The organism is Flammeovirga pacifica (genome assembly GCF_000807855.2).
GTDB classification, from domain to species: Bacteria; Bacteroidota; Bacteroidia; order Cytophagales; family Flammeovirgaceae; genus Flammeovirga; species Flammeovirga pacifica.
Map to the genome: position 1 here is coordinate 2,339,381 of NZ_JRYR02000001.1, position 57,671 is coordinate 2,397,051.

Consider the following 57,671-nt stretch of genomic DNA (forward strand, 5'->3'; position numbering starts at 1 on the left):
CACAGAAAAACTTATTAGATCCTCCAAGAATAGCAGTTGGTATTAAAGCGGGTGCATATTCTTCTGCAGTAGGTTTTACAACAGAACCAATTAGTCAAAGTCCAGTACTTGCTCCAACTTTTGGTATGATGTTTAAATATAATGCTGAAAAGTTTTTTGGTCTTCAAGTAGAAGTGAATCATATCACTGCAGGGTGGGGAGAATTTAATCAAGAGGATTTTACAGAAACTGTCTATACTAGAAAGTTGAATTATATTTCTATGCCTGTTCTCACCAATATTTATTTAGGCAAAAAGAACTTTCAATTTGTTATTCTGGTAGGCCCGCAGTTTGATTACAATATTGGGGAATCTAAAGAAGTCATTACCACTTTAGATCATCAACGATATGATTATTATGAGCGTGAAGCCAATCCTTTTGTAGTATCAATAGCAGGAGGCGCTGGAATAAACTTGCTGACCAAAATTGGGCACTTTCAAGTAGAGGGTCGTTTCTCTGCAAGTATGACTGATGTTCTTAAGGCTAAAAGTAGATCTGATACCAATAGAACAGTCTCTACTGTGGGAGGGTTAACGTTCTCTTATATATTACCTATTAGTGGATGGAAGCCGAAACCTGCTGCAAATGACGGGGTAAAAAATAAAAGTGATTGGGAAGTGAGAGATTAAAAATTTCCTTTAACATAAAAAAGAGAGGCCTTTGTTTTATTACAAAGACCTCTCTTTTTATTTATTGCAATTAGACTACATATTATTTTTGCTAATATCTATATAACCTAATACATCATCTGCTGCTATTTTAAATGTCTTATCTAGTTTTGCACTTTTAAAAGAGTTAGTAGCAACACTATAATCCTTAGCTTTCAATGCTGTGATACCTAAAGTAAAATAATATTTTGACTTAGTTTTCACATCTAAACCATTATATTTTACTAATTCTTGTAACACTTCTTCTGCCTTATCTAATTTATGCAATTTAAAGTAAGCCACTGCCTTGGTGTATTTTACATGATAATTATACTCATCGTAAAACAAAGCTGAATCACAAGACGCTATCGCATCATGATATAGTTCAGAAGATAACTGCCAATTAGCAATCTCATTATATATTTTAGATTTTTGATACTTATCAGTTATTTTGGATACCATCATCTCCGCTTTATCAATTTGCTCTGACTTATCCGAAGTTACTTTGGCAATTTTTATTTGTAACTCATGTGCTTTGACATTAGAGTTATCTTGCTTTAAAGCATCGAATAATAAATCACTAGATTTATCAAAATCATAAATTTGATAATAACATACTGCTATCCAATATTTATATTCTGGAGTAAGCTTAGCTACTAATTTTTTATATGAGCCGTAATTTGCTTTATCAATTACATCATTTAAAGCCGCATATTCTTCTAAATTATAATATGCGTATCCTAACTCATAATAAAAACGAGCCAATTGTTTTTCATTATTAGGAGCAATCTCTAAAGCTTTTTTAATTTCTTTGACCGCACTTTCATAATTTCCTTTCATATTGTACAACTTACCTGAATAGTAAAGTGCTATGAAATTTTGATCAGTTAAAGACAATACATCATTTATGTGAGAGCGTATCTTATCATATTGTTTCTCTTTAAAGAGAATCATTATAATTTGATTTTTCGCATTGATTCTTTGGCTTTTACTGCTATTAGAAAGATACTTAAATGACTGGTCGAAGTAATGTACTGCCTGTTCGAAATAATCTTTACGCAAGTACAACCTTGCCAATTGATAGTTCATGAAACCATTTTCAGGAAAATGTCTCAAGCCCTTCTCAAAGGTATCGATAGCGTTATTAAACTGCTTTACAGTTACCTGACACTTCGCTTTCATCAAATAAAATTGTTCTTGGGTAGAATCATAGCGAATTGCTAAAGAATACTCATCAATTGCTTCTGAGTACTTATTCGCTTTTCTATTATTTTCCGCTAAAACAAAATAGGCAGATGCTTTGCTCGTTTGAGCAAAAACCTGACTTGAAATCTGAAGAGCAAGAATCGGTAACAATATTTTTAGTAGTGACCTCATCTAATAAAAAATGTAGTTCCGAGTTTAGTTATTGAAGTTAATAATTCAATAGCTGTAATATACAAAAATCACTTAGCAAAATACAGTGTAAAGAACTAAGTGACTCTTAACCTTTTATCATAAGGCTCAAATTTTATTCCAATTCTGACTACTCATTAAAAAATTTCTCATCAGAATAATCTCTTTGCAACCAATTGACCATATCGTTTTCATAATCATTTGGATCATATTCAGTGGAAGCCATAGTAAGACAAACCGCATTTTTATTAAAATACAATGTTCTCCAAGCATTAGGCGGCAAATATAAACCTTGACAAGGATTATCGAGGATATAAACTTTTCTATTCATGTCGTCTAATACCACTTCTATTTCTATTGTACCGGAAACGGCAACAATAACCTCTTCAGTTTCTTTATGCGCATGATTTCCTCTTACTGTATCTTTAGTACCTCCGTTAGTCCAAAATACTCGCTTTATTGAAAAAGGAATTTGTTTATTTTCGGTAACAGGAGTTAAAAAACCCATTGTATGAGAACCATGTTCTTCAATTTCGATTATTCGGGGTTTTTTATTGACCCAACGTTTCTTATTTAATGTCATCTTATTTTCCACACTAATCTGTTGCTCTACCAATTCTATTTTAAGACATGGAATTATATTAAACCAATTTTCTTTTTAATGTCATTAGGTATTGCATCTTTATGCACCATAATTGACACGGTTTTTAGTTTAACATAACTCTCAGACATATATAGGTAACCTCCGAAATCATTGGATTCTGCACCCCATGAATTTTTTGTTACGTAATAAATCGAACCATTATCATCTTTAACTATACCAACAATGTGCATTAAATGATCATCTGTTGTTGTGTAATTATCAAAAGTCTTCTGTCGTAATGCTGATGTTACTTCAATTTCCTTACCATCTTTCTCTTCTATTGTTGCTCTTCCTTCTTTATGAGAAAAAGCCTTTTCTGAGACATCTCCATCCCAAGTTAGAGAATAGCCTTTTTCTAAAGCTATTTCCATTACTTTTTGTAGATCATTTAATGGCAGGTTATAATAAATCCCATTCGACCAATTATCAGGAATCTCTAATACTACAGGAGAATAGTCTTTAAATGATGAATAAGAAGTAAGTTCTATATAATCGTCTGGATTAAAATCCATTTTATTGGCAAACTCTTGAGGAGTAAACGATTTTCCGTCAATATTGAATTCAACAGGTGTCGTACCCATATAAGCATCCAATACAGCATCTAAAGCATTATCCCATTTATCAGATATAGAACGTTTAGCTGAAAGAGTTTTCAACATACTTTCCATTACTCCAAATAATTCCTGATGATCATATGGTCCTTTATCTCCATTCTTACCATCGTAAACAGCATTTGGTACAAACCCTTTTTCACGAACGATATTCATCACATCATGTGCTAAGCCACCTTCTCCGAATTGAGTTTTACCGTGCCTGCTTATATATTTTTTTGCCTTTATCGGATAAGTATTTCTCACAAAATACATTTCTGAGATATCAAACTCACCTTTACCCATTCTCATTAATTCAGACTCAATGAAAGATGTAGTAGAAAAGCTCCAACATGTCCCTGTTCTCCCCTGACTTTTAACAGGAGATGTTTTGACTTGATTGACTATTTTATATTCATTTCCATCAGTAATTTTTTCTTGAGCAAATACTGTTAATGTTGAAACGCCTGCAAGTAGTACTGATGCTAGTATATTTTTGATAGATAACATCTTAGTTAATTTATACTTTTAAGTTATTTATTCCTATTTCTGTAATAATGTCTTAAAAGTACAAAAACGAAGTGTTAATATCTAATTCTCTATTAAATTATGTTAAGGAACTGGATCGTAACCACTACCTCCCCAAGGATGACAACTTTTAATTCTTTTTAGTGCCAATTTACCTCCTTTGATTGGGCCATGTTTCTTTAAAGCTTGCACAGTGTACTCAGAACAAGTAGGAACATACCTACAAGATGAAGGTGTATAGGGAGAAATTAAAACCTGATAACCTCTTACTAAAAGAATCATCAGCTTTGATATAAACTTTACCATATTCGCATATTCGGTTATAAGACGTCTGAAAAACCGTTTTTTCACATATATAGCGATAAAACAATGACAATTTACCAATAAAAAAGGTGATCTTTATTTATTATATCATCTAATTGTATAAATTGCGTTCAGATAGGTAATATTAATATTTACTAACAAATAACCAACACAACCATGAGTGTATTGGTCAATAAAGACTCAAAAGTAATTGTTCAAGGATTTACAGGATCTGAGGGCAGTTTTCACGCCGAGCAAATGATTGCATACGGCACAAATGTAGTTGGAGGTGTAACTCCAGGTAAAGGTGGTCAAAAACATCTTGACAGACCAGTTTTCAACACAGTTGCTGATGCCGTAGAACAAGCGGGAGCAAATGTTTCAATCATCTTTGTTCCACCAGCATTTGCTGCGGATGCCATTATGGAAGCTGCAGACGCGGGTATCAAAGTAATTATTGCAATTACTGAAGGTATTCCTGTTGCTGATATGGTTAAAGCTAAAAATTACTTGCAAGGAAAAGATGTTACTCTTATTGGACCTAACTGTCCAGGTGTCATCACTCCAGGTGAAGCGAAAGTTGGTATTATGCCAGGTTTCATCTTCAAACCAGGTAAAGTAGGTATTGTATCTAAATCAGGTACATTAACTTATGAAGCTGCTGATCAAATTGTAAAAGCTGGATATGGCGTTTCTACTGCCATCGGTATTGGTGGAGACCCAATTATTGGTACATCTACTAAAGAAGCTGTTAAATTATTAATGGCTGATCCAGATACTGAAGCTATTGTAATGATCGGTGAAATCGGTGGTAACTATGAAGCAGAAGCTTCTAAATGGATCCAAGAACAAGGTAATCCAAAACCAGTAGTTGGTTTTATTGCAGGACAAACTGCCCCTAAAGGTAGAAGAATGGGTCATGCAGGTGCTATTGTTGGAGGTGAAGACGATACAGCTGAAGCAAAAATGCGTATTATGGAAGAGTGTGGAATCGCTGTTTCAAAATCGCCAGCAGATATTGGGGAAACTTTAGCTAAGCTTTTAGTAAATGCTTAATTAAGATCTTCAATTATACAAAAGAGGCATTCTCATTTTATATGGGAATGCCTCTTTTATTATGTTTATCTTTTATTGAATGTACTAGCTAAAAAATCAACTAGGTTATTAATTTCTAGAAGTAACTATTTCTTTATGTAGGACAATTTCAATTCTTCTATTTTCTAGATGTTTATTTCCAGAACATTTTACTCCATTACCGCAATCATTTAGTAATTCTTTTTCTCCTACACCTTCTGCAGATATTCTTTTTCCAACAATATTTTTGTCGATGAGTACTTTTCTAATATACTCAGCTCTCTCTTGTGTCATTAATTTATTGTAGCTTTCAGCTCCTCTTGCATCAGAATGAACTCTAATACGAATACTTACAGTTGGATTTTTTGAGAGTAATTCAGTTAAAAAATCAATATGCTGATCTCCCTCTACAACATTATAAGTATGATTCACTTCAAAATTTAAATCAGATAAAATATAGGGAGTGTCAAATCTCACCTCGCTAATATTAAATGATACTTCCACTAATTGCTCTTCCAAACCAACAGTTGTGATATTATGTTCTTCTTGATCGAAATACAAGTCTTTTGTTCCATGAACTATATAATTCGATTCATCTTCTAGTGTAACCACAAATTGACCTTCATGATCTGTGTAAATTGTTGTCTTGGCACCACTTTTGATATTTTTGATACAAACTTTAACACCTTCAATAGTACTTCCATTGTCACTGTCAATGTAAATACCTTTCAAGGTATACTCTTTATTACCACTAGCCATCACATTAATATTAATGACTACCATTAAACAAAAGAGACATATTTTAAGTATTAATTGAGTATATCGCATAAACACCGTTCAATAAGGGAGGAAAAATTTTGATTTGGAGTAAGTTTCAAATATACAAACTTAAAACGAATGTTAACAACATTGTATTGTGTAATAGTTTGACTTTTCTTACTCTTGACTAAAAAAATAAATTTTAATAAGATGGTGGTATAGTAAAGCAAAAAACAATATAATGATCTTTAGACTTTAAAACATTGACACATAAACATTACATACTGATCTCATTTTTCATCTTTTTTGTAAATACTCTTACGTGTACAACAGTTTTTGCTTTAGAAAAAATCACATTAGTAGGCACCGTTTACAGTAACAAAAACAAACCTATAGAAGGAGTTGACATCCAAGTATTTAAGTTAAATAAAGAATCGGAATCTTCCAAAAAAGTCTTAACATTAGTCTTTAAGACAACGACAAACCAAGAAGGGAAATTTTATGTTGATTTAACTAATAAAGATAATTTTGAGATTTATTGTTCTAAAGAAAAGTGGACAAGTACTACACCTCAAATATCTGTAGTTACATCTGAAATGCAGGGCAATCAAAAAATTAGTATTCGTCAGACTATGATTAAAAAGAATGAGAACCCTAGTATTAAGATCAACAATACCAATTATCAAAGCACGTCTATCACTTATGAAATCATTGATGTAAAAATGGGAACATCATTTATATATCAAAATAACTTCGAAGAGTTCTACTTCAACGTTCATCATTTTGGTGAATACAGAGTGTATGCCTCATCACCCAATTATTTAAGTCCATTTTATCAGAAATTAATTATTGATAACGACAAAGAATATAAACTTAATTTAAAGTTTAATGAGGATAAAGTTAACAAGTTCTTGACCTACCCTTTTGAAGTCAATACCGATATTATTACCTCTAGTTCTAAAGATGAATTAGATCAATTAATAAGTGATTTAAAGAAAAAACCACAATATATGATAGTTATCAGTTGCCATACTGATTCTAGGGGAGATGATCTTTTTAATTTAAAATTGTCCCAAAAACAAGCAAATTCTCTTAAATTGTACCTTATATCCCAAGGCATTTCTGAAAAAAGAATAGAAGCTGAGGGTTTTGGAGAAAAGTTATTGGTGAATGAGTGTAAGAATAATGTAAAATGTTCTAACTTAAAACACCTTGAAAATAGAAGAATAGAGTACAGGTTTAAAAAATGGATCGACAAAAGTTAATCCATTATTTTACGGTACAAGATGTAGACAACTTAACATGACCGTTAAAACTAAACAAAAATACACTTTAGGGTATTCATCATCAGATAGTAACGCCACCTATGTATGGCTAGATGAACTTAGTAAAGATAGTCTTTATTTGGGAGGAGGACTGTTAAATGACGCCGACGACCAAAAAAAACAAGCCATAAATTCCGCTTTTAAAGAAAGTAACAAACCTCAAGTAGCATTACATGAAGCTAGTAAAACAATACAGAACTTTGCATGTAACGACTATGTTTTAATTTACTTAAAAGATCGTAGACTATGGCACAGTAGAAATGGTCAGATAAGAGTTTTTATTTATAGAGAAGGACGCTTTTTATCACCCCCTCATACTAAAAACCCTACTATTGCCACTCCTTTTTTATTAAATGAAGAAGATCAAATTGTTATTTGCAATGCTTCATTGTTATTCGAAACTCCTCCAAAATCTCTAAAAGATATTTTCTCTACTTCTTTACCTCAAGAAGCTGCAGAAGGATTAATACAAGAAACAAAAGAAGATCTATCTTTTGTAAGTATACTTCCTTGTGAATTTTTGATAGATAATGTACCCAGTAGAAATAGAGATAAGGCATTACAAGAGGTATTCCCATTCGAAAAAGAGGCTGATCAGGCATTACAGAACCCTAATCAGAAAAAAAATCAGATTTACAATTTCGTAGGATTTGCACTTTTTACATTGCTTGTCATTTTCATGTATCAGCAAAATAAATGGGATTGGGAATCTAAATTAGAAGAAAAGGAAGTTGAGATAACTGAAATACAAAAGGAAAACAATAAGTCTAAAAAAATTATTGAAGCTTTTCAGAGATATCAAAATCAACATATACAATCTATTGCCCAAAGAGATTTTGATGTTTTTGATAATGAAAGGTATAGAATGTATGCCTTGTTTAGGGATGCTAGAAAACGATTTTCTAGAATTGAAATTGCAGAAAAATTTAATATCTACAATCCTTTAGCTATCGAAGCAAAAATTGTCATGGATGAGAATTGGTACATCGTCCCTGTCAAAGGAACTCACTTGGTTCAAAAAGGAGAGACACTCAATAAAATTGCTCAATTATACTATGACAATGAAAAAGAAGGCATCAAACTCATACAAGAATTTAACCCTCAAGTAGTTGAAGGACATTCAGTCTTCTTACCTTTTGAAAATGAACTAGATTAAGTTACTTCAAAAAACACCTCTTAAATAAGTCTTTTTATTATAATCTCATTATATAAAGTTAAAGAAGTAATTATCTAACCTATTTTGTACTAAAAAAGCTATAAACATTTTTTACCTTTGTAGTTCTTTGAACAAAATCACATTTTTTAAATTATTAATGGATAGAGGATATATCTATAGTATTTAGGAAACGATAATACATTAGTAATTTTAAATAATTCATCCATTAAAGATCAAACAACAATTCGATGATTCACTCTTTCGTTGGTGAGTTGGGGCATCTCATGATTATAATAGCATTTGTTAGTGCTATTTTATCTGCTATCGCCTACCGATTTACCGCTACAGAAACAGATATAGAGGAAAAACTACGTTGGAAAAAATTAGCAAGAGCTACTTTTTATATTCACGGCATCTCCATATTTACAACAGTGTGTACTCTCTTCTTTATGATATTCAATCATTATTATGAATACCATTATGTTTGGAGTCACTCTTCTAATAATTTACCTGCCTATTATATTGTTTCCAGTTTTTGGGAAGGTCAAGAAGGTAGTTTTCTTGTTTGGACTTTTTGGCATGTGCTCATAGCATTATTCCTTATCAAAAAGTCTGGAGAATGGGAATTTAATGTAATGTTTATCATTGCTGCTGTACAAGCCTTTCTTGTATCTATGGTATTAGGAATTACAATATTTGGTTCAAAAATTGGCTCATCTCCATTTATTCTACTTAGAGATGCAATAGAAGCTCCGGTATTTTCTTCAAACCCTAATTTTATTCCTGAAGACGGAACAGGTCTTAATCCTCTACTTCAAAATATTTGGATGGTTATACACCCTCCTACTTTGTTTATGGGATTTGCTCTAACGTTGGTTCCTTTTGCTTTTGTTATTGCTGCTTTAATCCAAAGAGATTATCAAGGATGGATAAAAGCAAGTATGGGATGGGTTATTACGGCAATTTCTGTTCTAGGGATAGGTATTATGATGGGTGCCTATTGGGCCTATGAAACCTTAAACTTTGGTGGTTATTGGAATTGGGATCCAGTAGAAAATGCTGTTTATGTACCTTGGTTAATTCTTGTATCGGGACTTCACCTTATGGTAATTCAACATAAAAGCTTTGCGGCATTAAAAAGTGCAATGGGCTTAATTCTTGGTGCTTTTATATTGATATTATACTCTACATTCTTAACAAGATCTGGAGTTCTTGGAGAGGCATCGGTACACTCATTTACCGATTTAGGTTTATCAGGACAATTATTATTATACCTGGTATTCTTCTCTGCAATCGCATTTGTGTTATTTGTCTATAGAATGAAAGATATGCCTTCTGATAAAAAAGAGGCTTCTGCTTATAGTTCAGAATTTTGGATATTTATTGGTGCTACAATTCTAGCTTTGATGAGTTTCCAAGTAATTGTACCAACATCCTACCCTGCTTTTAATGCACTACTATCCAATATTGGTATTGCCTCTAATCTAGCCCCTCCTGCAGATGCAGTGGAGTTTTATACAAAATTCCAGTTATGGTTTGCTGTTGGTTTAGCTTTAGTCTCAGGAACTGCACAATTCTTTTTCTGGAAAAGGATAGATAAAAAGAATGTATTTACCATTCTTACAACTCCATATATTATCACTTTAGTAATTACTGCTACCTTGATATTAATGGGTAATGTACATCAACCGACCTACATTATCTTACTTACAGCATCTATATTTAGTTTAGTAGCTAACCTAATCGTAATTATTCAATTTACTAAATTAAAAATATCGATTTCTGGTGGTGCTGTTACTCATATTGGTATAGCTCTAATGCTAATTGGAATTCTTAGTTCTTCAGGTTTTGAAGAGATAATTTCGTTAAATATTAGCGGGAAAATATACAATAGTGAGTTTCCTGAAGAAATGAATAAGGAGAATGTACTTCTCTTTAGAGGTCACCCAAAAAGAATGGGGCAATATCATTTAACTTATAAAGGACCAAGATATACTTCAAAAGAAATTCCAGGTTACTTTAATAAAGAATCAGTTAAACAATTAGCCAATGATCCTTATCGAGCTGTTGTGGTTGAGGATATTGTAAAAGACGGAAAAACCTTAGCAGAAGTAGGTGATGAAATTCAGATTTATAACGAAAATGTCTATTATGAAATAGAATATGTTAGTGATCAAGGAAAATCATTCTCTCTCTTCCCTAGAGTTCAAGATAATGAAGCAATGGGACCTATACCTTCTCCGGATATTAAGTCGTTTTGGAATAAAGATATGTACACTCATATCACTAACCTTGCTGTAAGTGATGATGAGATAGAATGGAGTAAGCAAGATCCTCTTAAAATGTCATTAGGTGATACTGTCTTTTTAAATGACTATGTTGTTGTTTTTGATGGAGTAAAACCTCTTGAAAAAGCACCTGGGTATGTTATTAAAGAGGGTGATGTAGCACTTCAAGCTAATTTAAGAGTACTGCTCGGAGCAAATAATAGTATTGACCTTAAACCTTCATATATTCTAACTCAAGTAAAAAGAATGGGTATTGATGGTTTAGTTAATGACTGGGAAGCAGGTCTACTTCCATCTATCAATAGAGAATTAGGGTTAAGATTAACATTACAAGAAATCTTGCCTAAAGAAAATGCCTTTATTTTTAGTGCAGAAACTGCCCAAAAAGATTGGGTAATCATGAAAGCTGTTGAAAAACCATTTATCAGCATTTTATGGATTGGTACTATCTTGTTAGGTATTGGTACAGGAATAGCTGCAACAAGACGTTTTAAAGAACATAAAAAAAGTAGTACTAAAAAGACAACTGATACTTCTAAGAAAGAAGAGTTGACGGTATAATTACTACATATAATATATCACTAAGGCTTACTTGAGGACTCTCCCTAAGTAAGCCTTTTTTATTTATAAAAGCATTGAGGTAAATCATTCTACCTCTCTGTACTATGTATGAGGTATTTCAATACATGTATTGTACGTCTAGGGTTTATCAGTGCTTATGCACAACATAAATAATACATCTTACATAGGAGGTATAAAATCAAAAAAGCACAAGGATTAACTCCATGTGCTTTTTAATTTATTGTTTTTAAGAATGAAAAACTACCAATCTAATTCTTCTTCTTTAGTTTCAGTACCTTTCTTTTTCTTCTTTTCTTTGGCGTTTTCTTCAAACGGATCTATCTCTTTACTGTCCTCTCTTTGTTTCTTTCCAAAGACCCCATTTTTCTTTTCGATAAGATTTCCTAAAGAATCATATTGAGGAAGTTGAGATAAAGAATCAGCTTCATACTTTGCCATTTTTTGATTGTGAAGACTATCTAATTCTCTTTTAGGAATCATATAATGTTTAGGCTTCCAGATCTCATACCATTTTCTTTGAACTAAGTACATAGAATCCGGAACTAAAAAATATCCCATACGCATAGAATCTTCTCTAGCTACTAAATCTCCATATCTTTTTAAATAGACATACCCATCATACATGATGGGTGGTAATGAATCGTTCTCTACAAGATCAACGTCTTCGCTATTTTGTTCTGGCAACTCTTTAGCTACCATACTATCATCATATCCCGGTCCACCTCCAAAAAGCACATTTTCTAATGAATCACTTGAGTTCACCAAGTATATACTATCTTCAGCAATAAAGTCTATAGTAGAATCTTCTTCCACTTCTTCTGGAATAGGATTATAAGTACTACCTATGACATAATTAGGGTGATTTGAACTTCTCTGCTTTTTATCTTGATTGAATAACTTTCCATATAAACCTCCTCTCGGTTCTAATAAGCCAGTCCATTCTTTTTCCCTAGATGCAAAAATTTCTTCTTCTTTTGCTGTTGAATCATCTATAAAGTAGCCTACATAAGATACAGATCCTTTCACTTCCATGGTAGAGTCATCCCCTAATGGTAAAAAGTAATCTTCATCGGGATTAGGTGCCTTTTTTACATAATACAAACTATTTGGATCATCTTTTTGATAAAACACAGTGATGTAAGCTGGGCACACTTTAGGCACACAGGCTTGCAAAACAAAGCAAAAAACAATACCAATATAAACTAAAGTTTGTTTCATAAATTTGATTGCTTCTTCTAATTCACTCTCTTTTAATATAGATTTTTATAGAAGAAAACTAATTTTCTTGAGTTCACACTCACCTTACTATACAATAGGTAAAGTAATTTTCGAACGTTAAATATATATACTAAGTATGAGTGCTACATATAAAATGCCAAAAAAAATCATATTTCCTTAGAATTGGATCTATTACTGTTTTTTTGGTAATTTGCACACATAATAATCAGATATGAATTCTATATTTTCCGAAATAGGTATACTCCTTAAAAAAGACTCGACACTTGAGTGGAGAGAAAAGACGAATTTAAATGGCCTACTTTTATTTACCGTAAGTACTGTTTTTGTTTGTTACTTAAGTTTCAATCAAAAAAGCGTTCAATTATCTCCTATAACATGGAATACTTTATTTTGGATTATTCAATTATTTGCTGCCTTAAATGGCGCTAGCAATAGTTTTACAAAAGAAGCAAAAGGACGACATTTTTATTATTACCAAATGCTTAGTCCACAAGCTATCATCATCTCTAAAATAATTTATAATGCTATTTTAATGATGAGCATTTCTTTTATTGGATTAGGTGTTTATTCTGTGGTACTCGGCAATCCTATTCAAGATATGCCTCTCTTTTGTTTTGTAGTAGCTTTGGGAGGATTTGGATTCTCTTCTTCATTAACAATGGTAGCTGGAATTTCTTCTAAAGCACAAGGAAACAGTACGTTGATGGCGGTATTAGGACTACCTGCAATTTTGCCAATGATCCTAATGCTCATTAAATTATCTAAAAATGCTATAGATGGAATAGCAAGAAGTCAGAGTATGGACGAAATACTTGTTATATTTGCCATCGATATAATAATAGTAACAGTATCTTTTCTACTTTTTCCTTATTTGTGGAGAAGTTAAACAATAATAAACAAAATAATGAAAGGCGCTTGGTGGAAAATCACGGCTGTGATTTTACTTTTTTACACGCTTGTAGGGGGACTTTTACTTAGTGTTCCTCGTTTAGACATTTTAAATGAAACGATCAGAAACCTATACTACCATGTTCCAATGTGGTTTGGGATGATGTTAGTCCTATTAGGTTCAATGATCTATTCTATTAAATATCTAAGATCAAACAACCTTCATGATGACTTATGGGCTTCTGAATTAACCAATACAGGTATTCTATTTGGTATTCTTGGTATCGTTACTGGAATGATATGGGCTACATTTACATGGGGAGAACCTTGGAGTAATGATCCTAAACAAAATGCTGCCGCTGTAGGTTTACTTTTTTACTTTGCCTACCTAATTCTTAGAGGCTCATTTAAAGATGATGATCAAAAAGCGAAAATTAGTGCTATTTATAACATTTTTGCTTTTGCTGTATTCATACCTCTTATCTTTGTATTACCTAGGTTAACAAGTTCTTTGCATCCCGGAAATGGAGGCAACCCTGGTTTCGATCAATATAAATCAGATAGTAATTTAAGACTTGTATTCTACCCTGCTATTATCGGATGGACACTCTTAGGTGTTTGGTTTACTCAATTAAGAGTAAGAATGAAGAAAGCAGAGGATAAAATTTTAGATATCGATTAATAAAAGAACAATGAAAAAGTTCATCAACACTATATTACTAAGTATTTTTTCTTTGACATTTGTAAGTGCTCAAGAGAAAATTCAGATTACGGAAAAAGATTATTCTAATTTTGGAGTAGAGATGGCAGATGCCCTACATGCGAATGGAAAAATCTATGTTGTAGTAGCTGTAGTAGCTGCTATTTGGGTAGGATTTATGGTTTACTTATTCTTAACTGACCGTAAGATCACCCAATTAGAAAAAATGATTAACGATAAATAAAACACTATGAAAAGGTCACATATATTCGGACTGATCATTATTGCCATAATGATTAGTATTTTAGTAGTGACTGCTGGAGATGCAAGTCAATACGTCGATTTTACAGCAGCACAAGAATTAGCTGATGATGGCAATGACAGTAAAGTTCACGTTATCGGAGAACTTCAAAAAGATAAATCAGGTAATGTTATAGGTATTCAATACGACCCTATGAAAGATGCCAATTACCTTGCATTTAACTTGGTCGATGAAAAAAATGAAATGCGTAGAGTAGTATGTTACTCACCTCCTGCATCAATGAAAGATTTTGAGAAATCTGAAAAGGTTGTTGTCATTGGACGTACAAAAAATAGTGAAGAATTTATTGCTTCAGAGATTCTTATGAAGTGTCCTTCAAAATATGAAGAGAAACAACTTTAAAAGAATTCACTTTTGATAATTAATCAAAAAAATGAAAGGCAACACAGATATTTAATCTATGTTGCCTTATTTTTTTACAGGCTTTATTTTTCCCAATTCAAAAGTCTGCAAGAAGAATGTTAATTAGTCATGTTGTCCTTGCGGTCTATTCTATTGATCATATTGGTATGAATCTTTCAATCCATACTACATTAATATAGCTAAGTTGTGCATTGCTCGATATTCTATTTTTATAAGTTTTAATGGGCTATTTTCATTTTCTCTTGTTCACGTTTTATGTCTTTCACTTTAGCACTAGCAAAAGACATTAAGTAATCTGCTAATGTTCTATCATCTAATCTAGAACGGTCTATTACTGTTGTATAAGACTCAGATTTACCTTTATGTACATGGTCGAGAAAGTCATTTCTTAATTTGGCATTTTTAAGCATTTTCAGTTTAGCATCTTGATAACTTAGACCATGATTATCCATAATCTGAGCTATTCTAAATTGAAATGTACTATTGATTTTTATACGCAAAGCGTTGGACAATTCTTGAGCATAAAATCCTGCTCCTCTTCCTAAGATCACTACATTTCCTCTCTCGAAATAAGCATTTAATACCGCTTCAAGTGCGTGATCTAGGTGTCCATCTAATTTATTATAACTTGGGCTAAAGGAATGAATGAGTTGTTCTACTAATCCTTTTTTTTCTTGAGGTACATACTTTGCTATGTCCTTATATTCAAGAGATAATTCTTTTGATAAGTCTCTAACAATAGAGGTATCAATTAGTATCCACTTTTTATGTAGGAGATCAAAACCAATTTCTTCTTTGTTAAGCTTATTAACCAACATCTGACCCACTTTTCTAACAGCAGATCCGTATTCTCGAGAAATAGTTATGATTACACCTTTACGCTTTGGGCTAGTAATACTGGAGCCAGCAAAATCCAACTCCAGTTTTCTAATGAATTGATCTAAAATATTGGTTTTCATGACAGTAAGATTTATCGGTGTGTTATTTATTAATAGTAATTTACACACTTATAAACTTTTATTAACTGATCATGATCACCGTATTTAGGTGATCTTATCTAAAATGTATTTTCCAATTTCTTCTTCTGAAGTATAAATTTCAACCAACAAAGGATTCAAAAGTCCATTGACCATAGGAGGTACTTGATCTTCAATCTCTGGGTTTTCGTCTTTGATAAATTGTTCTTTATATCTTTCTATCAACTCTTGTTGTTTTTGGTAAGCACCTGCTAATTTAGCGAAATTAAAACCAGCTCTTTTTAAGTACAATAACCTTGTATCATTTAATTCACTGCTTTTTAAGCCCATAAGGTAGCATCCTAAATCTTCAGAGATAAAACTTCTTCCTCCTAATTTTTTTTCTTCTTCGTCTAACAATTTCATATTTATATATTATTTATTCACTACCCATTGTTTCTGCTGCAGTAACCAATAAAGAAGAACTAATACGTTTTTTAAAGTTAGGGTTAACATATTCGAAACTTATTTCTCCATTAGTTTTCACAAAAAATACTGCAGGAACAGGTAGCATATTATGCTTCTCTCCGGTTGTTGTTACGATGTCCATTCCCATATTAGAGAACTTCTTAAACATCTTATCGTCTAGTTCAAAGGCTAAACCAAATTTTTTAGAGGCTTCCATATCGCTATCAGACAATAACATGTAATTCATCATGTGCTTATCATACGTTAGTGCTAAATGATCTGGTGTATCCGGAGATATAGCAATTATTTGATAACCAATACTCACCAAGTAATCAGATATTTCACCCAGTCCAGAAAGTTGTCTATTACAATAGGGACACCATCCACCTCTGTAAAAAATAAGAACAGTTGGTTTCTTTTTTATTAGTTTTTTTAGATCAACAGGATTACTGTCAACATCTCTAAGGGTGACCTCAGGAACATACTCACCTATTAATAATGGTGAGATATCATTTGCACTAGATGGAATATTTTGAGCAGAAAGTGAAAATGAAGTCAATATGATGAATGAAAGAGTAATAAAAAAGTGTTTCATTATTTGATGTGATTAGTAATTAATTCAATTTGTTTGAGTCATAAAATTCAATAGCAAGATAGAAAAAAGTATTCTATTTTTTTTATTAAAAGGTCTATTGAAGTAACTTCATGTAAGATCAGTTATACTTCATTCATATCATCGACGAATTTTGAGATTAATTATCACCTTAATTCTTATATCTATAAATTTCACAGCTATTTGTCAGAATACTGCTGATTCTTCCTACATTGATCATTCTTATATCAGACATATCAATGATAAAGTAAGTATCAGTACTTATTTTTCTAATGCAAAACTTAATCTTTTATTTAATAATTACCCTCCCAAAACTTGGTTTGATGACAATGGGGTTGTCCGAAGAGAGCGACCTAAAGATATTTTATATACACCTAATAACAGTTACTTAATAGGTCTCGGATTTGCGTTTGGTAATCTTGGAATTAGAGCCTCTATTCAAACTCCTTATTCACAATATGATGAAGGAGTTTATGGAAAATCAAGTGTTTTTAGATTAGGGGCTGATGGATTTATCAAAAAATGGTATTTGGATGCAGAATATTACCGTTACTCAGGCTTCATAGATAGCTCTGTAAAAATGTATGATAGTCTTCAGACAGAACCAGGCCCTTTGATTAGAGACGATATTATTACACGATCTATCAATTTACAAGCAGAGAGATTTACCAACAATAAATTTAGTTACAAAGCTGTTTTCAAACAGAAAAAGATACAATTAAGAAGTGCTTTTACTACTTATTACAAAATACGATTTCGCTCCGAAAACTATTCTGGTTTAACACCCTTTCTTCCTCCATTAGCAAGAAATCCTGATTCTAAGTATGGTACGATGACCAACCTAAGAATGAATGACCTTACAGCTATTGGTGGTGTAGCTGGAGTACTCGTATACAAAGGGTTTTATATTGGAGGACTGTTGGGCTTAGGTGTAGGAGGACAACATCAGGCATTTACTTTAGATGGTGGAAGTGACTCTCAATTTTCTTTTTTACCTGCAATGGATTTTAAAGCTTCCGGAGGATATAATACAGAAAGGTTATTCATTACTGTTCAAACTAATACTGAAGTTACTTACTCTGCCTTACCTCATACATTAGATCAAGAGTTTTTAGCCATAAGCTATTTTACCAGCTTTGAATTGAACTGTGGTTATCGATTTAATATGGGACCAAAACTAAATAATACAGTAAAATGGGTAAACCGAGTAATTAACGATACAGCAAATATGATATTCTCTGGAGGAAAGAGTCATCAAAAAAACTCAATTAATCAATAGGCATAAAAAAAGGTAGCCTTTACGACTACCTTTCTATAAATGATTAAAAACTTCCTCTTAATTTATAAGTGTCTGCCACTTTTGTGATGGCTACCATATATGAAGCAATTCTTAGTGATACATTATGTTTTTCTGCGATTTTGAAAACTTTCTCAAACGCCTCCTTCATAATTCGATCACTTCTTCTATTCACTCTATCTCTTGTCCATTTATATCCTAATCTGTTTTGTACCCATTCAAAATAGGAAACAGTAACCCCTCCAGCATTCGCTAAGATATCAGGAACAACTATAATGCCTTTATCATGGATAATTTTATCAGCTTTAGCACTTGTAGGTCCATTCGCACCTTCTACAATGAGTTTTGCCTTAATTTTATCTGCATTTTTATGATTAATCACATCCTCTTTAGCTGCAGGTACCAGAACATCAACTTCTAGTTCTAACAAAGCATCATTAGATATTAAGTTACCACCTGTAAAACCTTTTAATGTTTTATAAGTTGTTCGGTACTCACTTGCTTCTCTAAGATCAATTCCATCAGGGTTATGAAATGCTCCTGTATGATCGCTGATAGCAATTACTTTTAACCCTTTTTGGGCAAGTAATTTAGCCGCATTACTTCCTACATTTCCAAATCCTTGAATGGCAACTGTTGCCTCATTTGGAGAAATGTTCATTTTTCTAAGTGCTTCCATAGCCGAGACCATAACACCTCGTCCTGTGGCTTCTACCCTTCCTAATGAACCTCCTAATACCAAAGGTTTACCTGTTACAACGGCTTGAACAGTTTTACCTTGTGCTTTAGAATATTCATCCATTATCCAAGCCATTTCTTGAGGTCCCGTACCCATATCAGGTGCAGGAATATCTATATCAGGCCCGAATATTTCATACATTTTCACAGTGTATGCACGTGTTAACCTCTCTAATTCTCCTTTAGACATATTAGAGGGATCACATTTAATACCGCCTTTTGCACCTCCGTATGGTATATCCACTACAGCGCATTTCCATGTCATCCAAGCGGCCAATGCTTTCACCTCATCTAGATTAACATCTAGATCATAACGTACACCGCCTTTTGATGGACCCAACGTATTTGAATGGATAACTCTATATCCTTCAAAAACTTTTTTATGCCCATCATCCATTACGATAGGTAGTGATACAATAACTTGCTTAGCGGGACTCTTCAAAACTTCATATGTTTCTAAATCAAGTCCAAGCTTTTCTGCAGCAATATTAAATCGCTCCATCATAGATTCAAACGGATTTTCTTTATCCGTTATTGGAGCTGGTTCAATATATCCCATGTGTTAATAGTAAGTGTGTTTATATGTGTATATTTTACGCTTATAATCGCAATAAGCAAAAATTAGTTGCATATTACCAAGAGAATCGTAAAAAAAAGTAGTAGATGCTAAAATTTTATTCCGATAGTGAACGATTACTATAAGATAAACAGGTTAAAAAGAAGTAATTTTCTTTTTTGCCTTGTTTCATTAATTCTTTCACTGATTTAGTTCCTGTAAAAATAAAATGATTATTGTACCAGTGTTGCACCCCTCCATTTCTAAACTTTTTCACTTGTTTTGATGGAGAGTAATCTTTTAATGATACCACATTTAAGTTATCTAGATACTTTAATCTATCAGATATGTTATAAAAGAAACTATCTCTATTTACGTGTAAAAAAGCTACCTTTCTTTCATCTGCATATGCCGCTACTGTTTCGATAGGCATATCGGTTTTTAGGTTTCTAGTGATGTAAGTATTGTCCCAATTCATTTCTCCCGTTTCAAAATCAAATCCACAAGCAAACGATCTATTATAATTACATTCTATAGGAAATGGTAAATGATCTTTCATTTTTTCATCAATGAATGTAGAAGGAATATACTCTCCTTTTCTACTGATCATGTTTTCTTCATCTTGAACAAAGCTAGTATAAGTGGGAACTTCAGCTTTTGTATGAAAACCATCCCCATGATATTTAGCTTGATCATTAAACGGATAAACAAAAGTGACATCATTAACTACAAATACCACTTGATTATTCATGAATTGAAGCCTATTCGCCATAATTTCAAGACGTAGAGGAGTAGATTTATCTTTTCTTTTTCTCTTAGTAAACTTTTCTTGACTCTTTTCTTTTTGTTTTTCATCAAGGTGACTGTAATAGTTTTTAAAGAATGAAAAATCATAAAATTTAGGTTTAATTCTATAACCATTCTTTGAGATAATCATAGAGTATATACCTTGAGTTTCATCAGTAATATTACCTAACCCATAAGTACCCAACATTACTAAATCACCTCTTGAATTATGATAAGGTCTAAAAGTTTGGTAATTGTAATCTCTTTGTATCTCTTCAAAATATTGTGTTTCAACATGACCTTCTATACTGTAATCTAGAATATAATAACCTCTATGAATACTAGACATTTGAGCCTTTACTACTGCTGTTAATTTATCATTACTTGGGTCAAATTCCATACAATATAATCCACCTTTTATTTGATGTACAGATGGTAAAACTTTTCTATTATCGGATGCTAAATCCCATCGAGTAATAATTGGTCTGTTTTCCGCATGTCCACCCAAAAAGCACACTTCATCGTTAGCTTCAAAATAGTCGACAGTCATTTTTTCGACATTTTTATAATAAAAAACTTTGTGAGCTCCATCTTCTAAACGAATTCTTAAAACTTGATAGTTGTAATTTCCAGATTGCATAAGATAATACGCATATGAATCATCATACGTATTTAATCTAAAGTCTCCGTAATTACTTAATTTTATGGTTTTGGTCCATTTTTTTTGAAAAGAGGATTTCACATAAGTCATTTGAATTTCGGAAATCACGTTATTTTTTTCTCCTGAATATCGGTTTCTCAAAACCAATAATCCTTTATCGCCCATTTCATTGATTTGATAAGCTCCATCATACTCATGAAGCATTGGAAATTTTAATGTATGTTCCTCGAATGTTTGAGCAAATGATAATGTACTACTGATTAATAAAATTAAGATCGACAGCGTTTTTCTATTGATAATTTTTTTCATAGGTTTTGATAGTTGATGAGATACTCTTTAAGTAGCTTTGGGGTTGATTGAAATTGATTACTTTTACAATAGCTATAAGCTGGTATAATTTTACAATTTCATATCTCTATTAAAATACTCTGATACAGTATTCCAAGTATAAATTTATGACTCCTAACAAATTAAGAGATTACAACGATTATTCTAAATTTAAACCAAAGGAAATCAACAACTTAATAAGGAAACTAACTATAAGTTTAACCTTTCTTTGTTTAGTACAATTACTCTTTTGGGGAATAATACATTTTTTATTCCCATATCCATTAAAAGTAAAATACGGTACTGTATTACTATCAAATAAAAATGAAGTTATTGGAGGTACATTAAATCAAGAAGACAAATGGTGTCTCTATACTAGCATTGATGAAGTCGATCCATTCTTTCAACAAGCCATTATCCAAAAAGAAGATCGTTGGTTTTATTATCACTTTGGAATTAATCCTATCGCAATTGGGAGAGCATTTTTTTATAATCTAACTTCTCAAAAAAGAGTATCTGGAGCATCTACAATCACAATGCAGGTGGTAAGACTTTTAGAACCTAAGGAGAGAACTTATTTTAATAAATTAAAGGAAGCTTTTAGAGCCTACCAATTGGAATGTACCTATAGTAAAGATGAAATACTTGAAATTTATATCAATAGTATACCGTATGGAGGAAATATCGAAGGTATTAAAGCCGCTTCTGTACTATATCTTCAAAAAAATCCAGATGCGTTAAGTACTGCAGAGAGTTGTCTTTTATCTATTATTCCTAACCGCCCTACATCATTAAATATTAAACACCATAATACAGTTTTAAAAAAAGAGAGAGACAAATGGATTCAAAGGTATTTTGATGAAGGAATTATCACAGAAGAGGAAAAGATTTCTGCTATTTCTGAACCAATCAATCTAAAAAGAGTGAATATGCCTAGGGTCACTCCTCACCTTAATCGGTTACTTATTAATAAATATCCACTAGAAAAAGTGATTCACACCAATATTGATATAGCTATTCAATTAAAATCAAGTGATCTTGTTAATAAATACTCAAAAAGACAGGCAAGTATTGGTATACATAATGCGGCTGCAATTATCATTAATAATAAAAATAATGAAGTCATTGCTTATATCGGATCACAAGATTTCGATGATAATCAAAATGCAGGTCAAATTGATGGTATTCAAGCATTAAGGTCTCCAGGTTCAACTTTAAAACCACTTATTTATGCTTTAGGTTTCGAAAATGGATTTCTCACTCCACAACTAAAAATTTTAGATGTACCTAAAGATTTTGGCACTTATAGTCCTTTAAATTATGATGAACAGTTTAATGGAGAAATTACAACAACAGATGCGCTCAAACAATCTTTGAATATTCCCGCTGTGGCTATTTTAGAACAGTTGGGTACCCCTTTACTTATTGATCAATTAGAGAAAATGGATTTTAAGAGTATTGGGCAACAAAAAAAACGATTAGGATTATCATTGGCTTTAGGTGGATGTGGGGTTTCATTAGATGAACTTACTCGACTCTACACTACATTAGCTCACGAAGGAAAATATATACCAAATCAGTATATAAAAGAAGGAATCGATACATTAGGTACTACCGTCTTATCTAATGAAAGTACCTATATGATTTATGAGATTCTTAGACAATTAAAACGACCTGACTTTCCTAATAACTATCAAAATAGTTACCATGCTCCACCAATTGCATGGAAAACAGGTACCTCTTATGGTAGAAGAGATGCTTGGAGTGTAGGATATAATGAAGATTATACTGTTGGGGTTTGGTGTGGTAATTTTAATAATATTGGCGTGGCAGGTCTTACGGGAGCAGAAACAGCTACACCATTATTGTTCTCATTATTTCAGTCCCTTTATCAAGGAAATAATATAAACAAATGGGAATTTAATGTTCCTGATAACTTATTCGAAAGGAGTGTCTGTGCTACGTCAGGTAAAGTTCCCAATTACTTTTGTGATCATACAATAGAAGATTGGTATATACCTCTCGTTTCTCATTCAGAAAAATGTACTCATTTAAAAACCTATTTTGTCAACTTGGAGGCAACAATGTATTATTGTCATGATTGTTTACCTAAACAAGGGGGTTATATCAAGAAACAATATGGAAATCCCCCGGTCGAATTAGTTTCTTTTAATTTAGATAATAATATACCGTTTAATTCACCTCCAGAACATAACCCAAAATGTAAAACATTACTTTCTGGAAAAGCACCAAAAATTGTATCCCCTATTGATGGTAGGAAATATTATATCCTAGATCATACTACTCAATTGGAGTTAAAAGCTCACATTGGACCTGATGTATCTTATATTTATTGGTATGTGAATGATCAATTTGTACAAAAAATTGAAAGAGGTCAAACATTATTTCATAACTTTAGTTATGGTCAGAACAAAATATCATGTACTGATGATAAGGGAAGAAACACTGAGATTTATATATTTGTTGAATAATCAGTAGACACCCTACTTTTTTAGTTAATTACTTCAAACAATTAAAATGATAGAACTTGCCTCATTAATTGGGCTTGGATTTTTTGCACAATGGCTTGGTTGGAAAATCAAAGTGCCCGCAATTCTTCCCTTAATCCTTGTAGGATTAATCGTAGGTCCTTTTTCTACATTTTTTACTCTTGATGGTGAAAAATTCATAGATGGGGATAAAATTTTTCATGGTGAACTGTTATTTGATGTAGTGAACCTTTCTGTAGGCTTAATTCTTTTTGAAGGTGGACTTACCTTAAAATTAAAAGAAACTAAAAATATTGGTAATGTTATCTGGCGATTATTAATATTCGGTACTATCATCACTTTAATTGGTGGTGCTATAGCTACTCATTACATCATGGGTTTCAGCTATAGAATAGCATTACTATTCGGAGCCTTAATAATTGTCTCTGGCCCTACAGTGGTTGGTCCCTTACTTAGAAATATTAAACCCAACCGAAAAATTAATACCATCCTTAAATGGGAAGGAATATTAATAGACCCAATTGGAGCTTTAGTAGCAATTCTAATTTTTGATTTCATTTTATCAGGACATAGCAATGAGCTTTTCACTCTGTTTGCTTTAAAAGGATTCTTGTTTTTAACCTTATCAGGATTATTCACTGGAGGTATCGCTGCATTCATTACTGTTAGAATGCTAAAAAATAAAGCTTTACTTCCCGATCACCTTAAAAATACGGTGATATTAGGAGCTGTTATTGGCACATTCGGATTTTCAGATGTCTTACATGAGGAATCGGGATTGTTAGCAGTCACTATTTATGGGATGATCATTGGTAATTCCAAAATAGCGAATTTAAAATCTCTCATGCACTTCAAAGAGGATGTTACCTTAATTCTAATATCATTCCTGTTTGTCATGCTTTCTTCTAGAATGGATATCAATGATTTGATGGCTCTTGCTAATGGAAAAAGTATTTTATTATTCATTGTAATCATTTATATCATTCGTCCATTAGTGGTCTTATTTAGTACAATAGGTACCAATTTATCATGGAAAGAGAGGTTCTTTATTTCTTACATTTCTCCAAGAGGAATTGTTGCTGCAGGTGTTGCTTCATTGTTTACTTTAAAACTTACTTCTGGAAGTGCCCCAATTACTGATATTCAAGTTGAGGAAGCGAAGATGTTGCTTCCACTTACTTTCATGATCATTATCGGAACAGTTGTTATTCAAGGTTTAACTGCTAAACCATTAGCAAAAGCATTGAATGTATTGAGAAAAGAACCAAATGGAATTTTGTTCTTAGGTGCAAGTGAAGTCGGTTTATTCATCGCAAAAATTCTTCATCGCTATAAGATTCCTGTGCTAATGTCTGATACTTCTGAACAAAATATAAAAGAAGCCAAAAGACATGGTATCACCACTTATGAAGGAAGTATTCTTTCTGAGGGTGCATTAGAAGAAGTTGATTTCTCTAAGTATGGACAACTTTTTTCTACAACATCCAACAATGAAATCAATATTCTAGGTAATAGGACCGTTTCTTCTGAGTTAGGAATGAATAAAGTCTTCCGATTAGCTTCTAAATTAGAAGTTGAAACCAACGCTTTACAAAAGCCACAACACCTATTATTTCAAGGGAAATATGATTTCATTGGACTCACGAATCTTATAAGGCGTAAACATATTATAAAGATTGTTAAATCAAGTCAGTATTATGACAAAGAGGAATCCTTTCAATTGTTATCGACGTTTGATTTGCCAATATTTATAATTCATTCTAATCGAAGAGTGACCCCTATCACCGATTCTTTAGACGAAATAAACGAGGAAGATGAAATAGTTTACTTAGAGTTTAAAGATGTAAAAAAAGGTAGTTAAGGTTAATTAAAGTGAAATTATTTTGAATAATTTCATAGGCTAAGTATATATGCAAACAAACTACACATCTAACTTATTATCAGTTAGATAGATATAAATAATAATAATGTTCAAAAGGGTTTCTATTGACATAGGGAATAGCTTAATGAAAGTGGGCTTTTTCAAAGACAACGAATTAGAAAAGGTAAGTGTCTTTGAAGATAGCGTTAAACTTATTCAAGCATTAATCGATTACTCTTGTGAATGGATTGGGTTAGCAAATGTCGGGCATTTAGATGCTACTTTACTTAACCACCTTAAAGAACAATTTAAAGTTTTGGAAATTAATTCCTCTACTATTTTCCCATTTGATATTCAATATGGTACTCCTAATACTTTAGGAGTAGATAGAATTGCTGCGGTTGCCGCTGCTAGAGAAATTTTTCCTAAGAAAACATGTTTGGTCATTGATATAGGAACTTGTGTTACCTATGACTTAATAACAAAAGATAATGTATACCTTGGCGGAGGTATCTCCCCAGGAATTCATCTTAGGTTAAAAGCGATGAATACTTTTACAGCTAATCTTCCTTTAATTGAGGAAGTGGATTTTGAACAAGATTTGGTAGGTAACTCCACTTATTCTTGTATGATGTCCGGGGCTGTAAATGGACTTTTAGCTGAAATTGAAGGTACAATTCAACAATATCAAAGAAAATTTGATGGAATTGTCACATTGTTCTGCGGTGGGATGGCAAATACTTTTGAATCTAAATTAAATTCAAGCATCTTTGCTGACCGAAATCTGGTTCTCAAAGGAATCGATAGTATTCTGAGATTACATGTACAAACAAATTAATAATATCATTTTAAGCTGCCTTGTGTTGATCACTTTTGGATCTTCAGTATATGCTCAACAAGGCAACGCTCCTTTTACCGCAATAGGAGTCGGAAACCCCGTACAATCTGCTTCGGCAAGAAATCAAGGTATGGGTTATACAGGTGTTGGTTTAGCAAGTTATGGTCATTCCAACTTATTAAACCCTGCTACTTTAACTTATAATAATCTTACATTATTTGAGGCAGGAATGTATGCAGAGCAAAGAGACCTCTATTCTGAAAGTCAAAGCCAACAAGATTATGGTGGAGGATTAAGCTACATGACTTTCGCTTTCCCCGTAAGTCGTAAATGGTCTATGGGTCTTGGGTTTAAACCTTACAGTGTTGTTAGTTATAAATTCTATCAAACAGATACATTATACGCTCCTTCTAATGGAGGGAATATACCATCTGGATTCTATGGAATAAATAATGAAGGTAAAGGTGGTATTAACCAAGTTTACTTTAGCAATGCTTTTCAAATGACAAAGTGGTTATCACTAGGTTTAGAGTTAGCATATAATGTTGGCGTAATTGAAAAGGTCACTAAAACAGAGCTTTTAAATAACTCTTCTGATTTCATCTCTGCTAGAGGTGTTAGATTAAATTACAGAGGATTAATGTATAAGCCTGGTATATATATATCAAAACATTTTGGTCCTAAAGATAAAGGGAGCCGTATCAACTTTGGTGGTACGTACACCTTTCAACAACAAGTGGGGGTAAAACGTCTAGAAGATATCCAAACAAGATCAACATCAGATTTAATCTTAAATCGTGATACTATTATTGTTGATGATTCTCAGTACGCAACATTCCCTACAGAATTAGCTTTAGGATTTAGTTACGAAATTGTAGGAAAAATGGCTATTGCTGTAGATTATACAAAGCAAAGTTGGTCAGAATTTGAAGACTACAATGGCTCAAAAGGACTTTATGATGCTTTCAGGTTAGGAGTAGGTATAGAATATACTCCAGATTATTTTTCTGCTTCAAGCTACTGGAAACGTCTTACTTGGAGAGGTGGTTTTAGATACGGTGAAACCCCTTACCAAATATATGATCAAAAAATTAAAGAATATGTCGTGACAGCCGGTATTGAATTTCCTATGGGATTTTCTTCATTGGCAGTATCAGGAGAGTATGGTTGGATGAGGTCAGACATTCAGAATGCCACTACTTTTGAAGATCGTCATTACAGGTTAAATATAGGTGTTACAATCAATGATCGCTGGTTCGTAAGGCGACGAATCAACTAATCAATCGAATTTCAAGTATGAATAAGTTAGCAACTTTTCTATTAGGTTTCTTGCTAGTTGCAAGTTTTGCAAATGCACAAGAAGAAGCAGCCGAGTCTAAGGACAATGGCTTAGAAGAAAAAGAAGCTGCCGATGGTAGCGTAAAAAAAGGATGTGACCAAAGAGGTTACTGTTGGGGTGAAAATGTTGAAGAGGCAAAGTCGAAATACACTTTCTTCTCAGACAACATGAAAGCGAAAAACTATAGTCAAGAGACTTTAGATGCTTTCGATTACTTATATACTAATGCTCCATACGTTCATAAAAACTTATATATTTATGGATTAAAACTTTACAAAGCACTTGTTACTGCGGAAACAAAGAAAAAAGATGCTGCTGATAAAGATCTAATCGTTAAGTATGAAGATAAGGTTTTAGAACTTTATGACAATAGAGGTAGATACTTTGGCCAAGCTGATAAATGGGAATCTGAAAAAGGTAAATACCTTTACAAATACCACAAAGATCGTCCAGATTTCAACGATAAATTACCTGAATACTATGCTTTCTACAATAAATTAGCAAAGAGAGACGGTGAAAATACTGATGACACAAACATGTCAGCTTATGTTGCAATCGTAGCAAAACTACACGTTGCATACAAAAAAGCTAACCAAGGATTCTCTAAAGATCCTAACACGAAAAAACAAAAGTCAGCTATTTTAACAGCAAACTCAGTTATTGAAAATGCTGATGGAAAATATACTGATGTTCAGGTTAAAGAATATACTGCTAAGAAAGCTGCTGCTGAGAAAAAGTTAGAAGAATTAGAAGCTAACTTCGAAGCAAATGATCCTAATTTCAAAAAATACAAGTCTTTCAACGAAGATTGGTTAATGGATGAATATGATTTCATTTCTGATATCGCAGGTAAAAACATCGAAAAAGCTGAAAAAGCTAAAGATGAAAGAGAATTGAAATCTTGGAACCGTATTCAAACTATGGCTGATAAGTACATCATGGGTATGTTAAATATCGATTGTGACTTCATCAACGAAAAGTTAGGTCCAAAATTCAAAGCGAATCCAGAAGATCTTGGTGTTGCTAAGAAAATCTTCGGATATTCAATCCGTAAAAAATGTACTGATGGACCATTATTCTTAGACGCTGCTTTAGTTGTTTATGAAGCTGATCCTCAAGCTGCAATGGCAAATGTAATTTCTGGTCAATACATCAAAAGAGATGATATCGACAAAGCAATCGAATGGAAAACTAAAGCAATTGAATTATATGCTGAAGATCCTTCGAAACAAGCAGAAACATCTATCGATATTGCAAAGCTTTACAATAAAAAAGGTTTAAAAGCACAAGCTCGTGCTCAAGCTTTTAAAGCTGTTGAGTATGATGCAAATATTGCTTCTGAAGCTTATACTTTCGTAGGAGACCTTTATATCACTTCATTCAAACAATGTTTTGATTCTTCTGAAGATAAAGTTCACGAAAGAGCATGTTACCTTGCTGCATATGATATGTACCAAAAAGCGGGTAACTCTTCTAAAATGGCACAAGCTGCTAAGCAATTCCCTACTAAAACTGATGTATTTACATTAGCTGCTAAGGGATACAAAGAAGGAGCAAAAATGAACGTTGGCTGTTGGATTGGTGGTAGCACCACTATTCGTTTAGCTAAATAATTAAGCTACATATATTATATTAGCCTCATACATTAAATGTATGAGGCTTTTTTTTATACACAACTTTTTTGAAATGAATAATAACTTACTTTTAATCATCTTCTGTATTTTCTTTATTTCTTGTGGACAACAATCCGATAAGGTAAATGTAAACTGGAAAATTAAATTAAATACTCCCGTTAATTCAGATGTTTACATCACAGGTAATCAACCCTTCTTAGGAGGGTGGAGCCCCAATAAAGTGAAATTAGAAAAGGTAGATGATTTACACTACCAATTCTCTAAAGAGCTCGATCCTAAGCAACTCATAGAATATAAATTCACTTTGGGAGATTGGAAATTTCAAGCAGCTGATAAAAATGGCAAAGAATGGGGTAACCTCGAATTTGAATCTCCATTATCTGATACAACTATTCATGTAGAAATTAGCAATTGGACAGACGGCAGCACACCTAAAATAAGTGGGCAAATTACTGGAGATGTTGAATACTTTAAAGACTTCAAAATCGAAGGCTTATTAAATAGAGATATCATTGTTTGGCTCCCACCCTCATATAAGCGAAATAAAAGACAAAAATACCCTGTGCTATATATGCATGATGGTCAAAATACTATTGATCCTAAGACCAGTTCTTTTGGAGTGGATTGGCAAGTAGATGAAACAGTCACTCAGCTTGTAGAAGATAATCTACTACAAGAAATAATTATCGTAGGTGTTTATTGTACTGATGACAGGTCTGATGATTATGGAGATACTAAGAAGGGGAAATTATACCGTAAAGCTTTCGCTACTGAACTTAAAAAATTAATTGACACAAATTACCGTACAGTTCCTGAAAAGGAAAATACAATAGTTGCAGGCTCTTCTATGGGTGGACTAGTTAGTTTTATGTTAGCTTGGGAATATCCAGAAGTGTATGGTGGAGCAATTTGTATGTCTCCTGCTTTTAAATACGAAGACTTCGATTACATTGATATCATTAAAAATGATCCTAAAAAAGAAGTTGTTTTTTATATCGATAATGGTGGTAAAGGTGTTGATAAAATTCTTCAACCCGGGGTAGATAAAATGATCTCTCATTTAAAATCAATTGGTTTTACAATGGATAAGAATTTATTTTTAGTAGAAGATAAAACTGCTAAACATTCTGAAGGGGATTGGGCTAAAAGATTTCCAAATGCCATTCAACTCTATTTTGGAAAAAAAGATATTTAATGTTAAACATCTAAAAAATAGAAAGTTAGTAGTATCATCTTTTGTTATTTTGCGTAAAACTAAATATAATACGGATATAAGTTTCAATTAACATTATACCAGCAATTATCACAAACTAAAATTCTACTAAACTTTATGAAAAAAAGTACACTACGATTTATTACTTTTCTTCTTTTTATAGGCACTTCTCTTTCAACTTACGCACAACAATTTGTCAGTCTTGAAAAAGAATTATTTTTGAAAGAAGAACAACTGAAAACTTTGAAGATTAAATTCGACAAAGACTCAGCCTACTTTACAACAATGATTGATCGTTTAGATCGAGAAAAAGTAAGAATCATAAATGAAAGAGATTCTATTTCTGAACTAAAAGACTCTTTGTATCCTCAAACAGAAGCTTTTGGAATAGTAAAAAAAGATATCTCTATCACAAGTAAAACTGATCAAAAAGATTATTATTTCAATAAAAATGATAAGCTAGCTTTAATTGATCACAGTCGTCACACCTATTCTTTTATTACTGAAAATGGTGTTAAATTAACTATCAACAAAAAGTATATAAAACCTTTTGATGGTAAAAAAAATACGATGTATTCAATTGCTAGATATCAAAATAGAATGGAAGATTATGATCATTTTGTAGCTTCTTTACCAACGGATAATTGGTATGCATTTGACCTTGAAAGAAAAGAAAAAGAAAGATCAAAAATGCAAGAAGAGTATACAGAGATGGTCAACGATATTTCAATGCTAAAATTTGAGATAAAACAATTGAAGAAAAAGATCATCAATAAAAATAAAGGACAGAAAGTAGAAGTTTAATCTACTCCTATCTTTCTTAAAAAGAGACTAATGGATAAACCATCTATTAGTCTTTTTTTTTATATTCATGATTAATCAAAATTTGGCTAACACCTTTTATTAATTGTCTTTAAAGTACTTACAACGTATACTCTCATCAATCAAAAATAAACTAAAGCTCTAAAATGAAAATCTTAAAACTCTCTATTATTATATTACTTTTTTATTCCTTTAATGTGATTGGACAAGATGAGAAACCCTCATTACTTAAATCGTTTAAATTCTCTGTTCTTTCATTTACAGAACTCGGAGGACAATGGAAGCCCACAGTAAGAGAAGAAGATAAATGGCCAAATATCCCTCATGAAGATATGGACCCAAAAGATATTCCACATACTTATTTTTCCTATGGATTGGATTTACAACTAAATTATATGATTGATGACGCAGGATTGTTAGGTATAGGCTATCAAAACCAACATTTTACTGATAATAATATGTTAGGTAACTTGAATACATATTATCTACATTTCAGAACAGGAGATGACTTTGATAGTAAATTCTGTTTATATGTCGAGTTTGATTTAGGAGCTTCTACAATGAATAATGAGTTTAAAGGAATAATGTATAGAATCACAGGTGGCGTGGATTTTAATGGCCTAAATATTCCCTATGTCACACCTTCTGTAAATATTTATATCGGACAACGACCACTGAGTTACATCTCTTCTCATCAATATTCTGGTGGATTCTACAATATGTTTGGGATTGGTTTAGGACTAAGAATTAATGGATAAATAAATCAATTTATAATAAAAAAGCCTCAGATCGAATCAACGATCTGAGGCTTTATATTTTTCAAATGCTCACCTGTTAAGTATGGTGGTGCACTGATTCTTCTAACATTGGGTGATTCTGAGGAACCAAACCGCCTTTGCTTAGACCTGTAAAATACAAGTATAAGAAGATCGATAAGAAGATCATACCAGAACCAAGCTCTGTTAAACCAAACCCTCCGTTCTCTTTTAATGTACCAGGAATGATAAGGATTGCGTATTCTAAGAAGTGACCAAAAATTACTACAACAGCAACAATTTTCATCATCATAGTCTTACGTTTCGCATCTCTTGTCATTAATACAAAGAATGGGAAGATAAAGTTTGTAATAAGGATAGTGAAGAATAAAGGAGCATATGTAGAGCTTCTCAAACGTTCTATGAAATAGATTGTTTCTTCTGGAATGTTCGCGTAGTAAATCAATAAGAATTGAGAGAACCACAAGTACGACCAGAAAATTGAGAAACCAAATAAGAATTTACCTAAGTCATGTAGGTGATTCTCATTTACTGCTTTCAAATATCCCATTTCTTGAAGGATGATTACAAACAATGACATGAATGCCACAGCTGTTACTAACCAACCTGCAAGTAAGTACCATCCAAATAAAGTAGAGTACCAGTGAGTATCAATTGACATAATCCAGTCCCATGAAGTTACTGACTCAGAAATACCAAAGAAGATCAAGAAAGCAACTGAAATACGTTGTGCTTTTCTGAAATACTTAGTAGTACCTGACATGTCTGCATCTTCAGCCTTTGAAATTTTATTCAAAGCCATACCAAATAATGTCCATACTGTAACGAATAATACCAATCTAAATAAGAAGAAAGGTGTATTCAAGAAATCTACTTTACCTGCAATAATTGCATCAAAGTGTGGAGAATTAGGATCTGCAATTCCGTCATGTGTCCAGTGGAAGATTGTATGAGAACCCACTAAGAAAGTGATTAACAATACTACACCACCAACCGGAATAAAGTGACGGAAGTTTAACATAATTCTTTTGATCAATACAGGCCAACCAGAGTTAGCTACATATTGAAGCGCAAAGAAAAAGAATCCTAGTAATGCTACTCCTGTGAAGAACACACCGCTCAACCAGAAATCAACAATAATACGCTGCCACCAATGGTATTCTGCATGATGCTCTCCACTAGCGTGTGCGTCTCCGTGAGCATCACCTGAATGAACCGAAGCTACTTCAGTTGCGTGCTCTACCGCTGCATGATGATCATCATGACCACCACCCATTATCAAGAAGATCGTACCCAACACAAACAGTATCACTCCGATACCGCCGATGAGCAACACGTTCTTCTTCAGTTTACCTTCAAAAGTAAACTGCTCTTGGATATTTTTTATATCTACATCTACGTGTGCCATATTTCTATAAAATATAGTTTAGATCGTTGGGACGACCTTAGTTACCTTGAAGTTTTCTAACATATTTCACCACAGACCAACGCTCTTCAGGGTTCAACTGCGATTTGTGAGGCCACATACGTCCTTTACCGTGAGTAATCACGAAGAAGATATGACCATCTGTAGCACTCTTGATTGATTTACCTTTCAAGTTTGCTACACCACCGTATACTTTACCTACTTTACCTTTGCCGTCACCTTTTTCACCGTGACAAGGCATACAGTAAGCAGTAAATAAATGCTGTCCTCGAGCAACCACTTCTGGAGTTGCCTCCAATGGGTTTTTCAAGTTTTCAGCAGCCCACTCCGCTTGATCAGCAGGAATATCCATATAGTATAGTAATTCCTGATCAGGCTTCGCTGCTGCTTCCTTAGTTACAGCTGTAAAGTTTTGACGCTTTACAGTACCTGCAACTGGCTCCTTAACGTTAATTACTCTGTCTTTTTTACCAGCAGAATAATAATCGTTGTACGGGTTAGAGTTGATAAAGTCCTCGTAGTAGAATTCTTCAAGGAAACCACCTCTAATGCCCTCATACGTAAATTGAGAAAGCGGCTCGTAAGGTACAGTGTGGTACATTTGAGGAGCATATTCAAGACCAGTGAATTCACCGTCACCTTGAATCTTACATCCCGTCATTGCCAACGCTGCTGCACCAATTGCGATTGCTTTCATTACAACTTTATTGCCTCGCATGTTTGCGTAATTTTAATCGTGATTAATTATCCTTTTAACTCTCTAGCAGAATCTGTTACACCGTTAGTAAACAAGTCTACCACATAATCAATGAAAGAACCTTTCTTTTCTTTCTCTGTGAAACTCTTGTTGTTTACTTCCTCAGCACCAGCCTCTGATAATAAAGCTTTAATCTCATCTTCTGATAACTTATTAGCAGCAAGATCAATTGCCATAATATGTTTATCATCTGATTGACGGCGGTCAAAGATTTGAGGCACTTTATAAGGCTTCAAGTCTTGTGATACGAAAAACGAACCTGCCATACCGAAAGCAGAGAATAAAACTGTTAATTCGAAAGTAATCGGCACAAAGTCAGGAATTGCAATAAATCCTTTACCACCGATAATCATTGGCCATTCAAAACCCATGATCCATGATTGAAGTAAAATCGCACAAGTAGTACCTAAAGCACCAAACCCGAATGCCGCTTTTGGCATCCAAGAGCGTTTATACCCCAAAGCATCTTCCAAGAAGTGAACAGGATATGGAGTAAATACCTCATAGATATTCACACCCTTCTTTCTTAAAGCTTTTACCGCTTTAATCATGATGTCCTCATCACCAAAAACGCCTACTAAATAATTTGTGTTTTTTTCCATCTCTAATTCTTTTTTATAGATCAACTGGAACTCTATCTGCCTCTGGAACTACCTCGTTAGAGATTGTACGGCGAGATTTGTACACTTTAGTATCAGAACTTTTCAAGACTGATTTTACTTCTGCCATGTTTACTACTGGGAAGTACTTCGCAAATGCTAAGAACAATGTGAAGAACAATCCAAAAGTAAATACGTAACACATTACATCATAAATCGTTGGTGTAAAGTATACCCAAGACGATGGTAAGAAGTCACGGTGAAGTGATGTTACGATAATTACAAAACGTTCGAACCACATACCAATGTTTACAACAATTGAGATGAAGAAAATGAAAGGAATGCTTGTTCTTAGTTTTTTGAAGTAGAATACCTGTGGTGAGATTACGTTACATCCCATCATAGACCAGTAAGCCCACCAATATTGGCCAGTCATACGGTTTACGAAAGCATATTGTTCGTATTCTACACCTGAGTACCATGCAATCACGAATTCCGTGATATATGCGATACCTACTACAGAACCTGTAATTGTTACTACAAGTGACATCATTTCGATGTGTTCCATAGTAATGTAGTCTTCTAATTTGTAAAGCTTACGAGTCACCAACATCAACGTCAATACCATAGCGAAACCTGAGAAGATCGCACCTGCTACGAAATATGGAGGGAAGATTGTCGTATGCCATCCTGGAATTACTGATGTTGCAAAGTCCATTGATACAATTGTGTGTACTGAAAGTACGAGAGGTGTTGATAAACCTGCTAATATCAATGAAACTGCTTCATAGTGCATCCAAGTTTTTGCTGATCCGTTAAAGCCCATAGAAAGAGCTCCGTAGATAAGACGAGGAATCGGCTTAATCGCACGGTCACGAATTGTTGCAAAGTCAGGTACAAGACCAATAAACCAGAATACTAATGATACTGAAAAATACGTTGAGATCGCAAAAACGTCCCAAAGTAATGGGGAGTTAAAGTTTACCCAAAGAGAACCATAAGTGTTTGGCAATGGTAATGCCCAAATACCACCAATCCAAGGACGACCCATGTGTACAACTGGCCAGATAGCGGCACAGATTACGGCAAAGATAGTCATTGCTTCTGCTGCACGGTTAATAGATGTTCTCCATTTTTGACGGAATAACAACAATACCGCTGAGATTAGTGTACCTGCGTGACCGATACCTACCCACCATACGAAGTTGGTAATATCCCACGCCCATTGAACTGTCTTGTTAAGACCCCATCGACCGATACCAGACCAAAGCATTTCACCTAGAAACGCTCCACCTGCTAGAAGAAGGCATAGCGACAACGCCATTCCTGCAAACCATCCCATTGATGGACTTCCTTCTACTGGTCGACAGACATCTTCTGTTATGTCCTTGTATGTTTTACCACCAGTTACCAGTGGTTCACGGACTTTCGATACAATCTGCATTTTATCTTATGTAGAGTATGAATACTTAACTTAATTTGAGTACTAAGTAATTTCTATTACTTAGATCTATGAATGAGCCTCTTCCTTGTTTCTTACTTTAGCTAAGTAATAAACGTTAGGACGAGTATTGATTTCATCCAACACATTGTAAGCACGCTCTTTCAATTCGCCTTCAAGTAGTTGGCGAACTTCAGATTCAGGATTATTTAAGTCACCAAACTTAATTGCTCCTGAAGCACATGCTGACGAACAAGCTGTAGATACATCAGAGTCAACCATTGGACGGCCTTCTCTCTTAGCATTCAACTTACCTGCTTGCGTTCTCTGAACACACATAGAACATTTCTCCATCACACCACGAGAACGAACAGTAACATCTGGGTTTAATACCATCTTACCAAGATCGTTGTTCATGTTGTAATCAAACTCATTATTATTGTGGTATTTGAACCAGTTGAAACGACGTACTTTGTAAGGACAGTTGTTCGCACAGTATTTTGTACCGATACATCTGTTATAAGTCATTTGGTTCAAACCTTCAGATGAGTGAGAAGTTGCAGCAACTGGACAAACAGTCTCACAAGGAGCGTTGTTACAGTGCTGACACATCATTGGTTGGAATACTACTTCTGGGTTACGTGCTGCACGCTCCATTTTAGCATAATCCGTCATTGATGCATTTTCTTCTTCAGTAAACTCGTCTTCCGGACGTTCGCTATAGTAACGGTCTAAACGCAACCAGTGCATTTCACGACGGTTGATTACTTCTTGCTTACCTACGATAGGTACGTTATTCTCAATATGACATGCAGTCACACAAGCAGAACAACCATCACAAGAGTTCAAATCAATCGCTAAGCCCCAATGGTGACCAGGATATTCGTGCACATCTGCTTTGATTCCTGTTACAGAATTCCAAAGTAATGCTGCACCTGGCTTACCTTCGTTAGGTTGCTTAGGATTTTTATCGTAACCGTTATTATTGATATCCCATGCAGATACATCAGTTGGTTTCTCTTTACCTGAGTAAGTAGAGATCATAACCTCATGACGAGCAGCTGCTGGATCTTTTACGTATTGAGCAAGTGTAGTTTCTTGGATAATAGAATGACGGCTCATGATTGTCTCATGCGTCTGAGTTTGTGCTACGTGAGTTTTATTTCCAGTAGCAACAACAGCAACACCTGATGTAATCGTGTAGTTTGTCAATCCTTTAGCAGATAATAATGACATAGCATTGAAACCTGCTGCTTCTTTAGCGATTTTACCCAAGTCATCTTGACCATAACCTAGAGGTACAGCAACAACACCTTTTGCTAAACCAGGCTGCATGATAACAGGTAGTTCAAATTCTCCAGATTTAGTAGTTACCTTAAGTACTTCTTTCTCTGTTTCGAATTCTTTATGAACACCTAAATCTCTTGCTGCATCTGGAGCGATGGCTACGAAGTTACCCCAAGTTACTTTTGTAATTGGATCAGGAGTTTCTTGAATATATGGGTTATTGGCTAAAGAACCATAGCCCATAACTGTTGAAGGATAAGCTACAAATTCCCAATCAGCAGTAGTTTTGAATTTAGCAGAAACAGCTGCACCTGCTGCCGAAGCATCAGCTGAAGCAGAATAATCTACTGCATCACTACCTTGATCGAAAACAGATTTGTAACCACCTGCATTTTCAGTTTCAAAGATACCATTGTGTAATGCTCTCACCCAGAAAGATTGTGCTACAGCTTCAGAAGACTGAAGACCAAACACCTCTGTTTTCCAGAATGATTTCACCAACTCATCATAAGAAGCATCAATACCAGCCCATGCTAAGAAAGAATCTTGTGCTTGACGAGTATTAAATATTTTATTGATAGTTGGTTGAGCAATACTGAAGTATCCTCTTTTGTATTCAGCATCATTCCAAGCTTCAAGATAATGAGTATCAGGAGCATTGAAAGTACATGCTTTTGCAGTAGCATCTAAACGATCATTCGTTGATACAGAAAGTTTTGCTTTCTTGATACCTGCTGCAACTTCTTTACCTCTAGCGTAATCGTAAACAGGGTTACAGTTATAGAATACAACTGCTCCATATTGACCACCTTTTAAAGCGTCAACAAAAGCATTCATTTGTACATCTGAACCTTGACGAGTATATAGAGGAGTATTTAAGTCTACTGTTTTACCGTAGTTCTCAAGCATTTGGTTGATACCATTCACCAACAACTGTACATTTACATCGTTGATTCCTGATACTACCAATGATTTACCTTTGGCTTTAAGTAATGCTTTAGCTGCTCTAGCAATGTTAGCATCTTTGATTGTACCTTTTACAGTAGCGTTTCCAGTTGCTTTTGCGATTGCATTATAAAGTGCTGCTACAGCTACACCTTCTTGAGATGGTTTTAAAGCAGAACGGTAATCCGCTGCTGCACCAGTAATTGTCAACATTGTCTCGAAAGAGAACAATTGAGACATCTTCTTCTTGTTTGGTCCCACTTTTCTTGTTGGAGCAAAATCTGCAGAGAAGATTCCTGGAGCTACCCAATTACCTAGAAAATCAGCGTTAAAACTTACTACTACATCTGCTTTACCAAATGCATAAGAAGGAACTGCTGCTTTTCCAAATTGCTTTTTATTTGCCTCAATAATTGCTGAGTTGTTGTCCTGATCGTAAGTTACTACGTCAGCATTGTACTTATCTGCAAATTGATTAAGGACTTTTTTTGTTGATGGTGAAACAACAGTGTTTGTAACTACTGCTACTTTACCTGCTGCACCTAACCCTTTGATGATCTCAGCATCTGCCTTTTTCCAAGTAGTTTTAGTACCACCTTTAGAAGGATCTTTTGCTCTAGAATCATCATACAATCCCATAATAGAAGCATTCGCACGAGCAGTAATTGCACCGTTAGAATATTTAGAGAATGTGTTACCCTCAATAAAGATAGGTCTACCTTCTCTAGTCTTCACTACTACTGGCATTGCATCTGAACCGTTGAAATAAGTAGAAGCATAATAGTTTGCTACACCTGGATCAACGTTTTCAGGTTTGTTTAGGTAAGGAATAGCCTTCTTGACTGGTGCTTCACAAGCAGCTAAAGAAACTGCCGCTACAGAGAAGCCCATCACTTTCAAGAAGTCACGTCTGTTGCTTTTGAATTCCCCTTCCGAGTTATCACCATAAGCATCCTTAATAGGAAGGTGCTCTGGGAATTCCTTATCAGCATATTTTACGAATTCAGGGTCATTGGTTAATTGCTCAACGCCCTTCCAATATTCTTTCTTTGCCATTTCTCTATTGTAGAAAATCAGTTGAAAGCTTAGTGAACAAAAGGTTCAAAAAGCGACAAATTAATAGTGACATTTAGCACATTCTAAACCTCCGATGTCTTTTACTTTCATCGGTTCTTTAGAAGTTGCATCGTGCATTTCTACCATTTTGTCATAATACGCATTACCTTTCGCGTTTACGTCTGTCTTACGGTGACAGTCAATACACCATCCCATTGTCAACAATGAGTGCTGTTGAACAACCTCCATTTTTTCAATCTCACCGTGACATGTTTGGCATTCTACGCCACCCACTTTTACGTGTTGAGAGTGATTGAAATACGCTAAATCTGGCAGGTTGTGAACTCTCACCCATTGGATTGGCTGATCATTCTCTACTGCTGCGTAGATTTTTTGAATTTCTGGAGAATTCTGACGGATACTGTTATGACAGTTCATACAGATGTTTGCAGAAGGAATGTTAGCATTCTTAGATTTCTCTACACCTGTGTGGCAGTACTTACAATCGATCTCATAATAACCTGCATGCAGTTTATGTGAGAAGTTGATTGGTTGCTCAGGAGCATAACCTTGTTGAATACCTACTGCGAATAAAGCGTCGACTGTTACCTTAGCAACTACGATTACAAACACAAATGATGCTAAGCCAACAAATACTTGGCTTCTAAAAATTGCAGCTAGGCTGAATTTCTCATTAATGTACGCTTCATCTTCAGCTTCAAGTCCTTTCTGTTGTCTTAGATATTGAGTTAGTACATTAGCAAGAATGACTAAAACAATCAAAACAATACCCAATAAAACAAGTAGTCCAATAATAACCCCTACTAAAAGGTTAGAAGAAACTACCATACCTTGAGGCGTTCCCGCCTCTGCACCTGTGGATGCTGCCGCAGCTTCAGCTGCTGGTTTAGCTGGACCTTTTATCGTCGCATCTTTCACATATGCTAAAACCTGTAAGATCTCCTCATCAGAAAGATCTTGGTTGGGCATAATGGTAGGTTTGAACTCTTCGTAAAGTGCCACTGCGTAAGCATCGCCACTTTCGATTGTTTTGCCTGGATGTTTGATAAATTTAGTCAGCCATTTGACATCACGACGCTCATATACATTTTTAAGCGCCGGTGCGATACCTTTTTCGTGTATTTGGTGACAAGACGAACAGTTTCCATCGAAAAGTTCCATCCCGGCCGAGATTGACGTTTCATCAGTAGGGATGCCATCACCCTGCCCAAACACCATTGTGCTTGCTAAGAGCAATCCGCAAACTACCACTAATGTGGAACGCAACCTTAATACACTTCTGCCGATACTCATACCATTGAAGTTTTTATACAAAAAAATTAGATGAAATATGCAATTGTACATTCGGTTGCAAAACTAATACGGGGAGGTTTTAAATCAAACTTAACAATAAAGGCCCTATTTATAGGGAAACACACTCATTAACACATAATTCATTTATTTACAGTTGTTTATGTAAATAAAAACTCAATTATCCCTTATTTAGAATAATTACAAATTACACTTTTTAATGACATTTGACATCTTTTTAGGATAAATGAAGATCAGCAAAATATGTAAACACTCTTAAATTTTCTTAATAAGCCCAAATAACAAGAGAAATGGTATCAAAAATAAATGAATTATGATCTTTGGGGATTAGTCGAATACCTCACACTTTTAATTTATAATAGACTTTTAATCGTTATTCTTCAATAGAAAATCTGTATAGGTTGTAGTACTGATTCATCTCAATGGAAATAACGAAAACTATTATTTCAACCGATGTAAACAAAGAAAAAAGGGCATAAAAAAAAGCCAAACCAAAATAATTTGATTTGACTTTTTAGAGGTGCCAGGCGGATTCGAACCGCCGTACGCGGTTTTGCAGACCGATGCCTAGCCGCTCGGCCATGGCACCCTTTACCTTTACGACGATGCAAAAGTAATACATCAATTCTTTTCTCCCAAATGAAAATATAAAAAAAAGAGTAAATAAAATCTAAGATTCTGTAATACAAACGTATAATCTATCATCTTTTTAAAAATTAGTCTATTCTTTATACTTAACCAATGCTTTTGAGTGTATATTCATGAAAGATTTTAGTTGAATTGAGTTTTCAATTAACATCCTATTCAAATTTAATTCCTCACATCCTTTCTTATCTTTGACCTACAAACCATACTTTAAACATAAAATGACACTAGAAAAAACACCAAAAGAATCTTTTGTAATATCTACAGAAATGGTTCTACCTAATGATACTAACCCATTACACAATTTAATGGGTGGTCGTTTATTACATTTGATGGATGTTGTTGCTGCCATATCAGCTCAAAAACATTCCAATAGAATTGTAGTAACTGCCTCAGTTGATAATGTCTCATTTAAACACTCTCCAAAACTTGGGGATGCGATTACTTTAGAGGCACATGTTACCAGAGCTTTCAATTCTTCTATGGAAGTATTCATTCGTGTTTGGAGTGAAAATATACCTGATGGCTCCAAAATAGAAACCAATCAAGCTTTCTTTACTTTCGTAGCGGTTGATCAATCGGGTAGACCAATTATGGTTCCTAAGATTAAACCTGAAACTAATATCGAAAAGAAATTATACGAAGAAGCATTACAAAGAAGAGAGGTTAGATTAATGATGGCAGGTAGAATGAAACCTAAAGATGCCACTTCTTTACATTCGATATTTGAAACAATTAAAGAAGTGAAAAGTGAGTAGTTAGCCACTAGACGTTTTTTGGAGAACGCTCTTCGCTTAGAGAAAATACATTGCTAGCGGAGTAAATATATAATTTCAGCTTTTCATTGTCTATTCGACTTTATAAAAAGGCCAAAAGGTCACTTTCCTAGGAAAGCGACCTTTTTTATTTCATCTAAATGTATTCCTTTATTATAAGGCAGAGAATTGACGTAAGAATCTTAAATCATTTTCAGTAAACAATCTAAGGTCGTTGATTCTGTATTTCAACATCGTCATACGTTCAATACCCATACCGAAGGCAAAACCTGTGTATTCTTCTGGATCAATACCTGATGCTTTTAATACATTAGGATCTACCATACCACAACCACCGATTTCTACCCATCCAGTGTACTTACAGATATTACATCCTTTTCCACTACATACAGTACAACTAACGTCTAATTCGGCAGAAGGTTCTGTAAATGGGAAATAAGATGGCCTTAATCTAATTTTTGTATTAGGACCGAAGAATTCTTTTGCGAAGTAATACAATGTATCTTTTAAATCTTTAAATGATACATTTTTATCGATATATAAGCCTTCTACCTGATGGAAGATACAGTGTGCACGAGCAGAGATTGTCTCATTTCTATATACTCTACCAGGTGATAATGTTCTAATTGGAGGTTTTTGATTTTCCATCACACGTACTTGTACCGAAGAAGTATGCGTACGTAAAGCAATATCAGGATCTTTCTCTAAGAAGAAAGTATCTTGCATTTCTCTTGCCGGGTGATTTGGAGGGAAATTCAATGCTGAGAAGTTATGCCAATCATCTTCAATTTCCGGACCTTCAGAAATATTGAAACCTACACGTTCAAAAATTCTTGAAATTTCTTCACGAACTTTTGTAATTGGGTGTACTGTTCCCATTTCGTTAGGAACATTCGGAAGTGTTAAATCATGATGATTAATATCAGAAGCTTGCGCATCTTCTAAAGAAGTTTGAAGTTCCTGAAATTTCTCTTGAGCAGCGTTTTTTAAAGCATTTACTGTTTGACCAAAAGTTTTACGTTCTTCTGGTGCTACTTCTTTCATTTTCGAAAATAAGTCAGCAATAATACCTTTTCTACCAACAACACCTACACGGAAATTTTCTAAATCTTCTTTAGTTGCCGCAGTTGCTTTTTCTATTTGTTCTTCAATTTTTTTTATCTGCTCAAGCATAATTTCTAAAAATATATTGAATGGGACTTGCCCTTAATAATCTAAATCTTCTTTTAGAAAGGATATCTTTCTAATTTTCAAAAGGCAAAGATAAAAACTATATTAACTTATAACACGAGGAAAGTCATAAAAACCAAAGAATAATGATTTGTTATTAGTTTCCTTAACAAAAAACGCTTCAATCTATCAAAAGATTGAAGCGTTTTTAGAGTTTAACTCTTTATTGTTAACTAGCAGTTGCAGTTTTCGTCTTCACAAGACTCTTCACATACTTCTACTAATTCAAGATCGAAGTTCAAGTCTTTACCCGCCATTGGAGAGTTAGCATCAACTTTGATGATTTCTTCAGTTAATTCTACAACAGTTGCAGGAATTGGACCTTGTGGGCTTTGAAGACCGATTTGGTCACCTACGTTAGGTTTCATATCTGCAGGAACATCTGATCTTTTGAATTCGATGATCAAATCTTCACGAGCAGGTCCGTAAGCTTCATCGCAAGGGATATTTACAGTTTTCTTATCACCAACATTCATACCCTCAACTGCTTTATCAAAACCAGGGATCATTTGACCAGCACCAACAGTAAAAGCGATTGGCTCGTTTCTATCGTATGATGAATCAAATTTACTACCGTCGTTTAAAGTACCTGTGTAATGTACTTTTACTTTGTTTCCCTTTTGTGCTACTGACATTTGTCTATATATTTGAATGTTAGAGCGTACTACCGCTCAAAATGAAATGCAAAAATACAACAATGTTAAGGGTTTACAAGTATTTGTTAGGAAATAATGAGGATTCTCATCAACTAATGAATCAATCTTAATTATTTCTTCTTTTTAAATACGATCATGACTCCATCTGTATAGCTGAAGCCCCATCCACCTGTTCCTACATTTGAAGAACTTGCAGAAGATAATGGAGTTATACTTACTAGTTTAAATCCTTTTTTCTCATGCTCTTCTAAACAATCATTTACTTGTTGAGCAGTATCTTCCCCATGTATTTTTACAGATCTCAAACGGTCTGATGTAGTTCTTCTAGACTCTTTTTTAGTCTTAATATATACTGTTTTAAACATCTTTATTGCTTGTTATATTTTTATGATATTTTCTCACATTTCAACAACACTTTATCATTATTAAATAAAGTAGTTGCAAAAAGGTATTGATCTCCACCGTCTTTTAACTTCAGTTTCTTTTTCAACTGATCTACTGTTTGAGGAAAGTTTCTTACAGATAAATTAGCTTTTAAAGAAGGTAAGTTCTTTTGTAATGCCTTTTTTTGCACCTGAATTGATGCTTTTATCTTAAAGGCTCTTCCCGGAAATGTCTCAATCAGTTTATCTGAAGTATATAAATGAGAATTAAGATGCACCTTTTTTAAACCAAATTGATTGGCTACAGATTTAAATGCACCTCCTTTCATTACAGCTGCGTTTGGCTCGTATAAATAGTCGTACAATTCACTTGCCAATTCTACCCCTGTATACTCCTCATCCTCTAAAATAAACGAAAAGATACTCTCAGTATTGTTTGATTTTAAATCTACACACTCAATTTGGGTGTTTTTTTTCTCTATTTGATGATCAATGTAAAACAAAATCTCCTTGCATTCGCCCTCAACGGCGATTACCCAAACCTTAGATACATTATTTAACTGCCTTAACGACTGCTTGATATCTAACATCGGTGAAAGCTTTATCAGTACGCTTTTGGCTTTCTCCTGAAGTAAATCTTGATGATCAATTAAATTAGGTTCACAATCAGAAATCATTACTACCTTTTTATTGTGCTCATCACGACGTGCAGGATCAACGTAAATCATATCAAATTGTTGTTCACTTTGACCCAACCATTCTAGACTATCTCCATTGATTACCTCAATATTATTACGGCCCAAAGTTTTAAAGTTTTGAGCACTAACACTTGCTAAATAATCTTGTCTTTCTGCATAAACTAATTGATCAAAAACAAAAGAAAAAGCCCAATCATCTACACCCATCCCTCCTGTTAAATCAATCATAGATTTTCCGTTCACTAAGGATGCCTTAAACTTTGCCGCTCTTTCTGATGAACTTTGTTCTAAAGGTACACGCTCTGGGAAAACAACTTCTTTATTCTCAAACCATGTAGGTAGCTTCTTTTTAGCCTTTTGCCTTGATGCTATTTGATGTGCCGCCACCTTAATGTCCACTTCAGGAAATTTTTGTGCTTTTAATGCAATCTCATTAGGATTTACATCTTCGTGATTTTGAATAAATTGCTTGGTGAGGGAATCAATGATCATTTTACTTTATTAATATTCTGTATTTCCGTATTCTTTAGGAGTGACTTTTTTCTTAATCACTTGGTATCCATTGAAGGCCAAAGCCCACATTTCGTCTTCTCCAGGATGGATTTCAACAGGAGCAATATGTTTTACAAACTTTTCAAGTTCGGATGTAAACCATTGACCATAAGCTAAACCTCCTGTCAAAATAATAGCATCTACCTCATTGTTTAATGGAACAACTAGGCTATTAATAGATTTAGCAATTTGATAAATCATTGCTTGCATTATTTGTTCAGCTTTGGTGTCTCCATTCTGAGCCGCATCTATTACCTCTTTTGCATCTATAGTATTTAAATAAGCAGACATACCACCTTTACCTACTAACATTGAGATCATTTCTTGTTGAGTATATGCACCAGAAAATGCCGCTCTTACTACATCTCCAACGGGTAAGGTTCCACTTCTTTCAGGTGAAAATGGTCCGTCTCCATCCAATGCTTGATTGACATCTACCACTTTACCTTTTAAATGAGCTCCAACAGAAACTCCACCACCCATATGAGTCACTATTAAATTAAGATCTTTGTAGTCCTTCCCTATTCTATTCGCATAGGTTTTAGCTACTGCTTTTTGATTTAAAGCATGAAAGACTGATATTCTTGGAAACTTAGGATGCCCTGATATTCTAGCAATATCAGATAATTCATCGACTACTACTGGGTCTGCAATATAAGCATTTACCTCTGCTTCTTTTGCGATATCAAATGCAATTTTAGCAGCCCAATTACTAGCATGCTTCCTTGGTGTTTCTTTTAAATCATGAAGTAAATTCTCGTCTACTAAATATACTCCTGATTCTATAGGTTTTGATAACCCACCTCTAGCCATCACAATGGCCAAAGTAGAGATATCAATTTGTTCTTCTTTTAGAAATTCAACTACTTTTTCTTTACGATATTGAAGTTGATCTTCTTCTGAAGGAAAACCCTGAAGCTCCTCAATAGAGTGCCTCAATGTTTTTACTTTATATTCTTTTTCTCCTTCGTATATGGCCACTTTTGTGGATGTTGACCCAGGATTAATAACAAGTATATATTGCATATCTAAAATTCAATTGAAGCTGCAGCTAAACGGATAGAATTTAATTTCGTTTCCATAGAATCTGCTCTTGAGGTTAAAACGATAGGTGCTTTTGCGCCAAGAATAATTGACGCTACTTTTGCTGAAGCAAAGAAAACAAAAGCTTTATATAATACGTTACCTGCTTCAATATCTGGAACCAGTAATAAATCGGCATTACCAGCTACAGAACCTTTGATCCCTTTATGAGAAGAAGACTCTTGAGATATTGCGTTATCAAACGCTAAAGGACCATCAATTTCACAATTTCGAATTTGGCCTCTATTGGCCATAATTGTGAGAAGTGCAGCATCAAGAGTTGCAGGCATTTTTTCGTTTACCATTTCTACAGCGGCCAAAGCGGCAACCTTAGGTTTTTCGATGCCTAACTTTCTCATAAAATCAATTGCATTATTTAAAATAGCAATTTTAGTATCTAAATCTGGGGCAATGTTCATTGCCACATCGGTTAGAGCTAATGGTTTATGGTATGCAGGTAAATCAAATAATGCAATATGGGAGATACATCTACTTTTCTTTAGTCCCCACTCTTTATTCAATACTCCTCTCATAAGTTCAGCTGTTGATATATGTCCTTTCATTAGAAAGTCAGCCTTACCATCATGAATTAAAGAAACAGCCGCTTTTACTATTTCCTTATATTCAATCTTATGAATAATTTTAACGCTCCTACCAAATACAAAACCCAATTCATCGCACAATTCTTTAATTTCATGCTTATTGCCTACTAATATGGGTTCAATAATATCATCTTTATATGCTTTATAAACAGCCTCCAATGCATTATCATCAGCGGCAGCACACAGTACTAAACGACGTTTAGTGGTCTGTTTATTTAAGATATCTGTAAGTTCGGATATACTTTTTAACATGTTAATAATAGGTTAGTATCTATACTAAGGGAATAAATAGGTAATGTGTTTTTATATGGACAAAAGTAATCAAAAATCCCTATAAGGGAATGATTTCTAGAATAGAAAATGATTTCTCGTATTCCATTACTTTCACTTGAACATTTTGCCCTACCTCGGCATTCAACTCTCCCCTAAATCTAGCAGATAATTTTGCTCCTACTTTGGGGTAACGAGTAACTCCGGGTCCGCAGCCTGTCAAAGACTTCACCATAAAAATGGCTCCTGTACCCTCGATGGTCAATAACTCTCCGTAAAATACGCAAGTACCGGGAGACACTCTTAAATCGTTATTATCTCCTGTTACTTGACTACCGTCTTCACCTCCTACTATTTGTACGTAGCTAGATGATTTACAGCCGACAATTAAAAAGGCGATACTCCATATTAGAAATCTCATTTTTTTCATGCTGCGAAGGTAGGAAAGGAAAAAGGATTTAGAAACACTTTATTTAGTTTAACGTTAATGCTCACGTAAAACAAAGATTTTCATAAAAAAGGGAATCAAATTTTCACATTTATTCCCTTTTCATTTTACAATATCAACAATGATCTATTTCTTCATATTTAGAGTAATACATATAAATGCTAAACAACCCTCTTTTTCAAAGCATAGTAATTAGTGTTTTACTATCATTTGATGTTCTGATTTTTCATCATCAAATACTTTCAAAATATACTGACCTGTAAAGAGATGATTTAAGTTAAGTGATATTATTTTGTTACTAAATTCTTGTTCAAAAACTTTCTTACCCTCTAAAGAATAAATAGCGATCGTTATTTTACTCCTCCATTTTGGAGGTAATTCTAAATTAAATTGTCCACTACTCGGGTTAGGGAATAGTTTGATTTGACTTGTCAATTGAGTAGTAATATCGGTTACATCATTTACCTTCGTGAAGACAAAATGCTCACTTTTAGAAGATTCTCCATTTGAGTTATATGATTTTATCCAATAATGATAATCACCTTCTTCTAATTGTTCATAATCTTTAAACATTTGATCATTTTCACCTGCTTGCCCCACTAATAAAGTATCTGCAGAGTTCACTTTAGATCTATACACTCTAAACCCATGTTCATTTGTAGAGTTATCTCTCCATGTCACTTTTTGATGATCTAAAATATCTAATACTTTTAAAGTATGTGGTGGGGTTAGATAATGTTCTGTTTCATCAGATAATAGATACATGTATTCAACTTCTGGAGAATATCCCATCTGATTGTAAGCCACCAATAAATATTTATATTCCTGCCCTTCCTCAACATCGTTATCATAATAATAAGTTGTATTTGGAGGTACTTCTACTAATTGATTAACCGTTCCTGAAGTTCTTTTCGCTCTATATATTTGGTATCCATATTCATTATCTGACTGATCCACCCATGTAAGCATCAAACCTTTTGATTCTTTGGAAACTCTAAAGTTCCCTGCCATTTGAGGTAAAATAGTATCATCTTTTGCTCTAATAAATGATGAGATAGTGGCTCCTGCAACTCCTTTATTAAATTCGGTAATGTAATAGTAATATTGCTTCCCTGCCAAAATGGTATTATCAATAAACTTATGTATTTGATTGGAAACCGTCACCACTAAAGTGGAATCATCATTACCCACCATTTTTCGATAGATTTTATATTGATCTCCATCTTGTTTAAGGTCATTCCAAGAAACAGTAATCATCCCTTTTGTTTCTTCAATAGCATTTAAATTAGTTAATCCTTCTGGTGCTAAAGGGTAAGTTGAAATAGATAATGAAGGAGAGCAATAATAGTTCTCTAAATAAGTAGCAGCAACATAGTACTGGTATTCATTATTCTCTACAACATTATCATCCATAAACTGAGTAGTTGAAGGAGGTAAAGAAGCTATTCGCACAAAGCTTCCCTTTTTATTTTTTCTAAAGACGCAGTAACTGTTTTCTAATGTTGAACTGTCTGTCCATTTTAAATAATGTTTTCCGTCTAACCTCATTAACTCAAAATCTTTCGGTAAATGTATACCCATTTCAGCGGATACAACATTAGAACTAACATCTCCAAGATGATTAAAGCTGGCTACTTTATATTCATATACTTCTCCTTCTTTTACACTTTGATCTACAAATCGATCATTATTATAAGGCAATTCTGCTATTTTCTCATAAGAGTTACTCAATGCCTCTTTTCTATATACAGAAAATCCTAATTCATTCGTAATCACATCTTCCCAAGTAATCTCTACAGAAGTACTTCCATCAACACTAGCTTGTAAATTTTGAGGCGCTGCAGGTATAGAATCTCCAGACATGGTGTACACAAATAATTGAGGTGTACTTTGGAGTTTTCCATCATGTAAACCATTAATTGCACTAAGCTTAAAATAATAAGTAGCAAATGGAATCAGGTTTTTCAATTGCAACAAGGTTTGATTCACATCAGTTGTGAACGATTGAGAAAAGGATACTCCTGCATCCGTAGAATATTCTAAAAGGAAACCTGTTTCTAAGGCTGAGTTATCTCTCCAAGATATCTGTAAAGAATTCTGAGATGTTTCCTCTATAGTAATTGATGTAGGTCTTTCTAATAAAGAGTAACTTGTAGCATAAGCGTAAGTAGATTTCCCTGCTCCATTTACAGCTGCCACTCTAAAATAATACTTAAGAGAACCAAATTGTACATTAGTCAAATGATAGCTTTCAAGGTTCCTGCTCACCTCCTGTATAGGTACATAACCACTGAATTCGTTTAGAGAATACTCTATAATAAAATGGTCTTCGTCGTTACTCTTATCCTCCCAATTTAATTGAAATCCACCTAGATTATAGGAAGCTTCTAAATGATGTACTGGGTTCGGAGTTGAGGTAACTCTTACAGAAGCTATTGGTGAATTTTCACTTTCTCCTTCTGCACTAAATGCTCTCACTTTATAATAATAAGTTGCACCTTCATTTTTTAATGCGTTATCAACATAACTAGTTTGATCTGCATTGACCTGTGCTATAGTTACAAATGGTAAATCGGGAGATATTGATCTTTCGATTATAAAACCAGATACTTTATCCTCTATCTGCCAATCTAATTTAATGGATGTTTTACCGTCTAATTTTGCACTTAAACTTTCAATATCTGATGGTACTAGTCCCCCTTTTGAACGTCCAAATACTTCAAAAGCTAAATCATGATCTTTGTAATTGTATACAGTACTAGAAGTCCACTCGGTATATCCTCTTCTATATAAATCACCTTTATCAATAAAATAAAACTCGCTACCATTTTGTTCAGTACTATTGTTTCCTTTCCAATAGTAAGACCCTTCATTTCTGTAAGACATTACTGCTGCTACTGTCAACCAATATTTCCCTTCCGGTAGATCAATATTTTCAGGAAAATGATAGGTCAGATATTTTTTATTTCCAAACTGTATATCTACATCACCAGAATTAAACAACTCTGTATTAGATGGCTTACCATTATCATCTTCCCATATAATTACTCTATAGATTTGTTCTTTCCCACTAGCACTTTGATGATAGATTTTTACGCCAGAAACATCCCAGACTAAATCAGTACCTACTTCAAAATCATCTGCTGCATAAATTTCTGATTCAAAATCTGTAAAGTATTGACTTCTATAAGCCTTACCATCTGACATAGATTGCTCATACAATGTAGGTGAAATAATTCCTACAGTACTATTGAATTGCATAGATGAAGTCAATTGACCATCATTAGCTGTAATCGTTATTTTTGACTGCCCGAAATTATCTGAAGATGGACTAATATATAAATAGGTACCATCAATTGATGCTGTCATTACATCAGGGTTTTCAGAAGAAACACTAAATGTCAATGGATCTACTTCATGATCTTCAAACAAGTTGCTTAAATCAAAAACACTCGTTTGATCTCCTTGGTAATAAAACTGATCTGAAATCTGATTTTTCACTAAAGGTGGTGTGTTTTCTGATCCATAATATGATGTAAATATCCCATTGGAATGTGTACCTATCACCACCCAACCGTCTTCTCGTGTTTTAATCATTCCAACTACAGCATCTCCTACTTCTGTTTGTGCTTGTTGCACCCAATTGGATGAAGATGATAATTGTTCACTGTGGAATAAACCTATACTCGTTCCAACGAAATAAGACGTTTCTTTTCCTTCAGGTTGATGAAAAGCAAACCATCTTATTGATGGTCCTGCTCCACTACCGTCTTCATTTTCTTCTAAGTTCCCACTAATATTCTCCCAAGTTTCACCCGCATCTTTTGATTCAAATAAACTAGGAATTTGATAATTCGAAAAAACGGCAATTACATGTTGATCATCTTTAGGGTTCACAGCTAAACAAGACACATACCCAGAAGGTAAGCCTTTGTCAGTTGATATAATTACGGCTGTTGAACTTGCATTTTCAGGTTCATCAATTTTATAAATTTTACCTGTATTTGTCCCAACATACAATCGATGAGATCCTTCTGTAGAAACATCTAAAGCTGTAATCGATCCTGATGCATTGAAGTTATATTTAGACCAACCTGTTCTAGTACCATTAAAAGTATAACCAGAACGTATACTTTTTAAATCTGTATTGACCCAAAGTGTTTTTCCTGAGGGGTAATACATCATGTTTTCATCCGTGTGATCTAATAAAAAGGGGTTAACAAACAACTGGCCTGAGGCATCCTTGGGTTGAATACCATCGTAACCTGTAGGATTTCTAGGATCATCTCCTTCGAATCTCAAAATTTTACCATATTGAGTACTCGTGTACCGCATAGATTGGTCAGATACAATGGCCACATAACAACCATCTCCCCCTCCGTATTCTTCAATCCAATCTGCTTTTACGTCTGAAGATGAACTCAACCATTTACCATTATCTTGAAAACCAGCTAATATTCTCGTATCATCAAAATTCTTTTCAGGTATTGCGATACCATAACTTTGAGTTGTGTAATAACCATTGTTGATATATTCCCAAGCAACTTCTTCTGCCATGATATTATCTGTGTAACTCAATCCTCCATCATGAGCAGATAATACATGGTTTGCATTTGAGGGCAGGAAAATGAGTTCATGATTATCCGGGTGATGCCCTTCATAAATACTCACATTATTTTCTGTTGAATACCCTCCAATCCATTTTGTTTCTGTAGTGGTTCTAAAAGCATTATTTGATCGGTAAACATTTGTACTACCGATAAACACAACACTTTCATTATCAGGTTTATATTTAACAAATTGATTATAAGAACCTTGTGACATATTTCCTACATACCCTCCAAATGTCGGTAAATTAGACGTTAAGTCTTTCCAAAAATTTTCATTCGACAGGTACTCAAAAAGCATATGACTACTTACCCCTTTGCTTGGAGAATGCACAAAAAATATTGCTTTATTAGGATTGGATGGAGAGATATCTATTACTACCCTTTGAAAAGCTATATTTTTTAACGCATCTGGAGTGATATCATCCCATGTCTCTCCTAAATCTTTTGACTTGTAAATCCCATCATTTGCCAACGTAGCATACACAATATCATCAGCACCCACAGTTATTTCTGTAAAAATTGATCGACCATCTCCTAAAACCTTTTCCCAATTATCTCCTCCATCTTTTGATATTGATATACCTTCAGCATGTGCTGCATACAGATTTCCTTCTGTATCCATGTCTATTTTATTGACAAACTGGAAATGACCATCTTGTTCTGTCGGATTACTCTCAGTTGCTTCAATTGCGTGCCAGGTTACACCGTTATCTGTTGATTTAAATATACCATTTCCTCTATATGTTGCCCCTCCACCTGAAGTGGAATTACCGTAGACTTCTCCTGCACCATAATACCAAGTATTTGCATATGCTATTCTAGGGTCTTGCACTATACAAGTAATTCCCTGACGGTCTGTTGGTGTGGTTACTTTCACCCAAGTTTCTCCTGCATCTATAGATCTCCAAAGTCCGCCTGCTACACCTCCAGCAAAAATTATTTTTTCATTATTTCTATCTATGGCTAATGCTCTAGTTCTACCGCCAACATTATAGGGGCCTCTTTGTAGCCAAGGTGAATGAAGAGGTTGGATAAGACGCTTATTCGCATTTTGTGCATTTAAAGCATGACCAAAAATATGTTCCATTTCAGAAATATTGTTTGGAATCTCATGAGTATATGGATTCTCAATCATCATTTTTTCATGAGCAATACGAGAAATGGGGTCATCTTTTTGTCTTTTGAATTTTAGGTAAGGCATCGTTTCACTCTCCGAAGCATCTAAAACGGGTGTTTGGTCCTGAGAATAAGAGATAGTAGTCAGTAGACACAATATGAAGACAAGTGAATGCCAACACAAAGTGCGTAGATAAGTAGCGTTCATGGGTATTAGGTCTAACAATGACCCGTATGAAATGAGCATAAAAGCTCATTAATCATACTTTTTGGGGGTCACAATAATGAGTTAATAAATATAGCTTTAAGATATTAGGTCGGCTTCAAAGCCTTTATAAATTAGGTCTAACTAATATACCAAAATCTTTAGTGGCATAATAGGTTAAAGTTCAAGTACTTGATATTATGAAATGATATACTTAGATAAATACAATTTATACACTAACCTGATTCCCAGGTAACTGTTAATTAAAGAAGGCAGAAAAATAAAAAGCAGGTAATTTCTTCTATGGCTATTATGTATCAATAATAACTCATAAGAAATTACCTGCTATCAAGTAGTGATATATTGTTCTATCTCTTAAAACATCACTTTATAAGCAATGTTTGGTAGAATCAACACATCAGTATCATCAGAAATACTTTGTGTCTTTTGATTGTACTGATAACCATAGTATTCTGGAGCTCCTAAAGCATTAATTATTTGAAGCGTCCATTGTGAAGTATATTTTGGCTTCATTATTTTATAAAGAAGACTGACTGATAAGATTTTACTTGACGGATATTGCTGAGAATATGCATTATCATAATCATACACAATTTCCCCAGAATCAATTGTTTCCTGTTCTTTTACAGGGTGTCTCCTATCGCCTCCCATAAAAGTAAATTTACCATTTACTGATAAAGTCTTATTTCGTTCCCTACCAACTGTCCATTCTTTACCTCCCAAAACATTAAATACATAATTTTTATTGAATTGAGAATTTCTTTCAACACCATCTCCTCCTGTATATTTAGAATCAAAAATGGAAGAGGTAAAAGTATAGTAAAATCCCTTCTTAAGAAATTGCTCAAAGGTTAAATCAAGGCCTACATTTCTACCGGTTCCGTTATTTACCAAAGGTGCGTCTACATACCATTGATGTGATAAGTTGAGCATAGAAAAGTAACTCCCTTCTACCACAGGAATATTATAAAGGTCTTGATAGAATAACTCTGATTTAAATCTCAAGTTGTTTTTGATATTCCAATTATACCCTAATACATAATGATGTGCTTTTGAAAAATCTAAGTTTTGATTAGGATAAGTCTGTTCTCCTCCTTCATTTTGAGGCAATAAATAATAATGCATTGCTTCCATTTGACTATGTAATCCATAACTAAATGATAAAGAATGCCAAGGATTTAATTGATATTTAATTGCAGCTCTAGGCTCTATCGAGATCGATTGTGTTCCTTCAAAATATTGTCCATAAACACCAACATTCATAGACCACTTCTGAGATAATTGAAATTTTGATTGAGTATATGCTTGAAGAAACATACTTTGACCATTACCAACTGCAAAGGTCTCCATAGGATCTCCCATTTCTTCGGCTTGCTGCATATTGATATCAAAATGCTTTTGTGTAATTGTTATACCTGTTCTATTGGTGTGTTTTGGTCCAAATTTGTAATGGATATACGATTTATAAGAGAAATCATATTGTACATTTTTAAAATCATCAATAGGGTTACTCATCATATTTTTATCTAGTTCTGATGATGTCCAATAAGTCGCGTTCCCTGTAAAACCTACAATATTTTTCCAATATCCTTTTTTATTGATAGGTACTTGATAAGAAACACCAGAACCGCCAAAAAGTATACTTGTAGAAAAGGATTGATTGGCATCATCAAATGTCCATTCGGTTGAATCCATGGAAGCATCTCTATATTGTCTATCTGCACCACCAACAGCCCAAATGTTCCATTCTCCTCCATTTTTAGTTGGAATGTTAATCTTGAACGATAAATCCTGATAACCTAAAAATCCCATTTCTTCGGGTAAGATTGGAGCTAATAATGCAAAAGTAGAATACCTATAATTAAACAGATAGGTAGCATCTCCTCCTTTTTTAAAAGGCCCTTCTGCTCCAAAATCAATACCATTCACCCCTAATTGTGCTTGATAAGAACGCTTTTCTGTATTACCAGTTCTTAAAGACAAATCAAACACACCTGCCATAGCGTTACCATAATCTGAAGTAAAGGCACCTGTATAAAAATCAGAGTTGTCCATCACATAAGTACTTAATGCTGTAACACTCCCTCCTCCAAAAGCAACTATATTAGAAAGGTGATTCGGGTCTGGAATAGGTAAATCTTCTACCTGCCATAAAACTCCTTTAGGGGCATTACCTCTAATTACCATCCCATTACTTCCTGTAGAACCTGCTACTCCAGCAAAAGCTGTGGCTAACCTTGCAGGATCGTCAAAACCACCAGCATACCTACTACTCTCTTCTACCGTAAATTGTCTACCAGATGCAATTGCCATTGTATTTTGAGGTTCATCTTTTGATGATTTATACACTACTTCAACCTCATTCAAAACTGTCTCATCTTCTTGGAGGGAAATATTTAAGGTATTACTATATGTACTCGGCACTGCAACCTCTTCTTGGATAAAAGATTGATACCCCAACATTTGAAACTGAATATTATACCTTCCCATAGGTAATTTTAACGTAAACTGTCCCTCCACATCGGTAGTCATCGATACGGTAGTTTCATTAAATTGAGTAAAAACTAATACTCCGGGAAGCGGAAGTTGAGTATCTTTATCAACGACTTTGCCTGAAAGAATATGCTTTACATTTTGAGCTTGTATATTAGCAATACTAAATAATAAAAGCAGTAGGATCTTTTTCATTTATTTAAATCTCTATTTAATTGATGATGATTGATAAGAATAATCTGATATTTACATAAAATGAAGTAATAACTGATTAACTATGATACTCAGATATCATAATACAAAGAGAATATATTTCTGATCCTTATTCAATACTGAAAAATAATGATTTTTGAAATTTACCTGATATCATTTTCAGAACACTCGAATACTTATGCAACAAGAAGACACTATAAATCAATATATTAAGACAGCAAAACAACTTGAAAGATTAGGAAGTTGCGTCACCATTTTTGATTATAAAAACAAGGTACACCCTTACATTTCAAAAAATTATGAACGCATATTTGGGTGGGATTTTGAAAATGACGAGGAACTTCAAAAAGGTTTTATGGACAAAGAAGTACACCCTGAGGATATTAAGCATTTAAACGAAATGGCACACTATTTCCTGAGCGGACCGCTATTAACAGACGATAAAAAAGATTTTTTTCACTTGCAATACGTGACTGAATATAGAATAAGAAATGCTCATGGAAATTATGTTTGGGTCATTGAAAAACACCTAGTATTAGATCTTTCAGAGGATGGTAGTTTAAGATATACATTAGGTATTCTAGATCAATC

Annotated in this window: 46 protein-coding genes and 1 tRNA gene (2 of these 47 running past the window's edge); 20 read left to right on the forward strand and 27 right to left on the reverse strand. The window is 33.9% G+C overall.

Translation table 11 applies throughout. The features are described from left to right. Positions 1 to 668: the 3' portion of a porin family protein gene (locus tag NH26_RS09300; protein WP_052431920.1), read on the forward strand. 70 nt of this gene lie to the left of the window's left edge; only the last 668 of its 738 coding nucleotides appear in the window; its start codon lies beyond the left edge, outside the window; its stop codon occupies positions 666 to 668. Positions 669 to 743: 75 nt separating this feature from the next. Here NH26_RS09300 and NH26_RS09305 read toward each other — a convergent pair whose 3' ends face one another. From NH26_RS09305 to yidD, 4 genes are all read right to left on the reverse strand, one after another. After that, entirely contained in the window at positions 744 to 2,063 is a 1,320-nt protein-coding gene (locus tag NH26_RS09305) for a tetratricopeptide repeat protein (protein WP_084812116.1), read from the reverse strand. A gap of 148 nt (positions 2,064 to 2,211) precedes the next feature. Then, complete coding sequence (locus NH26_RS09310; protein ID WP_139262960.1) at positions 2,212 to 2,697, reverse strand: sugar 3,4-ketoisomerase; 486 nt, start codon at positions 2,695 to 2,697, stop codon at positions 2,212 to 2,214. 20 nt (positions 2,698 to 2,717) lie between these two features. Further along, positions 2,718 to 3,824 carry a C1 family peptidase gene (locus tag NH26_RS09315; protein WP_052431919.1) on the reverse strand — a complete coding sequence of 369 codons (1,107 nt, stop codon included), beginning with the start codon at positions 3,822 to 3,824 and terminating at the stop codon, positions 2,718 to 2,720. A 102-nt stretch (positions 3,825 to 3,926) separates the two neighbouring features. After that, positions 3,927 to 4,148 (reverse strand): membrane protein insertion efficiency factor YidD, encoded by a 222-nt coding sequence (gene yidD / locus NH26_RS09320; protein ID WP_044221451.1) that lies wholly within the window; start codon positions 4,146 to 4,148, stop codon positions 3,927 to 3,929. Between the two features lie 174 nt (positions 4,149 to 4,322). On the opposite strand from yidD, the gene sucD reads away from it, so the two are divergent. Further along, positions 4,323 to 5,201: a succinate--CoA ligase subunit alpha gene (gene sucD / locus NH26_RS09325; RefSeq protein WP_044221448.1), complete on the forward strand. Its 879-nt coding sequence runs from the start codon at positions 4,323 to 4,325 to the stop codon at positions 5,199 to 5,201. A gap of 108 nt (positions 5,202 to 5,309) precedes the next feature. Here sucD and NH26_RS09330 read toward each other — a convergent pair whose 3' ends face one another. Next, a complete protein-coding gene (locus NH26_RS09330; protein WP_084812117.1) occupies positions 5,310 to 6,047 on the reverse strand; it encodes an OmpA family protein in 738 nt (245 codons plus the stop codon). Positions 6,048 to 6,241: 194 nt separating this feature from the next. Between NH26_RS09330 and NH26_RS09335 the strand changes: the two genes are divergently transcribed. From NH26_RS09335 to ccsA (NH26_RS09345), 3 genes are all read left to right on the forward strand, one after another. After that, a complete protein-coding gene (locus tag NH26_RS09335) occupies positions 6,242 to 7,243 on the forward strand; it encodes an OmpA family protein (RefSeq protein WP_044221442.1) in 1,002 nt (333 codons plus the stop codon). 37 nt (positions 7,244 to 7,280) lie between these two features. Then, positions 7,281 to 8,459 carry a LysM peptidoglycan-binding domain-containing protein gene (locus NH26_RS09340; protein WP_044221438.1) on the forward strand — a complete coding sequence of 393 codons (1,179 nt, stop codon included), beginning with the start codon at positions 7,281 to 7,283 and terminating at the stop codon, positions 8,457 to 8,459. Between the two features lie 248 nt (positions 8,460 to 8,707). Further along, positions 8,708 to 11,308, forward strand: coding sequence for a cytochrome c biogenesis protein CcsA (ccsA, locus tag NH26_RS09345; RefSeq protein ID WP_044221435.1), 2,601 nt, complete (start codon positions 8,708 to 8,710; stop codon positions 11,306 to 11,308). 261 nt (positions 11,309 to 11,569) lie between these two features. Here ccsA (NH26_RS09345) and NH26_RS09350 read toward each other — a convergent pair whose 3' ends face one another. Further along, positions 11,570 to 12,547: a hypothetical protein gene (locus NH26_RS09350; RefSeq protein ID WP_044221430.1), complete on the reverse strand. Its 978-nt coding sequence runs from the start codon at positions 12,545 to 12,547 to the stop codon at positions 11,570 to 11,572. A gap of 232 nt (positions 12,548 to 12,779) precedes the next feature. On the opposite strand from NH26_RS09350, the gene NH26_RS09355 reads away from it, so the two are divergent. Genes NH26_RS09355 through NH26_RS09370 form a run of 4 tightly spaced genes read left to right on the forward strand, consistent with a single transcriptional unit; the run spans position 12,780 to position 14,820 of the window. After that, positions 12,780 to 13,454, forward strand: a complete 675-nt coding sequence (locus NH26_RS09355) for a heme exporter protein CcmB (protein ID WP_044221427.1) — start codon at positions 12,780 to 12,782, stop codon at positions 13,452 to 13,454. 18 nt (positions 13,455 to 13,472) lie between these two features. Continuing rightward, the gene (gene ccsA, locus NH26_RS09360) at positions 13,473 to 14,138 is read left to right on the forward strand and encodes a cytochrome c biogenesis protein CcsA (RefSeq protein WP_044221424.1); all 666 of its coding nucleotides are present in this window, start codon (positions 13,473 to 13,475) and stop codon (positions 14,136 to 14,138) included. Positions 14,139 to 14,148: 10 nt separating this feature from the next. After that, positions 14,149 to 14,400 (forward strand): CcmD family protein, encoded by a 252-nt coding sequence (locus tag NH26_RS09365; RefSeq protein WP_044221421.1) that lies wholly within the window; start codon positions 14,149 to 14,151, stop codon positions 14,398 to 14,400. Positions 14,401 to 14,406: 6 nt separating this feature from the next. Continuing rightward, positions 14,407 to 14,820 (forward strand): cytochrome c maturation protein CcmE domain-containing protein, encoded by a 414-nt coding sequence (locus NH26_RS09370; protein WP_044221419.1) that lies wholly within the window; start codon positions 14,407 to 14,409, stop codon positions 14,818 to 14,820. 239 nt (positions 14,821 to 15,059) lie between these two features. Here NH26_RS09370 and NH26_RS09375 read toward each other — a convergent pair whose 3' ends face one another. From NH26_RS09375 to NH26_RS09385, 3 genes are all read right to left on the reverse strand, one after another. Beyond that, a complete protein-coding gene (locus tag NH26_RS09375; RefSeq protein WP_044221416.1) occupies positions 15,060 to 15,800 on the reverse strand; it encodes a cytidylate kinase-like family protein in 741 nt (246 codons plus the stop codon). An 84-nt stretch (positions 15,801 to 15,884) separates the two neighbouring features. Then, the gene (locus tag NH26_RS09380; protein WP_044221413.1) at positions 15,885 to 16,223 is read right to left on the reverse strand and encodes a hypothetical protein; all 339 of its coding nucleotides are present in this window, start codon (positions 16,221 to 16,223) and stop codon (positions 15,885 to 15,887) included. A gap of 13 nt (positions 16,224 to 16,236) precedes the next feature. After that, positions 16,237 to 16,860 (reverse strand): peroxiredoxin-like family protein, encoded by a 624-nt coding sequence (locus tag NH26_RS09385; protein WP_044221410.1) that lies wholly within the window; start codon positions 16,858 to 16,860, stop codon positions 16,237 to 16,239. A 151-nt stretch (positions 16,861 to 17,011) separates the two neighbouring features. Between NH26_RS09385 and NH26_RS09390 the strand changes: the two genes are divergently transcribed. Then, positions 17,012 to 18,157: a DUF4421 family protein gene (locus NH26_RS09390; protein ID WP_044221406.1), complete on the forward strand. Its 1,146-nt coding sequence runs from the start codon at positions 17,012 to 17,014 to the stop codon at positions 18,155 to 18,157. Positions 18,158 to 18,200: 43 nt separating this feature from the next. Here NH26_RS09390 and NH26_RS09395 read toward each other — a convergent pair whose 3' ends face one another. Together NH26_RS09395 and NH26_RS09400 are read right to left on the reverse strand one after the other, a co-directional pair. Beyond that, entirely contained in the window at positions 18,201 to 19,472 is a 1,272-nt protein-coding gene (locus NH26_RS09395; RefSeq protein WP_044221403.1) for a Glu/Leu/Phe/Val family dehydrogenase, read from the reverse strand. Between the two features lie 115 nt (positions 19,473 to 19,587). After that, complete coding sequence (locus NH26_RS09400) at positions 19,588 to 21,225, reverse strand: hypothetical protein (RefSeq protein WP_044221400.1); 1,638 nt, start codon at positions 21,223 to 21,225, stop codon at positions 19,588 to 19,590. A gap of 146 nt (positions 21,226 to 21,371) precedes the next feature. On the opposite strand from NH26_RS09400, the gene pbpC reads away from it, so the two are divergent. From pbpC to NH26_RS09440, 8 genes are all read left to right on the forward strand, one after another. After that, positions 21,372 to 23,735, forward strand: a complete 2,364-nt coding sequence (gene pbpC, locus NH26_RS09405; protein WP_052431918.1) for a penicillin-binding protein 1C — start codon at positions 21,372 to 21,374, stop codon at positions 23,733 to 23,735. A 46-nt stretch (positions 23,736 to 23,781) separates the two neighbouring features. Further along, positions 23,782 to 25,614: a cation:proton antiporter gene (locus NH26_RS09410; RefSeq protein ID WP_044221397.1), complete on the forward strand. Its 1,833-nt coding sequence runs from the start codon at positions 23,782 to 23,784 to the stop codon at positions 25,612 to 25,614. Positions 25,615 to 25,720: 106 nt separating this feature from the next. Continuing rightward, positions 25,721 to 26,452 (forward strand): type III pantothenate kinase, encoded by a 732-nt coding sequence (locus tag NH26_RS09415; RefSeq protein ID WP_044221394.1) that lies wholly within the window; start codon positions 25,721 to 25,723, stop codon positions 26,450 to 26,452. Next, positions 26,436 to 27,731 carry a hypothetical protein gene (locus NH26_RS09420; protein WP_044221391.1) on the forward strand — a complete coding sequence of 432 codons (1,296 nt, stop codon included), beginning with the start codon at positions 26,436 to 26,438 and terminating at the stop codon, positions 27,729 to 27,731. The genes NH26_RS09415 and NH26_RS09420 overlap by 17 nt, the downstream gene beginning before the upstream one ends. Positions 27,732 to 27,748: 17 nt before the next feature. Beyond that, complete coding sequence (locus NH26_RS09425) at positions 27,749 to 29,404, forward strand: tetratricopeptide repeat protein (RefSeq protein ID WP_044221389.1); 1,656 nt, start codon at positions 27,749 to 27,751, stop codon at positions 29,402 to 29,404. A gap of 73 nt (positions 29,405 to 29,477) precedes the next feature. Further along, a complete protein-coding gene (locus NH26_RS09430; RefSeq protein ID WP_044221386.1) occupies positions 29,478 to 30,620 on the forward strand; it encodes an alpha/beta hydrolase-fold protein in 1,143 nt (380 codons plus the stop codon). A gap of 135 nt (positions 30,621 to 30,755) precedes the next feature. Next, a complete protein-coding gene (locus NH26_RS09435) occupies positions 30,756 to 31,442 on the forward strand; it encodes a hypothetical protein (protein ID WP_044221383.1) in 687 nt (228 codons plus the stop codon). 164 nt (positions 31,443 to 31,606) lie between these two features. Next, positions 31,607 to 32,218, forward strand: coding sequence for a hypothetical protein (locus tag NH26_RS09440; RefSeq protein ID WP_044221380.1), 612 nt, complete (start codon positions 31,607 to 31,609; stop codon positions 32,216 to 32,218). A gap of 76 nt (positions 32,219 to 32,294) precedes the next feature. Here NH26_RS09440 and NH26_RS09445 read toward each other — a convergent pair whose 3' ends face one another. The 7 genes from NH26_RS09445 to NH26_RS09475 form a co-directional block, all read right to left on the reverse strand. Further along, positions 32,295 to 33,644, reverse strand: a complete 1,350-nt coding sequence (locus NH26_RS09445) for a quinol:cytochrome C oxidoreductase (RefSeq protein ID WP_044221377.1) — start codon at positions 33,642 to 33,644, stop codon at positions 32,295 to 32,297. A gap of 37 nt (positions 33,645 to 33,681) precedes the next feature. Next, positions 33,682 to 34,380, reverse strand: a complete 699-nt coding sequence (locus NH26_RS09450) for a c-type cytochrome (RefSeq protein WP_052431916.1) — start codon at positions 34,378 to 34,380, stop codon at positions 33,682 to 33,684. 26 nt (positions 34,381 to 34,406) lie between these two features. Continuing rightward, positions 34,407 to 35,021 (reverse strand): DUF3341 domain-containing protein, encoded by a 615-nt coding sequence (locus NH26_RS09455; protein ID WP_044221789.1) that lies wholly within the window; start codon positions 35,019 to 35,021, stop codon positions 34,407 to 34,409. A gap of 13 nt (positions 35,022 to 35,034) precedes the next feature. Further along, on the reverse strand, positions 35,035 to 36,462 hold the full coding sequence (nrfD, locus tag NH26_RS09460; protein ID WP_044221374.1) for an NrfD/PsrC family molybdoenzyme membrane anchor subunit: 1,428 nt from the start codon (positions 36,460 to 36,462) through the stop codon (positions 35,035 to 35,037). A 66-nt stretch (positions 36,463 to 36,528) separates the two neighbouring features. After that, complete coding sequence (locus NH26_RS09465; RefSeq protein WP_044221371.1) at positions 36,529 to 39,747, reverse strand: TAT-variant-translocated molybdopterin oxidoreductase; 3,219 nt, start codon at positions 39,745 to 39,747, stop codon at positions 36,529 to 36,531. A gap of 60 nt (positions 39,748 to 39,807) precedes the next feature. Beyond that, entirely contained in the window at positions 39,808 to 41,004 is a 1,197-nt protein-coding gene (locus NH26_RS09470; protein WP_242427315.1) for a c-type cytochrome, read from the reverse strand. 593 nt (positions 41,005 to 41,597) lie between these two features. Continuing rightward, positions 41,598 to 41,668: transfer RNA gene (locus tag NH26_RS09475), tRNA-Cys, on the reverse strand. Positions 41,669 to 41,945: 277 nt separating this feature from the next. Between NH26_RS09475 and NH26_RS09480 the strand changes: the two genes are divergently transcribed. Continuing rightward, positions 41,946 to 42,482 (forward strand): acyl-CoA thioesterase, encoded by a 537-nt coding sequence (locus NH26_RS09480; RefSeq protein ID WP_044221365.1) that lies wholly within the window; start codon positions 41,946 to 41,948, stop codon positions 42,480 to 42,482. 171 nt (positions 42,483 to 42,653) lie between these two features. Here NH26_RS09480 and NH26_RS09485 read toward each other — a convergent pair whose 3' ends face one another. From NH26_RS09485 to NH26_RS09525, 9 genes are all read right to left on the reverse strand, one after another. Continuing rightward, positions 42,654 to 43,673 carry a phenylalanine--tRNA ligase subunit alpha gene (locus NH26_RS09485; RefSeq protein ID WP_044221362.1) on the reverse strand — a complete coding sequence of 340 codons (1,020 nt, stop codon included), beginning with the start codon at positions 43,671 to 43,673 and terminating at the stop codon, positions 42,654 to 42,656. 230 nt (positions 43,674 to 43,903) lie between these two features. Then, complete coding sequence (locus NH26_RS09490) at positions 43,904 to 44,365, reverse strand: FKBP-type peptidyl-prolyl cis-trans isomerase (RefSeq protein ID WP_044221359.1); 462 nt, start codon at positions 44,363 to 44,365, stop codon at positions 43,904 to 43,906. A 131-nt stretch (positions 44,366 to 44,496) separates the two neighbouring features. Continuing rightward, on the reverse strand, positions 44,497 to 44,751 hold the full coding sequence (locus NH26_RS09495) for a hypothetical protein (RefSeq protein WP_044221357.1): 255 nt from the start codon (positions 44,749 to 44,751) through the stop codon (positions 44,497 to 44,499). 20 nt (positions 44,752 to 44,771) lie between these two features. Then, complete coding sequence (locus tag NH26_RS09500; RefSeq protein WP_044221355.1) at positions 44,772 to 45,959, reverse strand: class I SAM-dependent methyltransferase; 1,188 nt, start codon at positions 45,957 to 45,959, stop codon at positions 44,772 to 44,774. Positions 45,960 to 45,968: 9 nt separating this feature from the next. Beyond that, complete coding sequence (gene buk / locus NH26_RS09505) at positions 45,969 to 47,045, reverse strand: butyrate kinase (protein WP_044221354.1); 1,077 nt, start codon at positions 47,043 to 47,045, stop codon at positions 45,969 to 45,971. 2 nt (positions 47,046 to 47,047) lie between these two features. Beyond that, on the reverse strand, positions 47,048 to 47,956 hold the full coding sequence (locus NH26_RS09510) for a bifunctional enoyl-CoA hydratase/phosphate acetyltransferase (RefSeq protein WP_044221352.1): 909 nt from the start codon (positions 47,954 to 47,956) through the stop codon (positions 47,048 to 47,050). 79 nt (positions 47,957 to 48,035) lie between these two features. After that, the gene (locus NH26_RS09515; protein ID WP_139262964.1) at positions 48,036 to 48,395 is read right to left on the reverse strand and encodes a hypothetical protein; all 360 of its coding nucleotides are present in this window, start codon (positions 48,393 to 48,395) and stop codon (positions 48,036 to 48,038) included. A gap of 219 nt (positions 48,396 to 48,614) precedes the next feature. Beyond that, positions 48,615 to 54,356, reverse strand: a complete 5,742-nt coding sequence (locus NH26_RS09520) for a fibronectin type III domain-containing protein (RefSeq protein WP_158021912.1) — start codon at positions 54,354 to 54,356, stop codon at positions 48,615 to 48,617. A 372-nt stretch (positions 54,357 to 54,728) separates the two neighbouring features. Continuing rightward, a complete protein-coding gene (locus NH26_RS09525) occupies positions 54,729 to 57,062 on the reverse strand; it encodes a TonB-dependent receptor (RefSeq protein ID WP_044221345.1) in 2,334 nt (777 codons plus the stop codon). Between the two features lie 196 nt (positions 57,063 to 57,258). On the opposite strand from NH26_RS09525, the gene NH26_RS09530 reads away from it, so the two are divergent. Beyond that, positions 57,259 to 57,671 carry the 5' portion of a LuxR C-terminal-related transcriptional regulator gene (locus NH26_RS09530; protein ID WP_044221343.1) on the forward strand. The gene runs 283 nt beyond the window's last position, so 413 of the gene's 696 nt are visible here — the first part of the coding sequence; it begins with the start codon at positions 57,259 to 57,261; its stop codon lies beyond the right edge, outside the window.

Coding starts and splice junctions, on each gene's coding strand:
- NH26_RS09330 (WP_084812117.1), bottom strand. CDS start 6,047: ATGCGATATACTCAATTAATACTTAAAATATGTCTCTTTTGTTTAATG.
- sucD (WP_044221448.1), top strand. CDS start 4,323: ATGAGTGTATTGGTCAATAAAGACTCAAAAGTAATTGTTCAAGGATTT.
- NH26_RS09490 (WP_044221359.1), bottom strand. CDS start 44,365: ATGTCAGTAGCACAAAAGGGAAACAAAGTAAAAGTACATTACACAGGT.
- NH26_RS09355 (WP_044221427.1), top strand. CDS start 12,780: ATGAATTCTATATTTTCCGAAATAGGTATACTCCTTAAAAAAGACTCG.
- NH26_RS09480 (WP_044221365.1), top strand. CDS start 41,946: ATGACACTAGAAAAAACACCAAAAGAATCTTTTGTAATATCTACAGAA.
- NH26_RS09420 (WP_044221391.1), top strand. CDS start 26,436: ATGTACAAACAAATTAATAATATCATTTTAAGCTGCCTTGTGTTGATC.
- NH26_RS09520 (WP_158021912.1), bottom strand. CDS start 54,356: ATGAACGCTACTTATCTACGCACTTTGTGTTGGCATTCACTTGTCTTC.
- NH26_RS09510 (WP_044221352.1), bottom strand. CDS start 47,956: ATGTTAAAAAGTATATCCGAACTTACAGATATCTTAAATAAACAGACC.
- NH26_RS09305 (WP_084812116.1), bottom strand. CDS start 2,063: ATGAGGTCACTACTAAAAATATTGTTACCGATTCTTGCTCTTCAGATT.
- NH26_RS09495 (WP_044221357.1), bottom strand. CDS start 44,751: ATGTTTAAAACAGTATATATTAAGACTAAAAAAGAGTCTAGAAGAACT.
- NH26_RS09375 (WP_044221416.1), bottom strand. CDS start 15,800: ATGAAAACCAATATTTTAGATCAATTCATTAGAAAACTGGAGTTGGAT.
- pbpC (WP_052431918.1), top strand. CDS start 21,372: ATGACTCCTAACAAATTAAGAGATTACAACGATTATTCTAAATTTAAA.
- NH26_RS09315 (WP_052431919.1), bottom strand. CDS start 3,824: ATGTTATCTATCAAAAATATACTAGCATCAGTACTACTTGCAGGCGTT.
- NH26_RS09515 (WP_139262964.1), bottom strand. CDS start 48,395: ATGAGATTTCTAATATGGAGTATCGCCTTTTTAATTGTCGGCTGTAAA.
- NH26_RS09400 (WP_044221400.1), bottom strand. CDS start 21,225: ATGAAAAAAATTATCAATAGAAAAACGCTGTCGATCTTAATTTTATTA.
- NH26_RS09365 (WP_044221421.1), top strand. CDS start 14,149: ATGAAAAAGTTCATCAACACTATATTACTAAGTATTTTTTCTTTGACA.
- NH26_RS09410 (WP_044221397.1), top strand. CDS start 23,782: ATGATAGAACTTGCCTCATTAATTGGGCTTGGATTTTTTGCACAATGG.
- NH26_RS09485 (WP_044221362.1), bottom strand. CDS start 43,673: ATGCTTGAGCAGATAAAAAAAATTGAAGAACAAATAGAAAAAGCAACT.
- NH26_RS09435 (WP_044221383.1), top strand. CDS start 30,756: ATGAAAAAAAGTACACTACGATTTATTACTTTTCTTCTTTTTATAGGC.
- NH26_RS09380 (WP_044221413.1), bottom strand. CDS start 16,223: ATGAAATTGTTAGACGAAGAAGAAAAAAAATTAGGAGGAAGAAGTTTT.
- NH26_RS09415 (WP_044221394.1), top strand. CDS start 25,721: ATGTTCAAAAGGGTTTCTATTGACATAGGGAATAGCTTAATGAAAGTG.
- NH26_RS09465 (WP_044221371.1), bottom strand. CDS start 39,747: ATGGCAAAGAAAGAATATTGGAAGGGCGTTGAGCAATTAACCAATGAC.
- ccsA (WP_044221424.1), top strand. CDS start 13,473: ATGAAAGGCGCTTGGTGGAAAATCACGGCTGTGATTTTACTTTTTTAC.
- NH26_RS09350 (WP_044221430.1), bottom strand. CDS start 12,547: ATGAAACAAACTTTAGTTTATATTGGTATTGTTTTTTGCTTTGTTTTG.
- nrfD (WP_044221374.1), bottom strand. CDS start 36,462: ATGCAGATTGTATCGAAAGTCCGTGAACCACTGGTAACTGGTGGTAAA.
- buk (WP_044221354.1), bottom strand. CDS start 47,045: ATGCAATATATACTTGTTATTAATCCTGGGTCAACATCCACAAAAGTG.
- NH26_RS09430 (WP_044221386.1), top strand. CDS start 29,478: ATGAATAATAACTTACTTTTAATCATCTTCTGTATTTTCTTTATTTCT.
- NH26_RS09455 (WP_044221789.1), bottom strand. CDS start 35,021: ATGGAAAAAAACACAAATTATTTAGTAGGCGTTTTTGGTGATGAGGAC.
- ccsA (WP_044221435.1), top strand. CDS start 8,708: ATGATTCACTCTTTCGTTGGTGAGTTGGGGCATCTCATGATTATAATA.
- NH26_RS09370 (WP_044221419.1), top strand. CDS start 14,407: ATGAAAAGGTCACATATATTCGGACTGATCATTATTGCCATAATGATT.
- NH26_RS09395 (WP_044221403.1), bottom strand. CDS start 19,472: ATGGGATATATTGAACCAGCTCCAATAACGGATAAAGAAAATCCGTTT.
- NH26_RS09500 (WP_044221355.1), bottom strand. CDS start 45,959: ATGATCATTGATTCCCTCACCAAGCAATTTATTCAAAATCACGAAGAT.
- NH26_RS09385 (WP_044221410.1), bottom strand. CDS start 16,860: ATGAAACACTTTTTTATTACTCTTTCATTCATCATATTGACTTCATTT.
- NH26_RS09425 (WP_044221389.1), top strand. CDS start 27,749: ATGAATAAGTTAGCAACTTTTCTATTAGGTTTCTTGCTAGTTGCAAGT.
- yidD (WP_044221451.1), bottom strand. CDS start 4,148: ATGGTAAAGTTTATATCAAAGCTGATGATTCTTTTAGTAAGAGGTTAT.
- NH26_RS09525 (WP_044221345.1), bottom strand. CDS start 57,062: ATGAAAAAGATCCTACTGCTTTTATTATTTAGTATTGCTAATATACAA.
- NH26_RS09440 (WP_044221380.1), top strand. CDS start 31,607: ATGAAAATCTTAAAACTCTCTATTATTATATTACTTTTTTATTCCTTT.
- NH26_RS09445 (WP_044221377.1), bottom strand. CDS start 33,644: ATGGCACACGTAGATGTAGATATAAAAAATATCCAAGAGCAGTTTACT.
- NH26_RS09340 (WP_044221438.1), top strand. CDS start 7,281: ATGACCGTTAAAACTAAACAAAAATACACTTTAGGGTATTCATCATCA.
- NH26_RS09450 (WP_052431916.1), bottom strand. CDS start 34,380: ATGCGAGGCAATAAAGTTGTAATGAAAGCAATCGCAATTGGTGCAGCA.